Source organism: Roseomonas sp. F4 (genome assembly GCF_053891155.1).
Window position 1 is genome coordinate 334,889 of record NZ_JBSSHK010000004.1, and the last position, 54,480, is coordinate 389,368.

The 54,480-nt window shown below is 69.4% G+C and carries 55 protein-coding genes, 1 tRNA gene and 1 riboswitch (2 of these 57 only partly in view); of the genes, 28 read left to right on the forward strand and 28 right to left on the reverse strand.

The genetic code is table 11. The annotated features are described in order from the left end of the window. Together ACVFYP_RS18025 and ACVFYP_RS18030 are read right to left on the reverse strand one after the other, a co-directional pair. On the reverse strand, nt 1-526 hold the 5' portion of the coding sequence (locus ACVFYP_RS18025; RefSeq protein WP_499201584.1) for a D-2-hydroxyacid dehydrogenase. Its footprint begins 467 nt before the window's first position; only the first 526 of its 993 coding nucleotides appear in the window; the start codon lies at nt 524-526; its stop codon lies off the left edge, out of view. Between the two features lie 39 nt (nt 527-565). Next, nucleotides 566-1,777 (reverse strand): amidohydrolase, encoded by a 1,212-nt coding sequence (locus ACVFYP_RS18030; RefSeq protein ID WP_499201585.1) that lies wholly within the window; start codon nt 1,775-1,777, stop codon nt 566-568. 178 nt (nt 1,778-1,955) lie between these two features. On the opposite strand from ACVFYP_RS18030, the gene ACVFYP_RS18035 reads away from it, so the two are divergent. Together ACVFYP_RS18035 and ACVFYP_RS18040 are read left to right on the forward strand one after the other, a co-directional pair. Next, entirely contained in the window at nt 1,956-2,936 is a 981-nt protein-coding gene (locus tag ACVFYP_RS18035) for a Bug family tripartite tricarboxylate transporter substrate binding protein (protein WP_499201586.1), read from the forward strand. 10 nt (nt 2,937-2,946) lie between these two features. Beyond that, entirely contained in the window at nt 2,947-3,729 is a 783-nt protein-coding gene (locus ACVFYP_RS18040; RefSeq protein ID WP_499201587.1) for an alpha/beta fold hydrolase, read from the forward strand. Between the two features lie 38 nt (nt 3,730-3,767). Here ACVFYP_RS18040 and ACVFYP_RS18045 read toward each other — a convergent pair. From ACVFYP_RS18045 to ACVFYP_RS18060, 4 genes are all read right to left on the reverse strand, one after another. Next, a tRNA-Pro gene (locus tag ACVFYP_RS18045) sits at nt 3,768-3,841 on the reverse strand. Between the two features lie 54 nt (nt 3,842-3,895). Next, the gene (locus ACVFYP_RS18050; protein ID WP_499201588.1) at nt 3,896-4,378 is read right to left on the reverse strand and encodes a DUF192 domain-containing protein; all 483 of its coding nucleotides are present in this window, start codon (nt 4,376-4,378) and stop codon (nt 3,896-3,898) included. After that, nucleotides 4,375-5,550: an acetoin utilization protein AcuC gene (locus ACVFYP_RS18055; RefSeq protein WP_499201589.1), complete on the reverse strand. Its 1,176-nt coding sequence runs from the start codon at nt 5,548-5,550 to the stop codon at nt 4,375-4,377. Before ACVFYP_RS18055 ends, ACVFYP_RS18050 begins: the two co-directional genes overlap by 4 nt. Before the next feature lie 25 nt (nt 5,551-5,575). Further along, nucleotides 5,576-6,145, reverse strand: coding sequence for a manganese efflux pump MntP (locus tag ACVFYP_RS18060; RefSeq protein WP_499201590.1), 570 nt, complete (start codon nt 6,143-6,145; stop codon nt 5,576-5,578). Between the two features lie 200 nt (nt 6,146-6,345). Continuing rightward, nucleotides 6,346-6,454, forward strand: a riboswitch (TPP riboswitch). 59 nt (nt 6,455-6,513) lie between these two features. On the opposite strand from ACVFYP_RS18060, the gene ACVFYP_RS18065 reads away from it, so the two are divergent. Genes ACVFYP_RS18065 through ACVFYP_RS18085 form a run of 5 tightly spaced genes read left to right on the forward strand, consistent with a single transcriptional unit; the run spans nt 6,514 to nt 10,362 of the window. Then, the gene (locus ACVFYP_RS18065; RefSeq protein WP_499201591.1) at nt 6,514-7,191 is read left to right on the forward strand and encodes an ABC transporter ATP-binding protein; all 678 of its coding nucleotides are present in this window, start codon (nt 6,514-6,516) and stop codon (nt 7,189-7,191) included. Beyond that, entirely contained in the window at nt 7,188-7,946 is a 759-nt protein-coding gene (locus ACVFYP_RS18070) for an ABC transporter permease (RefSeq protein WP_499201592.1), read from the forward strand. The genes ACVFYP_RS18065 and ACVFYP_RS18070 overlap by 4 nt, the downstream gene beginning before the upstream one ends. Beyond that, on the forward strand, nt 7,943-8,905 hold the full coding sequence (locus tag ACVFYP_RS18075; protein ID WP_499201593.1) for an ABC transporter substrate-binding protein: 963 nt from the start codon (nt 7,943-7,945) through the stop codon (nt 8,903-8,905). The genes ACVFYP_RS18070 and ACVFYP_RS18075 overlap by 4 nt, the downstream gene beginning before the upstream one ends. After that, nucleotides 8,902-9,384: a YaiI/YqxD family protein gene (locus ACVFYP_RS18080; protein ID WP_499201594.1), complete on the forward strand. Its 483-nt coding sequence runs from the start codon at nt 8,902-8,904 to the stop codon at nt 9,382-9,384. Before ACVFYP_RS18075 ends, ACVFYP_RS18080 begins: the two co-directional genes overlap by 4 nt. Nucleotides 9,385-9,432: 48 nt before the next feature. Continuing rightward, complete coding sequence (locus ACVFYP_RS18085) at nt 9,433-10,362, forward strand: NAD(P)/FAD-dependent oxidoreductase (RefSeq protein ID WP_499201595.1); 930 nt, start codon at nt 9,433-9,435, stop codon at nt 10,360-10,362. A 15-nt stretch (nt 10,363-10,377) separates the two neighbouring features. Here the strand turns inward: ACVFYP_RS18085 and ACVFYP_RS18090 are convergent, their stop codons facing one another. Together ACVFYP_RS18090 and phnF are read right to left on the reverse strand one after the other, a co-directional pair. Then, nucleotides 10,378-11,520, reverse strand: coding sequence for an alpha-D-ribose 1-methylphosphonate 5-triphosphate diphosphatase (locus ACVFYP_RS18090; protein WP_499201596.1), 1,143 nt, complete (start codon nt 11,518-11,520; stop codon nt 10,378-10,380). Next, the gene (gene phnF / locus ACVFYP_RS18095; protein ID WP_499201597.1) at nt 11,520-12,272 is read right to left on the reverse strand and encodes a phosphonate metabolism transcriptional regulator PhnF; all 753 of its coding nucleotides are present in this window, start codon (nt 12,270-12,272) and stop codon (nt 11,520-11,522) included. The genes ACVFYP_RS18090 and phnF overlap by 1 nt, the downstream gene beginning before the upstream one ends. Before the next feature lie 126 nt (nt 12,273-12,398). Here phnF and phnG point away from each other — a divergent pair, with 126 nt between their 5' ends. The 8 genes from phnG (at nt 12,399) to ACVFYP_RS18135 (ending at nt 18,673) form a co-directional block, all read left to right on the forward strand. Then, complete coding sequence (gene phnG / locus ACVFYP_RS18100) at nt 12,399-12,863, forward strand: phosphonate C-P lyase system protein PhnG (RefSeq protein WP_499201598.1); 465 nt, start codon at nt 12,399-12,401, stop codon at nt 12,861-12,863. Between the two features lie 2 nt (nt 12,864-12,865). Continuing rightward, nucleotides 12,866-13,429, forward strand: a complete 564-nt coding sequence (phnH, locus tag ACVFYP_RS18105) for a phosphonate C-P lyase system protein PhnH (protein WP_499201599.1) — start codon at nt 12,866-12,868, stop codon at nt 13,427-13,429. A gap of 3 nt (nt 13,430-13,432) precedes the next feature. Beyond that, on the forward strand, nt 13,433-14,503 hold the full coding sequence (locus tag ACVFYP_RS18110; protein WP_499201600.1) for a carbon-phosphorus lyase complex subunit: 1,071 nt from the start codon (nt 13,433-13,435) through the stop codon (nt 14,501-14,503). Further along, complete coding sequence (locus ACVFYP_RS18115; protein WP_499201601.1) at nt 14,500-15,351, forward strand: alpha-D-ribose 1-methylphosphonate 5-phosphate C-P-lyase PhnJ; 852 nt, start codon at nt 14,500-14,502, stop codon at nt 15,349-15,351. Before ACVFYP_RS18110 ends, ACVFYP_RS18115 begins: the two co-directional genes overlap by 4 nt. Then, nucleotides 15,348-16,106, forward strand: a complete 759-nt coding sequence (gene phnK / locus ACVFYP_RS18120; RefSeq protein WP_499201602.1) for a phosphonate C-P lyase system protein PhnK — start codon at nt 15,348-15,350, stop codon at nt 16,104-16,106. The genes ACVFYP_RS18115 and phnK overlap by 4 nt, the downstream gene beginning before the upstream one ends. After that, nucleotides 16,103-16,801, forward strand: coding sequence for a phosphonate C-P lyase system protein PhnL (phnL, locus tag ACVFYP_RS18125; protein WP_499201603.1), 699 nt, complete (start codon nt 16,103-16,105; stop codon nt 16,799-16,801). The genes phnK and phnL overlap by 4 nt, the downstream gene beginning before the upstream one ends. Next, nucleotides 16,798-17,937, forward strand: a complete 1,140-nt coding sequence (locus tag ACVFYP_RS18130; protein WP_499201604.1) for an alpha-D-ribose 1-methylphosphonate 5-triphosphate diphosphatase — start codon at nt 16,798-16,800, stop codon at nt 17,935-17,937. The genes phnL and ACVFYP_RS18130 overlap by 4 nt, the downstream gene beginning before the upstream one ends. 61 nt (nt 17,938-17,998) lie before the next feature. Continuing rightward, nucleotides 17,999-18,673, forward strand: coding sequence for a DUF1045 domain-containing protein (locus ACVFYP_RS18135; RefSeq protein ID WP_499201605.1), 675 nt, complete (start codon nt 17,999-18,001; stop codon nt 18,671-18,673). Here ACVFYP_RS18135 and phnN read toward each other — a convergent pair. Next, complete coding sequence (gene phnN, locus ACVFYP_RS18140; protein ID WP_499201606.1) at nt 18,612-19,142, reverse strand: phosphonate metabolism protein/1,5-bisphosphokinase (PRPP-forming) PhnN; 531 nt, start codon at nt 19,140-19,142, stop codon at nt 18,612-18,614. The two genes, ACVFYP_RS18135 and phnN, sit on opposite strands and share 62 nt — an antisense overlap. Before the next feature lie 133 nt (nt 19,143-19,275). Here phnN and ACVFYP_RS18145 point away from each other — a divergent pair, with 133 nt between their 5' ends. Beyond that, entirely contained in the window at nt 19,276-21,063 is a 1,788-nt protein-coding gene (locus ACVFYP_RS18145) for a gamma-glutamyltransferase family protein (protein ID WP_499201607.1), read from the forward strand. Between the two features lie 7 nt (nt 21,064-21,070). Here the strand turns inward: ACVFYP_RS18145 and ACVFYP_RS18150 are convergent, their stop codons facing one another. The 4 genes from ACVFYP_RS18150 to ACVFYP_RS18165 form a co-directional block, all read right to left on the reverse strand. Beyond that, complete coding sequence (locus ACVFYP_RS18150) at nt 21,071-22,273, reverse strand: glycosyltransferase 61 family protein (protein WP_499201608.1); 1,203 nt, start codon at nt 22,271-22,273, stop codon at nt 21,071-21,073. Between the two features lie 12 nt (nt 22,274-22,285). Next, a complete protein-coding gene (locus ACVFYP_RS18155; protein WP_499201609.1) occupies nt 22,286-23,983 on the reverse strand; it encodes a thiamine pyrophosphate-dependent enzyme in 1,698 nt (565 codons plus the stop codon). 80 nt (nt 23,984-24,063) lie between these two features. Further along, nucleotides 24,064-27,228: an efflux RND transporter permease subunit gene (locus ACVFYP_RS18160; protein ID WP_499201610.1), complete on the reverse strand. Its 3,165-nt coding sequence runs from the start codon at nt 27,226-27,228 to the stop codon at nt 24,064-24,066. Between the two features lie 122 nt (nt 27,229-27,350). Beyond that, nucleotides 27,351-28,466, reverse strand: coding sequence for an efflux RND transporter periplasmic adaptor subunit (locus tag ACVFYP_RS18165; RefSeq protein WP_499201611.1), 1,116 nt, complete (start codon nt 28,464-28,466; stop codon nt 27,351-27,353). A gap of 258 nt (nt 28,467-28,724) precedes the next feature. On the opposite strand from ACVFYP_RS18165, the gene ACVFYP_RS18170 reads away from it, so the two are divergent. Together ACVFYP_RS18170 and ACVFYP_RS18175 are read left to right on the forward strand one after the other, a co-directional pair. Next, entirely contained in the window at nt 28,725-28,979 is a 255-nt protein-coding gene (locus ACVFYP_RS18170) for an Lrp/AsnC ligand binding domain-containing protein (RefSeq protein WP_499201612.1), read from the forward strand. Nucleotides 28,980-29,108: 129 nt separating this feature from the next. Further along, complete coding sequence (locus ACVFYP_RS18175) at nt 29,109-29,366, forward strand: hypothetical protein (protein WP_499201613.1); 258 nt, start codon at nt 29,109-29,111, stop codon at nt 29,364-29,366. A 19-nt stretch (nt 29,367-29,385) separates the two neighbouring features. On the opposite strand, the gene ACVFYP_RS18180 is transcribed toward ACVFYP_RS18175, so the two are convergent. From ACVFYP_RS18180 to ACVFYP_RS18195, 4 genes are all read right to left on the reverse strand, one after another. Continuing rightward, nucleotides 29,386-30,882: an amidase gene (locus ACVFYP_RS18180; RefSeq protein WP_499201614.1), complete on the reverse strand. Its 1,497-nt coding sequence runs from the start codon at nt 30,880-30,882 to the stop codon at nt 29,386-29,388. Beyond that, nucleotides 30,879-31,379: an O-acetyl-ADP-ribose deacetylase gene (locus ACVFYP_RS18185; protein WP_499201615.1), complete on the reverse strand. Its 501-nt coding sequence runs from the start codon at nt 31,377-31,379 to the stop codon at nt 30,879-30,881. The genes ACVFYP_RS18180 and ACVFYP_RS18185 overlap by 4 nt, the downstream gene beginning before the upstream one ends. Beyond that, nucleotides 31,379-32,986, reverse strand: a complete 1,608-nt coding sequence (gene ggt, locus ACVFYP_RS18190; RefSeq protein WP_499201616.1) for a gamma-glutamyltransferase — start codon at nt 32,984-32,986, stop codon at nt 31,379-31,381. Before ggt ends, ACVFYP_RS18185 begins: the two co-directional genes overlap by 1 nt. 81 nt (nt 32,987-33,067) lie before the next feature. Then, complete coding sequence (locus ACVFYP_RS18195) at nt 33,068-33,829, reverse strand: SDR family NAD(P)-dependent oxidoreductase (protein WP_499201617.1); 762 nt, start codon at nt 33,827-33,829, stop codon at nt 33,068-33,070. Nucleotides 33,830-33,942: 113 nt separating this feature from the next. Between ACVFYP_RS18195 and ACVFYP_RS18200 the strand changes: the two genes are divergently transcribed. Together ACVFYP_RS18200 and gpt are read left to right on the forward strand one after the other, a co-directional pair. Beyond that, nucleotides 33,943-34,281: a tRNA-binding protein gene (locus ACVFYP_RS18200; protein WP_499201618.1), complete on the forward strand. Its 339-nt coding sequence runs from the start codon at nt 33,943-33,945 to the stop codon at nt 34,279-34,281. 36 nt (nt 34,282-34,317) lie between these two features. Then, nucleotides 34,318-34,806, forward strand: a complete 489-nt coding sequence (gene gpt / locus ACVFYP_RS18205) for a xanthine phosphoribosyltransferase (protein WP_499201619.1) — start codon at nt 34,318-34,320, stop codon at nt 34,804-34,806. Here gpt and ACVFYP_RS18210 read toward each other — a convergent pair. Further along, nucleotides 34,766-35,704, reverse strand: coding sequence for an AraC family transcriptional regulator (locus ACVFYP_RS18210; protein ID WP_499201620.1), 939 nt, complete (start codon nt 35,702-35,704; stop codon nt 34,766-34,768). The two genes, gpt and ACVFYP_RS18210, sit on opposite strands and share 41 nt — an antisense overlap. 197 nt (nt 35,705-35,901) lie before the next feature. Between ACVFYP_RS18210 and ACVFYP_RS18215 the strand changes: the two genes are divergently transcribed. Beyond that, nucleotides 35,902-36,657, forward strand: a complete 756-nt coding sequence (locus tag ACVFYP_RS18215) for an SDR family NAD(P)-dependent oxidoreductase (protein ID WP_499201621.1) — start codon at nt 35,902-35,904, stop codon at nt 36,655-36,657. 33 nt (nt 36,658-36,690) lie between these two features. Here ACVFYP_RS18215 and ACVFYP_RS18220 read toward each other — a convergent pair whose 3' ends face one another. Continuing rightward, a complete protein-coding gene (locus ACVFYP_RS18220) occupies nt 36,691-37,992 on the reverse strand; it encodes a hemolysin family protein (protein ID WP_499201622.1) in 1,302 nt (433 codons plus the stop codon). 265 nt (nt 37,993-38,257) lie between these two features. Here ACVFYP_RS18220 and ACVFYP_RS18225 point away from each other — a divergent pair, with 265 nt between their 5' ends. The 4 genes from ACVFYP_RS18225 to ACVFYP_RS18240 all read left to right on the forward strand — a co-directional run bounded on the left by ACVFYP_RS18225 (nt 38,258) and on the right by ACVFYP_RS18240 (nt 41,078). Next, nucleotides 38,258-38,557: a hypothetical protein gene (locus ACVFYP_RS18225; protein ID WP_499201623.1), complete on the forward strand. Its 300-nt coding sequence runs from the start codon at nt 38,258-38,260 to the stop codon at nt 38,555-38,557. 85 nt (nt 38,558-38,642) lie between these two features. Continuing rightward, nucleotides 38,643-39,479, forward strand: coding sequence for an SIS domain-containing protein (locus ACVFYP_RS18230; RefSeq protein ID WP_499201624.1), 837 nt, complete (start codon nt 38,643-38,645; stop codon nt 39,477-39,479). 49 nt (nt 39,480-39,528) lie between these two features. Then, on the forward strand, nt 39,529-40,158 hold the full coding sequence (locus ACVFYP_RS18235) for a bifunctional 4-hydroxy-2-oxoglutarate aldolase/2-dehydro-3-deoxy-phosphogluconate aldolase (protein WP_499201625.1): 630 nt from the start codon (nt 39,529-39,531) through the stop codon (nt 40,156-40,158). Between the two features lie 5 nt (nt 40,159-40,163). Beyond that, nucleotides 40,164-41,078, forward strand: coding sequence for a sugar kinase (locus tag ACVFYP_RS18240; protein ID WP_499201626.1), 915 nt, complete (start codon nt 40,164-40,166; stop codon nt 41,076-41,078). Nucleotides 41,079-41,088: 10 nt separating this feature from the next. Here the strand turns inward: ACVFYP_RS18240 and ACVFYP_RS18245 are convergent, their stop codons facing one another. Both ACVFYP_RS18245 and ACVFYP_RS18250 read right to left on the reverse strand, forming a co-directional pair. Beyond that, complete coding sequence (locus ACVFYP_RS18245) at nt 41,089-41,580, reverse strand: GNAT family N-acetyltransferase (RefSeq protein ID WP_499201627.1); 492 nt, start codon at nt 41,578-41,580, stop codon at nt 41,089-41,091. A 74-nt stretch (nt 41,581-41,654) separates the two neighbouring features. Continuing rightward, the gene (locus ACVFYP_RS18250) at nt 41,655-43,154 is read right to left on the reverse strand and encodes a M81 family metallopeptidase (protein WP_499201628.1); all 1,500 of its coding nucleotides are present in this window, start codon (nt 43,152-43,154) and stop codon (nt 41,655-41,657) included. On the opposite strand from ACVFYP_RS18250, the gene ACVFYP_RS18255 reads away from it, so the two are divergent. Further along, on the forward strand, nt 43,125-44,075 hold the full coding sequence (locus tag ACVFYP_RS18255) for an alpha/beta fold hydrolase (RefSeq protein ID WP_499201629.1): 951 nt from the start codon (nt 43,125-43,127) through the stop codon (nt 44,073-44,075). The genes ACVFYP_RS18250 and ACVFYP_RS18255 overlap by 30 nt on opposite strands. Before the next feature lie 81 nt (nt 44,076-44,156). On the opposite strand, the gene ACVFYP_RS18260 is transcribed toward ACVFYP_RS18255, so the two are convergent. The 6 genes from ACVFYP_RS18260 to ACVFYP_RS18285 are packed head-to-tail and all read right to left on the reverse strand — an operon-like array spanning nt 44,157 to nt 51,712. Further along, complete coding sequence (locus ACVFYP_RS18260) at nt 44,157-45,395, reverse strand: Zn-dependent hydrolase (protein WP_499201630.1); 1,239 nt, start codon at nt 45,393-45,395, stop codon at nt 44,157-44,159. Next, nucleotides 45,392-46,681, reverse strand: coding sequence for an ArgE/DapE family deacylase (locus ACVFYP_RS18265; RefSeq protein WP_499201631.1), 1,290 nt, complete (start codon nt 46,679-46,681; stop codon nt 45,392-45,394). Before ACVFYP_RS18265 ends, ACVFYP_RS18260 begins: the two co-directional genes overlap by 4 nt. A 7-nt stretch (nt 46,682-46,688) precedes the next feature. Further along, nucleotides 46,689-48,290, reverse strand: a complete 1,602-nt coding sequence (locus tag ACVFYP_RS18270; RefSeq protein WP_499201632.1) for an ABC transporter ATP-binding protein — start codon at nt 48,288-48,290, stop codon at nt 46,689-46,691. Beyond that, the gene (locus tag ACVFYP_RS18275) at nt 48,287-49,135 is read right to left on the reverse strand and encodes an ABC transporter permease (RefSeq protein ID WP_499201633.1); all 849 of its coding nucleotides are present in this window, start codon (nt 49,133-49,135) and stop codon (nt 48,287-48,289) included. The genes ACVFYP_RS18270 and ACVFYP_RS18275 overlap by 4 nt, the downstream gene beginning before the upstream one ends. Further along, entirely contained in the window at nt 49,132-50,118 is a 987-nt protein-coding gene (locus ACVFYP_RS18280; protein WP_499201634.1) for an ABC transporter permease, read from the reverse strand. The genes ACVFYP_RS18275 and ACVFYP_RS18280 overlap by 4 nt, the downstream gene beginning before the upstream one ends. Nucleotides 50,119-50,122: 4 nt before the next feature. Then, the gene (locus tag ACVFYP_RS18285) at nt 50,123-51,712 is read right to left on the reverse strand and encodes an ABC transporter substrate-binding protein (protein ID WP_499201635.1); all 1,590 of its coding nucleotides are present in this window, start codon (nt 51,710-51,712) and stop codon (nt 50,123-50,125) included. 88 nt (nt 51,713-51,800) lie between these two features. Here ACVFYP_RS18285 and ACVFYP_RS18290 point away from each other — a divergent pair, with 88 nt between their 5' ends. Further along, entirely contained in the window at nt 51,801-52,832 is a 1,032-nt protein-coding gene (locus ACVFYP_RS18290; RefSeq protein ID WP_499201636.1) for a histone deacetylase family protein, read from the forward strand. A 31-nt stretch (nt 52,833-52,863) separates the two neighbouring features. After that, the gene (locus tag ACVFYP_RS18295; protein WP_499201637.1) at nt 52,864-54,381 is read left to right on the forward strand and encodes a YifB family Mg chelatase-like AAA ATPase; all 1,518 of its coding nucleotides are present in this window, start codon (nt 52,864-52,866) and stop codon (nt 54,379-54,381) included. Nucleotides 54,382-54,387: 6 nt separating this feature from the next. Here ACVFYP_RS18295 and ACVFYP_RS18300 read toward each other — a convergent pair whose 3' ends face one another. Next, nucleotides 54,388-54,480 carry the end of a hypothetical protein gene (locus ACVFYP_RS18300; protein ID WP_499201638.1) on the reverse strand. The gene runs 600 nt beyond the window's last position, so 93 of the gene's 693 nt are visible here — the last part of the coding sequence; its start codon lies off the right edge, out of view — the gene reads right to left on this strand; the stop codon is at nt 54,388-54,390.

A 54,480-nucleotide genomic window follows, 5' to 3' on the forward strand; every position in this document is an offset into this window, starting at 1 on the left:
TCATGCCGAAGGCCCGCGCATGCTTCGCGGCGGTGCCGCCGATGCTGCCCAGGCCGACGATGCAGACGGTGCGCCCGGCGAGCACGGAGCCGAAGCGCTTCGTCCAACTCTCCGCCCGCTGCTGCGTGCCGAAGAATGGGATGTGGCTGGCCAGCATCAGCAGCGACATCAGGGCGAACTCGCCGGCCTTGGCGGCATGGGCGCCACGGTTGTTCAGCAGCGTGACCTCGGGCGGCAGCCAGCCGAAGGGCGCCAGCCCATCGAGGCCGGCGGAGGTGCAGGCGATGACCTTCAGCTTCGGCGCGATGCCTGGCAGGGCGCCGACGGGGAAGCGGGCCTTCACCACGCGCGTCCAGGTCAGCAGCACCTCCGCCTGCCCGATCGCGGCTTCGAAGCCGGCATCGTCATCGGCGAAGGAGACGTCGGGCGTGCCGATCTCGGGATGGCGGGCCAGGGCGGCGGCGAGCTGGGCCTGGGTGACGGGGAACAGCTTCTCGCCGTGTGGATTCTGGATATGGATGCGCATGCGCCAACCCTCGCAGGCCGGCGCGCCGCGTCAAGTCGCTCAGGCCGCTCCGCGGCAGGCCAGCCAAGCGCCGTCCCGGGCGACGAGGCGGCCGGCATGGAAGACCAGGCCGCGCGGCGGATGGCCGCCCACCGCCTCCGGCACATTCTCCGCCGGCAGGGTAAAGACATGCGCGGGGTGGCCTTCGGCGATGCCGTAATCGGCGATGCCCAGCGCGGCGGCGCCTTCGCTGGAGATCATGGCGAAGATCGCCTCCAGCAGCGGATCGGTGCGGACATCCTCGCGCCAGCCAATGACCGATGCGCGTTCCAGCATGTCGGCATTGCCATAGGGGCTCCAGGTGTCGCGGATGTCGTCATTGCCGCAGAACACTCGCACGCCGGCGCGGCGCAGCAGCATCAGCGGCGGCAGGGTGGCGCCACCGGCGCCGTGGGTGACCAGCGCCACGCCCGATTCCGCCATCAGCGCCGCCGCCGCCTGCTGCTTCGATTCGGCGATGCCACCGAGGCAGAAGCCGTGGCTGACGGTGACCCGGCCTTGCATGCCTTCCGCCGTCGTCCGCGCGCAGATCTCCTGAAGGCTGAACAGGCCGAGTTCGCCCGGCTCGTGCAGATGGATGTCGATGCCGACGCCGCGCTTGCGGGCGATGGCGAACAGCCCGTCGAGCTGGCCGGAGGGGTTGCGGTCCACCTCGCAGGGGTCGATGCCGCCGACCAGATCCGCCCCCTCCCCGATCGCCGCATCCAGCAGATCGAGCATCGGCGCGCCGCCCTGGCGCATGACGCCGGCCTGGGGGAAGGCGACGATCTGGATCGTCACCGCCTCCGCATGCGCCTGCTTGGCCGCCAGCACGCCGTGCAGCGCCGTCAGGCCGAAGCCCGGGGTGATATCCGCATGGGTGCGAATATGCGCGGTGCCATGCGCCACGCAGCGGCGGATCAGATGGCCGGCGCGGTCGGCGGTGGAGGCCGGCAGGCTGGGCAGCAGGTTCTGGTCCGTGTCGATCCGGCTCTGGCGGAACGGCTTGGCGCTGTGCGGATGCCAGGGCAGGCCGAACAGTGTCTTGTCCAGATGCATATGGCCGTCGACCAGCCCGGGCAGCAGCAGATGGCCGCCGAGGTCGAGCGTCTCGGCCGCATCTGGGTCGGGGGCACCGGGCGGCAGGATGGCGGCGATGCGGCCATGCGCGATGGCGATGCGCGGGCTGGTGCCATCGGCCAGGCGCAGATGGGTCAGCAGCAGGTCGGTCATGGCGATGGCTCCAGGGTCTGGCGGCCATCAAAGACCGGGGCGGCCCCGCAAGGAAGCATCGCGGCGCCCCGCATTCCGTTGCGTGGAACGCACGGAGTTGCCTGCCGCATGGCCCCTCCGCCCCCGCTATCGTCGCGGCAATGGGAGGCGGCAGCGCGCCCCGATGGAGGAGACGAGGATGAATATCCTGCTGGGACGCATCGCCGCGGCGCGGCGGCGCTGCCTCTGGTTGGCCGGCATCCTGCTGGCGGCGGCCGCGCCGGCTCAGGCGGCCTATCCGGAACGGCCGGTGCGGCTGATCATCGCCTATACGCCCGGCGGCACCGGGGACCTGGTGGGGCGGCTCATCGCCGATGCGCTGGCGCCACGGCTGGGCGTGCCGGTGGTGACGGTGAACCAGGGCGGCGCGAATGGCGCGATCGGTGCCAGGGCGGTCGCGGTGGCGGCGCCGGATGGCTACACGCTGCTGCTGGCCGGCAATGCGATCTTCTCGATCCTTCCGCATCTCAGCAATGTCGGCTACGATTCCACCAACTTCACGCCCATCGCCAATATCAGCGAATCCCAGCGCCTGCTGGCCGTGCGCAACAGCCTGCCGGTGACGACGCTGGCGGAGCTTGTCGACTACGGCAAGCGCAACCCAGGCCGGCTGAACTACGGCACCTCCGGCATCGGATCGACGCTGCACATCATGACGGAGATGTTCCGCCGCGAGGCGGGGTTCGAGGCGCTGCACATCCCCTTCCGCGGTTCGGCGCCCAGCGTGCAGGCGATGATGACCGGCGACGTGGACTTCATGATCGACACCGTCGTGATCCAGCACGCGCAGCAGGGCCGGCTGCGGCCCCTCGCCGCGGTTGGCGACCGCCGCCTGCCGCAATTTCCGGACCTGCCCACGCTGGCGGAGCAGGGCTACCCCAATGTCCGCACCTCCGGCTGGCAGGCGCTGATGGGCCCGTCCGGCATGCCGGCCGAGATCGTCAATATCCTGGCCGCCCATGTCGAATCCGCGACGCGCGAGCCCGCCTTCATCGACCGCCTGGCGCGCGGTGGGGTGGAGGCGCGCTTCCGCTCGCCCGCCCAGCTGACCGAGGATTTGCGGGAGGACAACCAACAGTTCGGCGCCATGATCCGCTCCGCCGGGATCGTCGGCGAATGAGCCGCCTGCGATGATCGAGGGCCTCGTCACGCTGCCGGATGTCCGGCTGGCCTATTGGGACAGCGGGGGGCCGGGCACGCCGGTGGTGCTGCTGCATGCGGCCAGCGGCAGCAAGGATGTGTGGGAGTATCAGCTTCCCGCCCTCCGCGGCCGCGGTTACCGGGTCATCGCCTATTCCCGCCGCGGCTATTGCGGCTCCGAGACCGGGCCGGCGGATGCGCCGGGCACCGGCAGCGGGGATCTGCTGGGGCTGCTCGACCGGCTGGGGGTGGCGGCCTGCCATCTGGTGGGCACGGCGGCCGGCGGGCTGGTCGCCACCGATTTCGCCCTGTCGCATCCCGACCGGCTGCACAGCCTGACCCTGGCCTGCACCATCATCGGCGTGGTGGATGAGGACTATCTGGAACTGGGCGCGCGGCTGCGTCCGCCGGGCTTCACCGACCTGCCGGTCGCCTTCCAGGAGCTCGGGCCGAGCTATCGTGCCGAGAACCCGGACGGCGTGGCGCGCTGGCTCGCCTTGGAACGTCGCGCGCATCCCGGGGGGCGGTTCCGCCAGGGGGCGGTCAACCGGCTGACCTGGCAGGCGCTGCGTCAGATGGCGGTGCGGACCCTGATGGTGAATGGCGATGCGGACCTCTGGGCCCCGCCCGCGATCCAGCGCCTGTTCCTGCGCTGCCTGCCGCGGGTGCGGGGCGTGGTGATTCGCGAATGCGGCCATTCCGCCTATTGGGAACAGCCCGAGGCCTTCAACGCCGCGCTGCTGGCCTTTCTGGCGGAGGAGGGACAGGCGTGAACATCAGGGGTTCCGGCTTCGCGGCCGGCGCTCGGAAATCGGGGTGCCCGGAATCGAACCGAGGACCTCCTGTACCCAAAACAGGCGCGCTACCAGGCTGCGCCACACCCCGAATGGCCGATACCTACGGGGACGGCCGCTTCAGGGCAAGCGGTGCCCGCCAGCCTCAGGGCGTATTGCCGAAGATGCGGTGCAAAGCGCGGTCGCCCACGCGGATGTCCAGCTTCTCCGTGATGCCGGCCTGAAGCTCCAGCGTGGCGCGCACCGGGCCGCGGCTGTCCACCGGGGTCAGGCTGTAGGGCACGGTGCGTTCGGCGATGCGGTGGATGCGGCCGTCGGCGGCGATGAAGACCATGTCCAGCGAGGAGATGGTGTTGCGCATCCACATGCTGCTCTCGCGCGGCACGCCCCAGTCGAACAGCATGCCCTCATTGGCGCCGACGCTCGGCCGGAACATCAACCCGATCATCTGGTGATCCGGGCTGACCGCCATTTCCACCTGGAAGGTGTGACGGGTGCCGTTGCGGGCGACGATGACCAGCGGCTCGGTCGGCAGCCTGGGCTGGGGCTGGTCCACGCCAGGCTGGGCGAAAGCCCGGCCGGCCGCGAGAACACCAAGGGAGGCAAGCAGGGGGCGGCGTTTGATCATGCGGTGATCCTAGCACCCGTTTCAGCCCAGGCGGGAGACGGTTCGGCGGGAGGCGGGTCGGGCAGATCTTCCAGCGTCATCGCCGCCAGGGCACGAACCTCCGGCCGCACCGGCCCGGGCCGCGGCGCATCGGCGATGGAGGTGAACCAATGCTCCGGCGGGTTGCGCCCGCCGGAGCGGGTCCAGGCCAGGCCGCGCAGCACGGCCTCGGCCGCCGGTGGGATGCGCGGCGGGATGGGCAGCCGGTTCAGCGTCGCCCAGACCCCGGCCCAGCAACGCGACACCGACCAGGGATTGTAGCCGCCGCCGCCCAGCACGATCAGCCGCGGCGCCAGGCCCATCAGCGCGGCCACCACGCCGCGATGCGCCGCATTGGAACAGGCGAGGCGCGACAGCGGGTCTTCCAGGATCGCATCCGCGCCACATTGCAGCATCACCGCCTGCGGCCGGCGCTGGCGGAGGATGGGCAGGATGGCGTGGCGGAGCAGGAAATCCATCTCGCTGTCGCCGAAATCCTCAGGCACCGGCAGGTTGCGGGCATGGCCGCCGGCGCGGTTCTCCGCCGGGCCGGTATTGGGCCAGCGCCCGGCCTCATGCACCGAGACGGTGAAGACCCGGGAATCCTCGGCAAAAGCCTGCTCCACCCCGTCGCCGTGATGCGCGTCGATATCGAGATAGAGGATATTGGTCAGGCCCAGGTCGAGCCATCGGTACAGGCCCAGCGCGGCATCATTCACGTAGCAGAAGCCGCTGGCCCGGTCTGGCTGGCCGTGATGCGTGCCGCCGCCCGGCACATGCACCACGCCCCCATCCCGCGTCAGCTCCGCCGCCAGCATCACCCCGCCGGCACTGGTGGCGGGGCGGGAGAAGACCTCGCGATAGACCGGATTGCCATCGGCGCCGATGCGGTGGCGTTCGCGGTGAAGTGGGTCCACCTGCTGCGTCGCCTCCGCGGCCATCAGTGCCGCGATGTAGTCGGGCGTGTGGAAGCGCAGCAGCTCCTTGGGTGTGGCGCGCGGGCTGTCGCGATACTGCTCCGGCGCCACCCAGCCCATGGCGCGGATCAGGTCCAGCGTGGTGGAGACGCGGGGAATCGCCAGCGGGTGCTTCGGCCCATAGGTGGAGCCGCGATAGATCTCGGAACCGATGAGCAGCGGGCGGGCGGGGTGCATCCCGCCCAAGATGGGGTGGTTTCGGTCAGCCGCCCAGGGGCCCGGATAGATGCTGGAACAGGATGGAGGTGCCGAGGCCGATCAGCGCCAGGCCGGCCAGCAGTTCCGCCACCCGGCCGATGCGGCTGGACAGCAGGCGGCCGGTCAGCATGCCGCCCGTCGCCATGATGAAGGTCGCCAACCCGATGGCCGGCGCAACAATCCAGATGTTCACATCCAGCAGGGCCAGCGAAACGCCCACGGCCATGGCGTCGATGCTGGTGCCAACGGCGGTGGCCAGCAGCATCCAGCCGGAACGCCGGCCCACGGGCGCGTCCGGCGCGCGCTGGACGGCGCTGTACAGGATATGCCCGCCGACCAGGCCGAGCAGCACGAAGGCCACCCAATGGTCGATCGCCTCGATGCTGCCGGCGGCCAGCAGGCCGGCGGACCAGCCGATCACCGGGGTCGCCATTTCCACAGCGCCGAACACGGCGCCGGTGCGCAGGGCCTCCGTCACACGCACACGATGGCCCGTCGCGCCACGGCTCAGCGCGGCGGCGAAGGCATCCACGGACATGCCCAGGGCGAGAATGGTGATGGCGGCGGGTGACATGGCAGGCGATCCGAATATCTGCCGCCGGACTACATCCCGAACCGCCAACCGTCAAATTTTACCTTTTAAAATCAGATACTTGTAGGCAAAGCTCACTCTTGATGCGCCGGCTACAGATGCGGGCGGCGGGGACGCAGTCGGGCCTCGGGCACCCTCTTGCCCCCCTCTTGCCCAGGGCGCCCGGCCATCGCATACATCGCGCTGTCATCGGGGGGAGCCCATTGGGGGCTGAGAGGCGGGGCTGGCCCCTGCGACCCCACGAACCTGATCCGGGTCATGCCGGCGAAGGGAACGGTGTCGTGCAAGGCCTCGATTCACCCGGATTCCGTATCGTGCTGCCGCAGGGCCTCTCCTTGGGGAGGCAGCCTGTGCTGGGCGCGCTCGACCTCGCCGTGGCGGCGGGGCGGATCACGGCGCTGCTCGGCCCCTCGGGGTCGGGCAAGTCCACCCTGCTGCGGCTGGTCGCCGGGCTGCTGCCGGTGCCGGTAGGCGGCAGCGTCACCGCCACCGATGGCGCCCCCCTGCCCGGCCGCATCGCCTATATGGCGCAGCAAGACCTGCTGGCGCCCTGGCGCGATGTGCTGGGCAATATCACTCTCGGCGCGCATCTGCGGGGCGAGGCGCCCGACCTGACCAGGGCCGGTGTCATGCTGGCCGAGGTCGGGCTGACGCCGGCGGATGCACAAAAACGCCCGGCGCAGCTCTCGGGTGGCATGCGCCAGCGCGTGGCGCTGGCCCGCACGCTGATGGAAGATCGCCCGCTGGTGCTGATGGACGAGCCCTTCAGCGCCGTCGACGCGCCGACGCGCCACCGCATGCAATCCCTCGCCGCGCGGCTGCTCGCCGGCCGGACGGTGCTGCTGGTGACGCATGACCCGCTGGAGGCGCTGCGCCTCGCCGACCAGATCTTTGTGCTGTCGGGCAGCCCGGCCGTGCCGGTGCCGGTGCCCGTGCCGACTGGCGCGCCACCGCGCCCGGCCGGCGATCCGGCGCTGCTGGCGGCCCAGGCGGCCTTGCTCGAACGCCTTTCGGAGGCCGTTCCATGATCCGCGGCTTCCTCGCCGCCTTCGGCCTGGTTTTGCTCTGGCAGGGCTTCGTCTGGTTGACGGAGGTGCCGCCCTTCCTGCTGCCGGCACCGTCCCGCGTCGCCCAGGCCCTGGTCGCCCGCTGGGACATCATCTTCGAGCATGCGCTGATCACCGGGACCGAAATCCTGCTGGGCCTCGCGCTCGGCGCCCTGCTCGGCTGCGCCACGGCGCTGCTGCTGGTGGCCTGGCGGGAGGGGCGACGCTGGCTGCTGCCGCTGCTGCTGATCAGCCAGGCCGTGCCGGTCTTCGCCATCGCACCGCTGCTGACGCTCTGGCTCGGCTTCGGCATGGCCAGCAAGGTGGCCATGGCCACCATCATCATCTTCTTCCCCGTGGCCACCGCCTTCTATGACGGGCTGCGGCGGACGGAGCCGGGGATGCTCGACCTCGCCGCCACCATGGGCGCCAGCCGCCTCGCGGTGCTTTGGCGCGTGCGGGTGCCGGCGGCGCTGCCTTCGCTGGCCTCCGGATTGCGGGTGGCGGCGGCCGTCGCGCCGATCGGCGCGGTGGTTGGCGAATGGGTCGGGGCCTCCGCGGGCCTTGGCTATCTGATGCTGCACGCCAATGGGCGCAGCCAGACCGATGTGATGTTCGCCGCCCTGTTCGTGCTGGCGCTGATGGCGCTGTCCCTGTGGTTCGTCACCGACTGGCTGCTGCGGCGGGCCATTCCCTGGCAGCCCGATTCCCTTCTCACTGAAAAGGTCACGACATGAAGCGCTTTGTAGCCGCGCTGGCCCTGCTGCTGGTCGCCACGCCCCTGCATGCTCAGCCCGCGCGCCAGCCGCTGACGGTGCTGCTGGACTGGTTCATCAATCCCGACCACGCGCCCATCATCATCGCCCAGGAACGCGGCGATTTCGAAAGGGCCGGGCTGGAGGTGCGGATCATCGCCCCGGCCGACCCCAACGACCCGCCGCGGCTGGTCGGTGCCCGGCGTGCGGATATCGGCGTCTACTACCAGCGCAACCTGCATCTGGCGGTGGACCAGGGCCTGCCGCTGGTGCGCGTCGGCACGCTGGTCGCCACGCCGCTCTCCACCCTGACCGTGCTGCGGGACGGGCCGGTGCGCACGCTGGCCGATCTGCGCGGCAAGCGCGTGGGCTATTCCGTCGCGGGGTTCGAGGAGGTGACGATGGGCGCGATGCTGGAAAGCGTCGGCCTCACCGTCTCCGACATCCGGCTGATCAACGTGAATTTCGGCCTGTCCTCGGCGCTGATGTCCGGCCAGGTGGATGCCATTCTGGGCGGCTTCCGGAATTTCGAGCTGCATCAGCTCGACCTGGAAAACCGCCCGGGCCGCGCCTTCTTCCCCGAGCAATACGGCATCCCGGCCTATGACGAGCTGATCTACATCGCCCATCGCGACCGCGCGCGGGACGCGGTGCTGCGCCGCTTCATCGATGCGACGGAGGCCGCGACCCACTTCCTGGTGAACAACCCGGAGGAATCCTGGCGCATGTTCATCGCCGGCCCGCGGCGCGAGCTGGACAATGAGCTGAACCGCCGCGCCTTCGCCAGCACCGCCAACCGTTTCTCGCTGAGCCCCGGCGCGCTGGACCGCAACCGCTATGAGCGCATGGCCCGCTTCCTGGCCGATCGCCGCATGATCCGCGCCGTGCCGGCGCTTGAGACCTATGCGGTGGAGCTGCCGCCCGCTACCCAGGAGCGATGAGCAGAGAACCGCGTTTCCTTGTCGATGCCGATGCCTGCCCGGTGCGCGACGAAATCCTGCGCGTCGCGGGCCGGCTCGGCTTCGAGACCATCTTCGTCTCCAACGGGTCCCGCCCGATCCGTCCACCGGGCGGGCGCACGCGCATCGTCATCGTCACGGACGGCGCGGACAAGGCGGATGACTGGATCGCGGATGAGGCGACGCCCACCGATATCTGCCTGACCGCCGACATCCCCCTGGCCGCCCGCTGCCTGGCCAAGGGCGCCTTCGCCTTGAACTTCAAGGGCCATCCCTGGACCGAGAACAACATCGGCAGCGCGCTGGCCGGCCGCGCCATGTCGCAGCACCTGCGGGAGATGGGGATGGGCGGCGGCCCGCCGCCGATGGCGAGCGCCGACAAGTCGCGTTTCCTCAATGCGCTGGATGCGATGGCGCAGGCGGCGATCCGGCGGGCGAAGGCCGCGCCGCCGCCAAGCTGATCCGCCTCCGCAACAGGCACGGATGCGTCCGGCCCGCGTTGCAGGGATATGCCCGAAAACCTGCATGACTGCCTGATCGTCGGCGCCGGCCCCGCCGGGATGACCGCCGCGCTATACCTCGCCCGCTTCAGGCGGAGAGTGCTGCTGGTGGATGCCGGCGCGCCGCGCGCCGCCTGGATCCCCACCAGCCACAACATTCCCTTCTTCGCCGAGGGCATTGGCGGGCCGGATCTGCTGACCCTCCAGCGCGACCACCTGGCGCGATACGGTATTGCCGTCGTTCAGGGCGAGGTCACTACCCTGCAGCGCACCGCCGCCGGCTTCACTGCCCGGATCGACACCGCGGATGGGCCGCCGGAGGCCCTCGCCCGCCGCGTGCTGCTGGCGACCGGCGCGGTGGATGTGGAGCCGGATCTGCCAGACCTGCCCGATGCCGTGCGCCGCGGCCTGGTGCGCTACTGCCCGATTTGCGACGGCTATGAGGCACGGGACCGCAGCATCGCTGTCATCGGCCATGGCGCGCGCGGCCTGGGCGAGGCCGCCTTCATCGCCCGAACCTATTCCAACCGCGTCACCCTGCTGACCCTCGGCACCCCGCTGGAGGAGTCCGAGCACGACCTCGCGGCGCGTCACGGCATCCGCGTGGTGGCAGAGCCCATCACCAGCCTCGACATCGCCGAAGGCCGCGTCGTGGCGCTGCGGGCCGGCGGGCAGGAGCATCGCTTCGAGGTGCTGTATTCCGCGCTCGGCCTGACCTACCGCTCCGGCCTCGGCCGCGCGATGGGTGCCGGGCATGACGAGAAGGGCGCGCTGATCGTGGATACGCACAACCAGACCAGCGTGAAGGGCCTCTACGCCGCGGGGGATATCGTGCGCGGGCTGGACCAGATCGTCACCGCCATGGGCCAGGCGGCGGTGGCAGCGACGCATATCCACAATCGTTGTGAGTTGCCCACCGAGGATGAGGAGGGCGGCTAGGCCGCCGCGCCCCGGTCAGCCGATCCGCGCCCCCGCCCCGGCCGCCACCCACGCCAGCCGCCCCTCGCAAAAAGTTGCCACGGGCGCGCGGCGCTCGGCATCCACCACCACCACGTCCCCCCGCAGCCCTGGCGCGATCCGCCCGCGGTCAGCCAGCCCGGCTGCCTCCGCCGGATTGGCGGAAACCAGCGCCCAGGCCGCCGGCAGATCCAGCACGCCGCGCCCGGCCATGACAAAGGCGGCTTCCAGCATGGCGGGCCAGTAGTAGTCGGAGGCCAGGATGGTCACGAGGCCCTGCTCCGCCATCGGCGCCGCAGAGCCCCAGCCCATATGGCTGCCGCCACGCACCACATTCGGCGCGCCCATCACCACATGCTCCCCAGCCTGCCGCGCCGCCTCGGCGACGGCTTCCGACATCGGAAACTCACAGACCTTCGCGCCCAGCGCACGAAAAGCGGCGCGAGCCTCGGGCGTCGCATCGTCATGGCTCAGCATCGGAATGCCGACCTGCCGCGCCGCCGCGGCAAGGCGCGCCTGGGCGGCGGGGACTTCCGGCCGGCGGGCCATCGCGGCCTCGGCCAATGCCACGAACTCGGCGACCGGCACCCCGCCGCGCTGGGCATAGGACGCGGCCTTGGCCGGCTCCGGCAAGCGTCGGACAATGCCGGGCGTGTGGTCGTTGAAGGCGAGCAAGGCGACGCGGCCGGCAGCGATGTCGGCCAGCAATTCCTCCATAACATCGAGGTTGTCGGCCTCGTGGCGGCAATGGATGCGGATGTCGCAGCCGCCCAGCGGTCGCAGCGCCTCCACGGCCGCCAGCGTGGCGCGCCAGGCGGCAATGCCGCGCAGCCCCGGCTCCCAGGACAGGGTCACCCCGAGGCAGGCTGTGGTGATGCCGGCGGCCAGCAGTTGCGCCGCCGAATCGCGCATCCCCAACGCGTGGGGGAAGCCGATGCCGGGGCGCGGCTGCATCTGCCGCTCATGCGCATCGCCATGGATGTCCACCAGCCCGGGCAGCACCAGCAGCCCCGTCGCATCGAAGCGCCGCGCGCCAGCCGGCGCAGCCTCCGCCACCAAGCCCTCGGCCAGCGCCACAGGCGCCCCGCGCAGGGCGCCGTCCAGCAATGCGGTGCCGTTCTCGATCAACCAGGCTGTCATCAGGATTCCACCACAAGCTGTGCGCGGCCGGCGGCGTAGCGGCCGATTGTGACATCCACCACCTCGCCCTCCGGGTCCGTATTGATGGCCTCGGTCACCAGCACCGGCCGGTTGCGCGACTGCTGCAACAGCTCCGCCTCCTCCGCGCTGGGCAGGCGGGCGGTGATGCGGGTGACGCGGCGGCGGTAATCCGGCACGCCGCAGGCGGCCAGCGCGTCGGTGATCGAGGGATTCTGGCGCAGCAGTTCCGGCAGCCGGCCGAACCGGCTGGCCGGGAAATGGTGGGTGCCGATCACCAGCGGCCTGCCATCGGCCAGGCCCAGGCGTTCCACAGCCACCACCGGCCGGCCGCGCCTGATGCCGAGCTGCTCCGCCAGCCCTGTCTCCGCCGCGATTTCCTGGATGCGCAGGATGCGCCCGCCCGGCTCGCGATTCTGCCGGCGGATGATTTCGGAAAAGCGCGTGCGCGGGCCGAGGCGGTAATCGACCACATCCTCCGCCACGAAGCTGCCGCGGCCCTGTTCGATGCGAACCAGGCCGCGGCCTTCCAGCTCCTCCATCGCGCGGCGGACGGTGTGGCGGTTGACGCCGTATTGCGTGGCGAGCTCCGCCTCCGTCGGCAGGCGGGCGCCCGGCGCGTGGGTGCCGCCGGCGATGTCGCGTTCCAGCCGCTGGGCGATCTGGCGCCACAGCGCCACGCCCTCGCCGCGCGCGAGGGGCAGGCCGGGCAGCGCTTGGGGATCATCGGTCATGGCGGCTGCGGTTCTGCTCCGTGTCATGCGTCATGGAAAGTTCAAACCCCTCCCGATCGCTTCATGCGAGTTTTGCTTGACCTTATCGGGGCAGATGACTAGTCGTCTAGACAAATAGAGTATCCCATGACCGACAGCCCCCACGCCCCCTCCGATCCTCCCGCACGGCGACGCTGGATGTCTATCCTGGCCAGGGCCGAAGCCGCGGAAATCGCCGCCCGCCTCGACACCCTGCCCCCGCCCCCACCGCATCGCCGGCTGCGCGGCCCGGAAACCGGGCTGGTGATGGTGCGCGGCCGCGCCGGCGGCGATGGCGCGCCCTTCAACCTGGGTGAGATGACCGTCACCCGTTGCAGCCTGCGGCTGGAGGATGGGGTGGTCGGCCATGGCTATGTCGCCGGCCGCGACGCCCGGCAGGCGGAACTGGCGGCGCTGGTCGATGCGCTGATGCAGGATCCGGCCCGCCGCCCGGCGCTGGAAGCGGCGGTGATCGCCCCGCTAGCCGAGGCCCAGGCGGCGCGACGGGACGCCCAGGCCCGCCGCGCGGCGGCGACCCGCGTGGAGTTCTTCACCATGACCCAGATGCGATGAGCATGACCGGCACCACTTTCCCTGGCTTCGCCGACCCAGTCCTCGACGGCCAAGCCGCCTTTCGCGCCGTGCTCCAGGCGATGAGCCGCCCCGGTCTGGTGCAGCGCATCCCGGTGCCGCCCGAGACACCGCCCGGCCTGTCGCCCGCCGCCGCCGCCTTGCTGCTGACCCTGGTCGATTCCTCCACGCCGCTGTGCCTGGACGCCGGCGCCGAGGCCGAGGCCTGGGTCCGCTTCCATTGCGGCGCGTCCCTCGCCGCGGCTGGTGCCGCCGATTTCGCGCTGAATGCGCCGCTGCTCGCCCTGTCGCCCGGGACCGAGGAAGAACCGGAACGCGGCGCCACCCTGATCCTCGACGTCGCGGCGCTGGAGGAAGGCACCGGCTGGCGGCTGACCGGCCCCGGCATCGAGCACCTGCACCGTCTGCGCGTCACCGGGGCTCCCGAAGATTTCCTGGCCGATTGGGCCGGCAATCGCCGTCGCGCGCCCTGCGGCGTGGATGTCATCCTCTGCGCCGGGGATGTCATCGCCGCTCTGCCGCGCAGCGTCGCGATCGAGGAAGGCTGAGCCATGTATGTCGCGACCAAGGGCGGCGAGCGCGCGATCGGCGCCGCCCATGCCTGGCTGGATGAAACCCGCCGTGGCGACACCAGCCTGCCGGAGATCACCGCCGCCCAACTCGCCGAACAGCTCGGCCTGGCGGTGGACCGGGTGATGGCGGAAGGGTCCTGCCACGACCGCGGCCTGGCCGCGCTGGCGGTGAAGCAGTCCAAGGGCGACCTGATCGAGGCCGCCTTCCTGCTGCGCGCCTATCGCACCACCCTGCCCCGCTTCGGCGCCAGCCTGCCGCTGGACACCAACCGCATGGCGATCCAGCGCCGCATCAGCGCCACCTACAAGGACCTGCCCGGCGGCCAGGTGCTCGGCCCGACCTTCGACTACACGCACCGGCTTCTCGATTTTCGGCTTGCTGCCGCAAGCGGGCCACGAAGCGAGGCGCCCGAGGCTGAAGCGAATGCGGAGCCCACGCCGCGGGTGACCGAAATGCTGGCGCGCGAAGGGCTGATGCAACGGGAGGCCCCGAGCGAGGCGGAGCCGGGCGACCTGACCCGCGAGCCGCTCTCCTTCCCCGCCGACCGGGCGTTGCGCCTGCAGGCGCTGGCGCGTGGCGATGAAGGTTTTCTGCTGTCTCTCGGCTATTCCACGCAGCGCGGCTATGGCGGCAATCATCCCTTCGTCGGCGAAATCCGCATGGGCGAGGTGGCCGTCGAATTCGAGCCGCCGGAGCTGGGCTTCGCCATCGACCTCGGGGACATCACCGTCACCGAATGCCAGATGGTGAACCAGTTCAAGGGCAGCCGGACGGAGCCGCCACAATTCACCCGAGGCTACGGCCTGGTCTTCGGCCATGGCGAGCGCAAGGCCATGTCCATGTCCCTGGTCGATCGGTCCCTGCGCGCGGCGGAACTGGGCGAGGCCTCGGATGCGCCGGCGCAGCAGCAGGAATTCGTGCTGTCCCACTGCGACAATGTCGAGGCCACCGGCTTCGTCGAGCATCTGAAGCTGCCGCATTACGTCGATTTCCAGTCGGAACTGGAGAATGTCCGCACCATGAGGGCGAGCGTGGAGGCGGGGAAGTGACCCAGGACGCAGGCTACAACTTCGCCTATCTGGATGAGTCGACGAAGCGGATGATCCGCCGCGCCATCCTCAAGGCCGTCGCCATCCCCGGCCATCAGGTGCCCTTCGGGTCGCGGGAAATGCCGCTGCCCTATGGCTGGGGCACAGGCGGCATCCAGGTGACCGCCGCCATCCTCGGCCCGCGCGACGTGCTGAAGGTGATCGATCAGGGCAGCGACGACACCACCAATGCCGTCTCCATCCGCGCCTTCTTCCGCCGCGTGGCGGGCATCGCGACAACGGAACGGACGGTGGAGGCCAGCATCATCCAGACTCGCCACCGCATCCCCGAACGCGCGCTGCGGGAGGATCAGATCCTGGTCTACCAGGTGCCGATCCCGGAACCGCTCGGCCGATTGGAACCCCGCATCGCGGAGACGCGGCGGATGCATGCCATGGCCGATTACGGGCTGATGCATGTGAAGCTCTATGAGGACATTGCCCGCCACGGCCATATCGCCACCAGCTACAGCTACCCGGTGATGGTGAATGGTCGCTACCTGATGTCGCCCTCGCCCATTCCGGCCTTCGACAATCCGAAGATGGACCGCATGCCGGCGCTGCAATTGTTCGGCGCGGGCCGGGAGAAGCGGATCTATGCGGTGCCGCCCTATACCAGCGTGAAAAGCCTGGATTTCGACGACCATCCCTTCCGGCCGATCCGTGCGCCGCATGTTTGCGAACTCTGCGGGTCAGGGGACACCTATCTGGACGAGGTGCTGACGGATGACGTGGGCGGGCGGATTTTCGTCTGTTCCGACACGGATTTCTGCGCGGAGCGGCAGGCGGTGAAGGAAGCGGCGGAATGAACGAGCCCCTTCTCACCGCCCGCGACCTCACCCTGCGCTTCGGCCGCATCGCAGCCCTGGATGGCGTGGATATCGACATCCATCCCGGCGAGGTCGTCGCCATCGTCGGGGAATCCGGCAGCGGCAAGACCACGCTTCTCCGGGTTCTCTCCGGCCTGATGCGCCCGGATGCCGGCGAGGTTTCGTATCTCGGCCAGGACGTGCTCGGCATGTCGGAGGCCGCGCGCCGACGCCTGATGCGCACCGAATGGGGCTTCGTCCATCAGAACCCGCGCGATGGCCTCCGCATGGCCGTCTCCGCCGGCGGCAATATCGGCGAGCGGCTGATGGCCACGGGCGCCCGCCATTACGGGAATATCCGCGACCAGGCCTCCCACTGGCTGACCCGCGTCGAGATCGACCCGGCGCGCATGGATGAGGTCCCGGCCAAATTCAGCGGCGGCATGCAGCAGCGCCTGCAGATCGCCCGCACCCTGGTGACACTCCCAAAGCTCGTCTTCATGGACGAGCCGACCGGCGGCCTTGATGTCTCCGTCCAGGCCCGGCTGCTGGACCTGATCCGTGCCTTGGTCGCGGACCTTGGCCTCGCCGTGCTGATCGTCACCCATGACATCGCCGCCGCGCGGTTGCTGGCCCATCGGATGCTGGTGATGCGGCATGGGGTGGTGGTGGAAAGCGGGCTGACCGACCGGGTGCTGGACGACCCCCAGCACCCCTATACGCAACTCCTGGTCAGTTCGGTGCTCGCGGCATGAACCATTCCCTGGTCACCGAGGGCCTCTCCAAGGTTTTTCGTCTGTTTCTGCAAGGCGATGTCCGCATCCCCGTCCTGGACAGCGTGGATTTCAGCGTGGCGCCGGGTGAATGCGTGGCGCTGACCGGGCCTTCGGGTGCGGGAAAATCCACGCTGATGCGCTGCCTCTACGGCAATTACGGCGCCGGCGCGGGCCGCATCCTGATCCGCCATCGCGATGCGATGGTCGACCTCGCCGCGGCGGACCCGCGGCTGGTGCGGGAGATCCGGCGGGAGACCTTGGGCTATGTCTCCCAATTCCTGCGGGTTATCCCCCGCATCGGCGCCCGCGACATCGTGGCGGAGCCGTTGCGTGCGCGCGGCGTGCCGGCGGAGGCCGCGCTCGCCCGTGCCTCCGAATTGCTGACCCGCCTGAACCTGCCCGCCCGGCTGCACAACCTGCCGCCCGCCACCTTCTCCGGCGGCGAGCAGCAGCGTATCAACCTGGCGCGCGGCTTTGCCGCGGACTACCCCGTGCTGCTGCTCGATGAGCCCACCGCCAGCCTCGACCCGGTCAACCGCCAGGTCGTCGTGGCCCTGATGGCGGAGGCCAAGGCCCGTGGCGCGGCGCTGATAGGCATTTTCCACGACACCGAAATCCGCGAGCAGGTGGCCGATCGCCTGTTCGAAGTTTTGCCAATCCAGGACGCCGCATGATTCCCGAAGTCATTCTGACCAACGCGCACCTTGTCCTGCGGGGCGAGGTGCTGCACGGCACGCTGGTGATCCGTGGCGACCGCATTGCCGAAATCCAGCCCGGCCGCAGCCACGCGCCCAGCGCCATCGACCTGGATGGCGACCATCTGATCCCCGGCATCGTGGACGTGCACACCGACAATCTGGAACGCCAGGTGCAGCCCCGCGCGACCGCGCGCTGGCCATCCCGCTCCGCCATGCTGGCGCATGACAGCCAGACGGCGGCGGCCGGCGTGACCACGGTGCTGGATGCGCTGTGCCTCGGCGATCTGGGCTTCGATGTCGGCCGCACCCAGACATTTGTGGAGGGCGTGCAGGATCTGGACGCGCTGGCACATACCGGGCTGCTGAAGTCCGAACACTTCCTGCATCTGCGCTGCGAGATTCCCGCCGCCGATATGCGGGAACTGGTGGAGATGGCGGCCGATCACCCGCTGGTGCGCATGGTCAGCTTCATGGATCACTCCCCCGGCGTCGGTCAGTATCGCGACGTGGAGCGCTATCGCCAGATGCGCATCCGCGGCGGCAAGACGGCCGAGCAGGTGGACAAGCGCATCACCGAATTGCTGGAGCAGCGCGCGAAGCTGCTGGAGCCCAACCGCCGCTGGCTGCTGGACCGCGTGGCGCATCGCAACCTGCCATTGGCCAGCCATGACGATGACAGCCCGGAAGGCATCGCCCGCAATGCGGCCGATGGCATCACCATCAGCGAGTTTCCCGTGACGCGGGAGGCGGCGCAGGCGGCGAAGAAACTCGGCGTGCAGGTGATCGCCGGCGCGCCCAATATCGTCCGCGGCGGCAGCCATTCCGGCAATGTCGCCGTCTCCGACCTGATGCATGACCAGGCGGTGGATGTGCTGGCCAGCGACTACGTGCCGCCCGCCATGGTCGAGGCCGCCTGGCGCGCCGCCGGCCAGGGCCATGCGACGCTGCCGGCCGCGATCGCCATGATCACCGACACGGCCGCGCGGATGGCGGGCTTTTCGGACCGTGGCCGGCTGGAGGCCGGGCTGCGCGCCGATCTGGTGCAGATCCGGCCGCATGAGGGCCATGCCGTGGTGCGCAAGGTTTGGCGCGCCGGGGAACGCATCGCGTGAGGGGCTTTCTTCTTCCTCTCCCCCCAACTAGTTCCCCGCTTGTAGGCGCGGGTGCTCGGCCATGATGCGCGCGGCCATCTACTGGGCGCCGCGCATAGATGACCCGCTGCACAAGCTCGGCTCAACCTGGCTCGGCCGGGACACCGAAACCGGCGCGACCATCCCGCAGCCCCCCCTGCCCGGCCTCGACATCGCCGAGATCACCAGCGATGCCCGCGGCTACGGCCTGCATGCCACGGTGAAGCCGCCCTTCCGGCTCGCCACCTCCTGGGCCGCGCTGCGCGAAGATGCGATGGCGCTGGCGCTGCGCACCAAGCCCTTTGCCCTGCCGCCGCTTCAGGTCGCCGAGCATCATGGCTTCCTGGCGCTGCTGGAGACGGAGCGTTCGCCGGATTTGCAGGCCTTCGCCGATGCCTGCGTCGCCAACCTGGACGCGCATCGCCTGCCGCCAACGGAAGCGGAGATCGCCCGCCGCCGGCCAGAACGGATGACGGAGCGCCAGCGCGAGAACCTGCACCGTTGGGGCTACCACTATGTCTTCGAGGAGTGGTGGTTCCACGTCACCCTCTCCCGCCGCCTGAACGAGGCGGAGATGGAAGTGGTGCGCCCCGTCGTCACGGCCTTCCTGGGCGAGGCCCCTGCGCTGCCGCGCCGGGTGACGGAGCTGTGCCTGTTCACCCAGGCGGGGCCGGGCGCGCCCTTCCTGCTGGCCGAGCGTCTGCCGCTGCTCGGTTAAGCGCAGCGAGCACCCGCGCGGTGCCCTCCGCCACGGTCGAATCATTCATCACGGTCTCGACCGGCAGGCCGGGGGGCAGCGCCGCCTCCCGCGCCAGGCGGGCGGCGATATCCGCCGCGTCCTCCCGCCCCCTTGCGGCGAGGCGCGCGGCCAAGACCGGCAGCGGCGCGGTGATGTTCAGGATGCGCAGCGGGTAGCGCGCGGCGGCCTCCGCCAGCACGGTCCGGGACAGGTTGGCGACCACCACCCGACCTTCCTCCAGCGCCTGCGCCGCCGCCATCGGAATGCCGTAGAGCAGCCCATGCGCGCGCCACCACAAGGCGAAGCCACCGGCCTCGCGCAGCGCCTCGAATTCCGGCTCCGTCATCGGGCTGTGATCCTCGCCACCCGCCTCCGCCGGACGGGTGATGCAGCGGCGGGCAAACAGGAATCGGGCATCGCCTTCCAGCGCGGCGCGCGCGCCCGCCATCAGCGTATCCTTGCCCGCCCCGGAGGGTCCGACCACTGGCACCAGCATGCTTCTTGCGCACCGCAATATTGACCGTGACGCTTCTGCCTGCGCCTATCGGCAGCCTCAAGCCGCCAGACGGAAATACCCCCGAATGTTCACGACGCGCCCCGAAATCGCCGGTACCTTTGGCGTTGTCGCCTCCACCCACTGGATCGCCTCCCAGGTCGGGATGGCGGTGCTGGAGCGGGGCGGCAACGCCTTCGACGCGGCGGTGGCCGCGGGCTTCACCTTGCAGGTGGCGGAGCCGCATCTGAACGGCCCGGGCGGCGACTGCCCGATCATCATCCATGACGCCAAGGCCGGCGCGCAGCGCGTGATCTGCGGCCAGGGCGTGGCGCCGGCCGGGCTGACGGTGGCCCATGTGAAGGGCGAGCTGGGGCTCGACCTGATCCCCGGCACCGGCTTCCTGCCGGCGATGATCCCCGGCGCCTTCGACGCCTGGGCGCTGATGCTGCGCGACTACGGCACCTGGTCGCTGCGCGACGTGCTGTCCTACGCCATCGGCTACGCGCATCGCGGCATCCACTACGTGCCCCGCGTGGTCGCCACGCTGAACACGGTGAAGCCGCTGTTCGAATCCGAATGGCCGACCAGCGCCGAAGTCTGGCTGCGCAACGGCGGCCCGGTGGCCGGCGGCCTCTACGCAAACCCCACATTGGGGAAAACCTGGGAACGGGTGCTGCGGGAGGCGGAGGCGGCGGGCCATGACCGGGTTGCGCAGATCGATGCGGCGCGCAACGCCTGGTATGGCGGCTTCGTCGCCGAGGCGATCGGCGAGTTCTTCGCCAAGGATGCGCTGCTGGATTCCTCCGGCCAGCGCCACAAGGGCGTGCTGACGGCCCACGACATGTCCCATTGGCGCGCCAGCCAGGAAGCGCCACTGCGCCGCGACTATCGCGGCCACACCGTGCTGAAATGCGGCGTCTGGAGCCAGGGGCCGGCGATGTTGCAGACGCTGGCGCTGCTGGAAGGCTTCGATGTCGGCGCCATGGACCCGCTGGGCGAGCAATTCGCCCATACCGTCATCGAGTGCATGAAGCTGGCCTTCGCGGACCGGGAGGCCTTCTACGGCGACCCCGATTTCGTCGATGTCCCCATCCACCACCTGCTGTCCGACGAATACGCCGCCGAGCGCCGCAAGCTGATCGGCGATGCGGCGAGCCTGGACCTCCGCCCCGGCACCCTGCCCGGCATGACAACCCCCTGGGTCGACCATGACGCCGCCAGCCGCGTGGCGCTGCTGACCCGCGCGCCGGGGGCCGGCGAGCCGACCGTGGCGCGGCTGGGCGTTTCCAGCGCCGACACCTGCCACATCGACATCATCGACAGCCAGGGCAACATGGTCTCCGCCACGCCCTCCGGCGGCTGGTTCCAGTCCTCCCCGGCGGTTCCGGGGCTGGGCTTCTGCCTCGGCACGCGAGGGCAGATGTTCTGGCTGGATGAGTCGCTGCCGAACGGGCTGAAGCCCGGCAAGCGGCCGCGCACCACGCTGTCCCCGGCCATGGTGCTGAAGGATGGGCGCCCCTGGATGAGCTTCGGCACGCCGGGCGGGGAGCAGCAGGACCAGTGGCAGCCCATCATGCTGTCCCGCATGATCGACCACGGGCTAAACATCCAGCAGGCGATCGACGCGCCGTCCTTCCACACCGAACATTGGCCGAGCAGCTTCTGGCCGCGTGTGGCCCGCCCGGGCAAGGCCGTGTTGGAAGGCCGCTACGCGCCGGAGGTGGCGCGGATGCTGATCGCGCGCGGCCATCTGGTGGATGTCGGTGGCGAGTGGTCCGAAGGCAGGCTGAGCGGCGCGCGGCAGGAGGAGGACGGCCAGTTGTTCGCCGGCGCCAATCCGCGCGGCATGCAGGGCTACGCCGTCGGGCGCTGAGCCCCGCTCACCTCCGGGCGCCGGGCCAGGGGAGCCGGGCGGCCGGCACCCAGGCATGGCTGGACTGCGGCGCGAGGCTGCGCCGCAAGGCGAGCTGGGCCTCGATCGCCGCTTCCGTCTGCGCCTGAGACGGCACCTCCCAATCCGCCACATCGGCAAAGCCCTCTGCCACCAGGCGCTGGCCGAGCCTGGCGAAGTCGGGCATGGCGCAGGCTAGGCGCCAGTTCACCCCGGCAAAACTCTCCGTCGGCGGCGGGCCGCCGGGCGGGGCGGAGACGATGACGCCGGTGATGCAGCCGAATTCCGCCGGCCTCCGGAAGCCCGCCAGCACCAACTGCCGGAAGATCGGTGGATGCCGGCTGCCGAGCCGCCAGATCATGCCGATCCGGGCGCTGTCCGGCAGGTGGATCGCCGCCAGATGGATCGCCGAGCCCTCCGCCGAGATCAGCATCTCCACCCCCTGATAGAGGGCGACCTGCGCCGCCAGGCTCAGTGTTTCGGGATGGATCACGGCATAGCCGGCGCGGGCGAAATTGGCGTCCAGCATCGATTCCAGCAGGAAGCTGGCCTTTTCCGGCGGCAACCGGCTGCGGGAGAGATAGGCGCGCGGCACCGGGGCAGGCCGTTCCGGCAGGTAGGTCCCGCGCAAAAAAGCCCGGTGCAGTTGGGGCGCCGCCGGCAGGTCGGGCGTGTCCAGCAGGGCGAGTTGCCGCGGCACCACCAGCCGCTCCACCCGCAACGGCGCTGTGACCACGTGGCTCGGGGCCTCCGGATGGATGTCCAGCAGCTCCAGCATCTGCGGCAGCCAGTGACGGTCGGCCGGGCCGGAGGCCGCCTCCAGCGAATTGACCCCCGCCCGCCAGCCGAAAGGCAGGAACAGAAGGCCCCGCGGCGGCGGCGCGCAGCCCGGCCAAGCCCAGAGCCGGCCGAGGGATTCATTGATGAAATGGCCAAAATGCTGGCGTAGCCAGCCACCGAACAGCCAGCTTCCCGGCAAAGCCTCCGCAGGCGTCTCCGGCGCCAGCGGCGCGGGCTCGTTCAGCGTATTCCCGCCGACATGCCGGGCGAGGTCGCAGGGATGGCCGGCGGCGTCATAGACGCCGCCGTCATAGATGGTCCGCCCCTGCGCCCGCGCCCGAGCGGCGGCTTCCCGCGTGATGGTACCGCAGGGGATCAGCAGCGCATCGTCCAGGATCTCGATGCGCGGCATGATCCTCCGGGGTCAGCTTTTCCGCGCCTGGGCCTGTAGCTGGCTGATGGTCGCGCGGTTGGTGACCTGTTCCGGATTCATCCGCACCTCGATGATCGCCGCCTTGCCGCTGGCCTTGGCTCGCTGGAAGGCCGGCACCAGTTCATCGGTCGCTTCCACCACCTCGCCATGCCCACCGAAGGCCTCGATGAAGCGGGCGAAGTCCGGGTTGGTCAGCTTGGTGCCGGAGACGCGGCCAGGATAGGTGCGCTCCTGGTACATGCGGATGGTGCCGTACATCCCGTTGTTGAAGACCAGGATGATCGGCGCCGCGTTGTGGTGGAAACAAGTGGCCATTTCCTGGCCGGTCATCAAAGCTCCGCCATCGCCCACGAAACAGACCACGGTGCGGTCGGGATGGGTAATAGCGGCGCCAATGGCGGCCGGGATGCCGTAGCCCATGGCGCCGTTCGTCGGGCCGAGGAAATCCTGCTTCTCCCGCACATGCATGAAGCGGTTCGGCCAGGTGGCGAAATTGCCGGCGTCGGAGGTGAAGATGGTGTCCTCCGGCAGGACCTTTTCCAGCTCCTGCAAGGCAATGGCCAGGTTCAGCGGACCCTCGTAGCTCGGCGGCTTGGCCTGCGCTTCCCGCGCGGCCCGCACGTCCTTCCGCCAGGCGCCCCAGCGTGGTGCCGCGATGCGCGGCAGGGCCGCGGCGGCGGCGGCAAAGGCGTTCACATCGGCGGTGATGCCCAGCGCCACGCGATGCACCCGGCCGATCTCCGCCTGGTCCTGGTGGACCTGGATGATGGGCTGCTTCCCGGCGAAGTCGAACAGCGTGTAGCCCTGGCTCACCGGCTCCCCGAGGCGGGTGCCGAAGGCCAGGATGAGGTCCGATTCACGGGCCTTGGCAACCAGCCCGGCATCGGCGCCGACCCCCAGATCGCCCGCATAATGGGCGGAGGTGCCGTCGAACAGGCCCATGCGGCGGAAGGAGACGGCGACGGGGATGTCGTTGCCGACCAGGAAGTCGCGGATCGCCGCCTTGCCTTCCGGCGTCCAGCCGCTGCCACCGAGGATCGCCAGCGGGCGTTCGGCCTTGCCCAGCATCTCCATCATCCGGTCGAGCGCGGCCGGCGCCGGATAGGCGGGCATCACCGCGCCGGGTCCGATATCCGGGACCTTGGCAAGGTCCTTCTGCATCTCCTCGCTCAGGGCCACCACCACGGGGCCGGGCCGGCCGCTGGTTGCGACATCGAAGGCATGGGCGATCAATTCGGGGATGCGGGCGGCCTCGTCGATCTGGGTGACCCATTTCGCGATGGGGCCGAAGAAGCGGCGGTAATCGACTTCCTGGAAGGTTTCGCGATCCGTCTCGTTCATGGGGATCTGGCCGACCAGCAGCACCAGCGGGGTGCTGTCCTGGAAGGCGACATGGACGCCGATGGCGGCGTGGCAGGCGCCGGGGCCGCGGGTGACGACGGCAACACCCGCCTTGCCGGTCAGCTTGCCATGGGCTTCCGCCATATGCACGGCGCCGGCTTCGAAGCGGCAGGTCACCAGCTCGATGCGGTTGCGCTGATTGTACAGGCCGTCGAGCAGGTCGAGGTAGCTTTCGCCGGGCACGGCGAAGACATGGGTCGCGCCGTTGGCGACCAGGGCATCGGCGAGCAACTGCCCGCCCGTCCGGCCCTCGATGCCACTGGAATTCTGTGCTGCCGCATGCGCCACGCCGGACTCTCCCCAAGGATGCTTCCCTGGGGATTTAGCCCGGCAAGGCGGCCGCGCCTACTCCGCAACCGGCCGGCGGGCTACTCGGCGGGCGCCGGGTGGTGCGGTGCGTGCTGCGCCTTCTCCAGTTCCGCCAGCTTCTGCGCGATGGCGCCGATCGGCTTGGTATAGGGCGCCAGCAGCAGATACAGCGCCGGCACGGCATAGAGCGTCAGGAAGGTGGAGAAGGTGACGCCGCCGACGATCACCACACCCAGCGCCTGCCGGCTTTCCGCACCCGCCCCCGTCGCCATGGCCAGCGGCAGGGCGCCGAAGGCGGTCGCGATGGAGGTCATCAGGATCGGCCGCAGCCGGGTGACGGAGGCTTCCAGCACCGCGTCATGCACCGTCAACCCGCGATCGCGAAGCTGGTTGGCGAATTCCACCACCAGGATGCCGTTCTTCGCCATCAGCCCGATCAGCAGCACCAGCCCGATCTGGCTGAAGATGTTCAGCGTCAGGCCGGTGAAGTGCAACGCCAGCAGGCCGCCGGTCACGGCCAGCGGCGTGGACATCAGGATGATCAGGGGGTGGATGAAGCTTTCGAACTGCGCCGCAAGCACCAGGAACACCACCAGCAGCGCCATGGCGAAGGTGACATAGAGCGCGCTGGAGCTTTCCTTGAATTCCAGGCTCTGGCCGCGATAGCTGATGCGCGCCTCCGGCGGCAGCACGTCCCGCGCCACGCTTTCCATGAAGGACAGCGCTTCGCCCAGCGTATAGCCAGGGGCGAGCGAGGCGGCGATGGTGATGGCGCGCACCCGGTCTTCCCGCGACAGGCTCTGCGGCCGGGCGCGTTCGGACAGCGTGACCACGTTGGACAGGGGCACCAGCCCGCCCTGGGTGGAGCCGGAGCCCGCGATCAGGCCCAGCATGCCGCCATTGCTGGTGCGGACGAAGATGTTCTGCAGGTCATAGGGGCTGGCGCGGTCTTCCTCCCGCGCCTGGAGCAGGATCTTGTATTCCTGGCCGCCCTGGACATAGGTCCCGACCTCTCGCGAGCCAAGCATCGTCTCGATGGTGCGACCCATCGACTGGATGGAGACGCCGAGTTCCGCGGCCTTGCGGCGGTCGATCTCCACGCGGATCTCGGGCTTGGTTTCGCGGTAGTTGCTGTCGAGGTTCAGCAGCTGCGGGTTCTGCCGGGCACGATCGAGGAAGGCGTTGCGCCATTCCACCAGCTGTTCGTAGCTGGTGCCGCCGATGACGAACTGCACCGGCGGCTGGAAGCCGCGCTGGCCGAGCGAGGGCGGGTTCAGCGCGAAGGCGCGCACACCGGGGATACCGAGCAGACCGGGCATCATGTCCGCCGCGATCACCTGCTGCTTGCGGGCACGTTCATGCCAAGGAGCCAGGCGCATGAAGATATTGGCGGAGTTGCTCTGCGCCGGGCGCTGGAAGCCGCCGACCGTGGCGAAGAGCGAGGCGATCTCGCCATTCTCGACGAAGGGCCGCAGCACCTCCTCCACCCGCTCCACATGCTCCTGCGTATAGGTGAAGGAGGCACCTTCGGGACCCGTGGTCGGGATGATGATGACGCCGCGATCCTCGGTCGGCGCGAATTCCTTCGGCAGCACGATGAACAGCAGCACGGCCAGACCGGTCAGCGCGGCGACCGCGCCCATGGTCAGCACCGGCACTGCCAGCGCCCGGCGCAACGTCGTCCGCAGCAGCCAGTTCATGCCGAGGAAGAAGGGCTCGGTCCAGCGCACCAGACGGCTTTCGCCCTCATGCGCGCGCAGCAGCTTGGAGCACATCATCGGCGTTAGCGTCAGCGCGATGAGGCCGGAGAACAGCACGGAGGCCGCCAGGGCGAAGCCGAATTCGGTGAACAGACGCCCGGTATTGCCGCCCATGAAGGACAGCGGCACGAAGACCGCGATCAGCACCAGCGTGGTCGCGATGACCGCGAAGGCAATCTCCCGCGCGCCGCGGATGGAGGCGAGCAGCGGCGGCTCCCCCTCCTCGATCCTGCGGTGGATGTTCTCCAGCACCACGATGGCATCATCGACGACAAGGCCGATGGCCAGCACCAGCCCGAGCAGGGTCAGCACATTCAGCGAGAAGCCCAGCGCGGCCAGCGCGATGAAGGAGGCGATGATGGAGACAGGGATGGCCACCGCCGGGATGATGGTGGCGCGCCAGGAACGCAGGAAGAAGAAGATCACGACGACCACGAGGATCAGCGCGATCATCAGCGCGTGCTCGACCTCATAGATCGACTGGGCGATGAAGGTGCTCTCGTCATAGCCGATCACCACCTCCACCCCATCGGGGACGCTGCTGCGGATGCGCTCCACCTCCGCCTTCACGCCGTCGGCGACGGACAGCGTATTGGCGGTGGACTGCCGCAGGATGCCAAGGCCGACGCCGGGCCGGCCATTGATGCGGTAGCCGCCGCGCGTATCCTCCGGCGCCACCTCCACCCGCGCCACATCGCCGAGCAGCACCTGGCCGCCGCCGGTGCGCGCCAGCACCACCTGGCGGAACTGGTTGGGCTCGCTGATGCGGGTGTCGGTGCGCACCGTCAGCTCGCGCGCTGTGCCCTCGATACGGCCGCCCGGCAGCTCGATATTCTCGCGCCGGATCGCATCCTCCACGTCCTGCACGGTCAGGCCGCGGGCGGCGAGCGCCTGGCGGTCCAGCCAGATGCGCATGGAGGGCTTGCGTTCGCCCAGCACCAGCACCTGGGCCACACCCTCGACGATGGCGAGCCGGTCGGCGAAACGCCGCTGCGCGACCTCGGTCAACTCCATGCCGGTGAGCTGGTCGGAGGTCAGCGCCACCCAGAGGATCGGCCGCGCATCGCCATCCACCTTCTGCACCACGGGCGTATCCGCCGCGTCGGGCAGCCGCGCCAGGGCACGCGCCACGCGGTCGCGCACATCGTTGGAGGCGGCGTCCACATTGCGGGAGAGCTGGAATTCGATGGTGATCTGGCTGCGTTCGTCGCGGGAGAAGGAGGTCATCACCTTGATGCCCTCGATGCCGGCGACCGCCGCCTCGACGATCTCGGTGATCTGCGTGTCCACCACGCCGGCGGAGGCGCCGAGATAGGTGGTGGTGATGGACACCACCGGCGGGTCGATCGCCGGATATTCGCGGATCGGCAGCTTCACCATGGCGGCGAGGCCCAGCACGATCAGCATCAGGCTGATCACCATGGCGAAGACGGGTCGCTTGATGGAGACGTCCGAGAGCACCATGGCGCGGCTTCCCTGGGGGCTTTCCCGTCATCGGCCGCCGCTTCGGCGTTCCGGATGGCAGGTTGCTGAAAACGGAGGCGGTCTGTTGCGGATCCGGGCGACGCCGCCCGGATCGGTTCGGATCAGGAGGTCGGGCGGGTCATCGTCTCAGTGATGCGCACCGGCGCGTCGTTGCGCAGGCGCTGGATGCCGCGCACCACCACGGGTTCCCCGGCCTCGACACCCGACAGAACCTCAACCTCGCCCCGCAGCCGCTGGCCCAGGCGCACCTCGACACGCTTGGCCCGGTTGTCACGGATGACGTAGACGAAGCTGCGGTCGCCCAGCGGGTCGATCGCCTCCTCCGGCATCAGCAGCGCATTGGTGCGGGTGGCGAGCACCAGCTCCACCGTCATGAACAGGCCGGGCTTCAGCGCCTCATCCGCATTCTCGAATTCGCTGATGACACGGACCGTGCGCGTGCTGGTATCGATGCGGGTGTCGATCACGGAGACGGTGCCGATGAAGGCGCGATCGCCGAAAGCCGCGCTGCGGGCCGTGACCGTGCTGCCGACGCGCACCCGCGCCAGAAAGACCTCCGGCACCGAGAATTCCACCCGGACCTTGGCGATATCGTCCAGCGTGGTCACCACCGTGCCGGGCTGCACGAGGGCGCCGACGCTGACCTGGCGCAGGCCGACGCGGCCGGCGAAGGGGGCGGCGATGCGCGCCTCCTCCAACCTCGCCGCGGTCTGGCGCACCCGGCCCTCAGCCTGGCGGGCCTGGGCTTCCAGGGTTTCGAGGCGCTGTGCGGCGATGGACTGGCCGGGTTGCAGCTGCCGGGCGCGGGCCGCCTGGCTGCGGGCGTCATCATATTGGGCGCGGGCCTGGTCCAGCTCCGCCCGCAATGCCGCGGCCTCCAGATCCACCAGCTGGTCGCCGGCGGCGACGCGCTGGCCTTCCTCGAAGCGGATATTGGTGATGATGCCGCCGACCTTGGCGGTGACGGCCACCGCATTGCGTGCACGCACCGTGCCGACCGATTCAGTGCGGTCAACCACCGCCCCCGTGCGGACCGGGGCCACGGCGACGCCGATCGGCCCGCCCTGGCCGCCACGCTGCTGCGCCGTGGGTGCGGCCGCTTCCAGGCCCACTAGGGCCAGCGGGCGCGGCAGGCCGAAGCTCTCACCGTAAATGTGCCAGGCGGCACCGACCCCGACGATCAGGGCCATGACGGCGAGCTGGGAGGATGTGCGCATGCGACCCCGATTGCTACCAGCGATTCTTCTCGCCCGGTGCCACCATCCGGGAAAGACTCCGTTACCCTTCGTCACCGGCAGTCACATCTTGGCGACGGGGTGGCCCGTTCGCCAGATGACCCACGATACGGGAATTTGCAAGCTATCGGCGAAGAATGCATGCGGGTGGCATGCAAATGTCATGCCTGCCGAGGCACCCCTTTCCGGCCGGCGCGCGCCGCGCCAATCTGCCGACCCATCAGGGGCAGGAGTAAAGCGATGCGAGCCATTTTCGTCATGGTGAAATGCGAGATGGGCCAGGCCTATCGGGTGGCCCGCGAAATGGCGGATGGCATTCCGGAATTGTCGGAGATGCACTCCACCAGCGGCCAATATGACCTGCTGGGCAAATTCTACCTGGAGACGGACCAGGATATCGGCCTGTTCGTGGTGGAGCGGGTGCAAAGCGTGCCGGGGGTGAAGGACACCTACACCTTGCAGACGTTTAATGCCTTTTCAGGCGGCAAGGCCTGACCGGGCGCCGATCAGGGCGGGCGGAGGCTTCCGAAACCCTTCGAAATACCCGCCCCACGCCCGACACAAAGCCGCCCTTCGCCCGCCCTGCCGCATGACCATCATGCAAGGCGTCGGAGGAACCACACCATGCGCGTACTTCCTGCCCTTGCCCTTGCTTCCGCCCTGCTGGTCGGCGCCTGCCAGAATCCGGACGGCTCGGTGAACGTGCCGGCCTCCCTGGCGCTGGGCGCCGGCGCGGCGCTGGGCGTCGCCGCCCTCGCCTCGGCGAGCAACAACAACCACAGCCATTACGGCCGTCGTGGCGGCTATTACGGCCGCCCCTCCTATGGCTATTCGCGGCCCTATTACGGCGGCGGTTACAATCGCGGCTACCGCCGCTGGTGAGGCGGCCTAGGCTAAATCTTTAGCCCCAGGTGCGGAAGTGCGGCATGCCGGAGATCGGCGGTGCCGCCTTCAGCGCCGCGATATCCGGCACCGGGCGCATCAGGCTGGCATCGCCCGCCACCGCGGCCTCGATGGCCGCGGCCACCGCCATCACCTTGGCATCGCCACCGCGCGGCCCGACGATCTGTAGGCCGAAGGGCATGCCGGCCTCGTCCAGGCCCAGCGGCAGGCTGATGGCCGGATGGCCCACCAGCGTGACCGCATAGGCCAGCGACAGCCAGTGGAAATAGGTGCGGGTCGGCTGGCCGTCGATCTCGGCCGGATACAGCTCCGTCCAGAGGCGCGGGCTGATGGTGATGGCCGGGCTGATGATCACGTCGTGGTCGCGGAAGAAGTTCTGCCAGACGCGATAGATGCGGGTCTGCTCGCTGGCGGCGCGGGCGTAATCGGCTAGGCTGTACCGCAGCCCTTCCTCGACATTGGCGATGACGTTCGGGCCGACATCCTGCGGCCTGGTCCGCACTTTCTCCGCATGGCTGGCGATGAAGCTGGCGGCGCGCAGCACCTCAAAGGCCTCGTCGGTGCCACGGCAATCGGGGGTCGCCTCCTCCACCCGGCCAAACAGCGGGCTCAGCGCGGCGACGCGGCTGGCGAAGACCCGGCGGATGTGCTGCTCGGTCGGCGCGAAGCCGAAATCAGGGGTCGCGGCGACGCGCAGGCTGCCGAGGTCGATGCCCATCGGCGGATACAGGTCGCGGTCGCCGCCGCGCACCCGGCGGCCGGGCAGCGTATAGGCCAGCGGGTCCACAGCATCGTCATCCGCCATGGCGGAGAGCAGCAGCGCCGCATCGCTGGCCGTGCGCGCCATCGGGCCCAGCACCGGCAGCGCCGACCAGCCATGGCCACGCCGTTCCGCCGGCACCAGCCCCGGGGACGGCCGGTAGCCGACAATGCCGTTGAAGGCCGCCGGATTGCGGAGCGAGCCGCCGGTATCACTGCCCGAGCAGATCGGGAACATGCCGCAGGCCAAGGCGACGGCCGAACCGCCGGAGGAGCCGGCGGCGGAGCGCGTCGGGTCGAAGGCATTGCCGGTCGCGCCATAGACGATGTTACGCGTATTGGCGCCGGCACCGAATTCCGGCGTGTTGGTCTTGGCCGTGACGATCGCCCCCGCCGCGCGGATATTCGTCACCATCGCCTCATCCTTGGTGGGGATGTGGTCGGCGAAAATCGGGCTGCCCCAGGTGGTGCGGAGGCCCTTGACCTCCTCCAGGTCCTTGATGCCGATCGGCAGGCCATGCAGCGGTCCGAGCCGGCCGCCGGCCATCACATCGGCCTCGGCCTGCTTCGCGGCGGCGCGAGCGCGGTCTTCATCCAGCGCGACCACGGCGTTCACCGCATGGTTCACCGCGGCGATGCGGCCGAGGCAGCTTTCCAGCAGCTCCACCGGGGAAAGCTTGCGGATGCCAATCAGGCGGCGTGCCTCGACGGCGGTGAAGTCGCAGGGTTCGGTCACGCGGCCAATTCCTTTGCATAAAGCGCCAGCATGACGGCGCCGAAACAGGCGAAGAGGACACGCAGATCGCCCCGCTCCGCAAGGTCGTCCCGGATGGTGCGCACCGCGATGGCGGTGGCAAGGTCAGCCGGGTAGCCATAGATGCCGGTCGAGATGGCGGGGAAGGCAATGGAGGTGCCGCCCGCCTCCCTCAGTCGGTCGAGACTGGCGCGATAGGCGCCGGCGAGCAGCATGGGCTCCCCCTGCCCGCCCCCGCGCCACACCGGCCCCACGGCGTGGATCACATGCCGCGCCTTCAGCCGGAAGCCGGGCGTGATGCGTGCCTGGCCGGTGGGGCAGCCACCAAGCGCGCGGCAGGCCGCCAGCAAATCCGGCCCCGCCGCGCGATGCACCGCGCCATCCACTCCGCCGCCACCGCGCAGGCCCTCATTGGCCGCCGTCACCACCGCATCGACGTCAAGGGTGGTGATATCGGCTTCCAGGGCCTGGATGGCCATCAGTAGCCCATCGCGCAGCCGTCCTTGCGCGGGTCCGATCCGCCGACGAGGCAGCCCTTGGCACGGTCGATCAGGATGGCCTGGCCGCCGCCATGCGGCTTGTCGATCAGCGCGACTTCGTGGCCCAGGCGGTTCAGCCGGTCGATGACGCTGGCCGGGATGCCGCGCTCCACCTGCACCTTGCCCTGGTAGGGGAAGAGGCGCGGCGCATCGAGGCTCTCCTGAACGTCCAACCCGTATTCAAAATGGTTGGCCAGGAACATGGACTGGCCCATCGGCTGGTAATGCCCGCCCATCACGCCATAGGGCATGATCGCCTCGCCGTTCTTCATCACCATGCCCGGGATGATGGTGTGCATCGGGCGCTTGTCCGGGGCGATGCAGTTCGGATGGCCTTCCTGCAGGCGGAAGCCGAAGCCGCGGTTCTGCAGCATCACGCCGGCCTTCTCGGCGAAGATGCCGGATCCGAAACCCTCGAAGAGCGAGTTGATGAAGGAGCAGGCATTGCCGTCCTTATCGACCACCGAGAGGTAGACCGTGTCCTTGTGCTTCTGCCAGTCGGCATGGCCGGCCTCGGGCAGTTCCGCCATCGCCTTCTCGTCGCGGATCAGCTTGGCCAGGTCGGTGATGTAGTTTTCGGACAGCAGCTTCGCCAAAGGCACCTCGACCTGGGACGGGTCGGCCAGGAAGGCGTCGCGGTCGCGATAGGCCAAGCGCGCGGCCTCGATATGGCGATGGAAGCGCTCGGCGCTCAGCGGGCCCTGTTCGACGGTGCCGAGCTTCTCGATCATGCCCAGGATCATCAGCACCAGCAGGCCGCTGCCATTCGGCGGGCACTGGAACACCTCCATGCCGCGCCAGGCCCGGCTGATCGGGTCGACGAATTCGGCGACGGTCAGGCCACGGGCGAAATCGGCCTCGGTATGGGTGCCGCCGGCGGCGCGCAGCGTGGCGACCATGTCAGCGGCGATATCGCCCTCATAGAAGGCCTTCGCGCCGTGCTTGCCGATGGCCCGCATGGTGGCGCCGAGTGCCGGATTGGTGAACTTGTCGCCCAGGGCGTAGGCGGCGCCGTTCTTCAGGAAGTGCTTCGCCGCGCCGGGGTGCTTCGCCAGCTTGCCGACCGAGGACTCCCAATCCACGGAGACGCGGCCGGACAGGAAAAAACCCTCCTCGGCATAGCGGATGGCGGGGGCCAGGATTTCCTCCAGGCTCTTGGTGCCATGCGCCTTGTTCAGCGTCTCCCAGGCCGAGATCGCGCCGGGGACGGTGACCGAATGGGCGGAGGTCGGCACCATGGCCGTCAGCCCCGCCGCGCGCAGCGCCTCCGGCGTCGCGCCCATCGGCGCGCGGCCAGAGCCGTTCAGGGCGATGACCTTGCCGGTGCCGGCCGGGGCATACAGACAGAAGCAGTCGCCGCCGATGCCGGTCGATTGCGGCTCTACCACGCCGAGCACGGCGCAGGCGGCGATCGCCGCATCCAGCGCATTGCCGCCCGAACGCAGGATATCCAGCGCGGCGAGCGTCGCCTGCGGCATGGAGGTGGCGGCCATGCCATTGGCGGCATAGACCGCGCTGCGGCCGGGGGCGTGGAAGTCGCGCTTCATATTCGGACACCTGTGCGAATTGTTGACAGTGTTTTGACGCCGTGACGGCCGCGGGGCAAGCCAGTGAAGGGCAAGCCGGGCTTATTGCGTCAGGAAGCCGCCATCGATCACCAGGCTGGTGCCGGTGACCATGGCGCTGGCGGGGCTGGCCAGGAAGACGATGGCGCCCATGATGTCCTCCACCGTCATGATCCGCCCGAGCGGCATGCGGCGGATCTGGCTGGTGCGGATCTTCTCATCGGCCAGGAAATCGCGCGTCAGCGGCGTCTCCACGAAGCCCGGCGCCACGGCATTCACGCGGATGCCCTTGGGGCCGAGCTCGAAGGCCATCGCCTTGGTCAGCCCCTCGATGGCGTGCTTGGTGGCCGTGTAGACGCTGCGATTGGCGCCGGCGACATGGCCGTTGACCGAGGACAGGTTGATGATGGCGCCGCCCCTGCCCTGCTCCACCATGCCCTGGGCCACCGCCTGGGCGACGGTGAACATGGCACGGATGTTCAGGTCCATAAGCTGGTCCAGCGACTCATCCGGCACGTCGAGAAAAGGCTGGCGGATATTGGTACCGGCATTGTTCAGCAGGATGTCGAAGGGACCGGAGGCCTCGACCAGAGCGCGCACGGCACGCCGGTCCGTGACATCCAGCTGCGCGGCGCGGGCGGCGTGGCCGGCCTCGCCGAGAGCGGTCGCCGTCTCCTCCAGCTCATCCAGGCTGCGGGCGGCCAGCACCACATCCGCCCCGGCCGCGGCCAGCGCGACGGCGCCGGCACGGCCAATGCCCTTGCTGGCCCCGGTGACCAGGGCGCGCAGCCCATCCAGGCGGAAACTGGGGGTGACAGGGAGCATCTTGGGGCCTCCTCGGACGCATCGGACGTGCAAGCCCATGCGCCGGCCGACCGGATCGCGCAAGGGTCGTAGCCCACCCTTCCCCGCCCCCACGCCAGGCTGTAGGAATGGGCATGGACCAGATCACCTATGCCGATTTCGAGAAGCTCGACATCCGCGTCGGGACCATCATCGATGCGCAGCCCTTTCCGGAGGCGCGCAAGCCCGCCATCAAGCTGTGGGTCGAATTCGGCGAGGGGATCGGGGTCAAGACCTCCTCCGCCCAGCTCACCGTGCATTATTCCCCGGACCGGCTGATCGGCCGCCAGGTGATGGCCGTGGTGAACTTCCCGCCGCGCCGCATCGGCGGCTTCGAGAGCGAGATCCTCGTCCTCGGCGTGCCGGATGAGAATGGCGCGGTGGTGCTGCTGAAGCCCGATCTGAAGGTGCCCGACGGCGGGCGGATGTTCTGAATTTGTGACGACCCTCTACCGACAGGATGCGAGATAATGGCGCCGCGCTACTACACGGTGACCTGGGACCAATTGCACCGGGATGCCAAGGCGCTTGCCTGGCGGCTGGTGGAGCGCGGCCCCTGGAAGGGCATGGTCGCCATCACCCGCGGCGGGCTGATCCCGGCCGCGATCATCGCCCGCGAACTCGACTGCCGGCTGATCGAGACCGTCTCGGTCGTCACCTATGACGAGGAGCATCGCGGCGAGCCGGAGGTGGTTAAGCCCCCCGCCGCCGCGCTGGCCAGCCTGGGCGAGGGCTGGCTGCTGATCGATGATCTGGTCGATACCGGCACCACCGCCCGGCTGGTGCGCGCCATGCTGCCCAAGGCGCATTTCGCGACCGTCTATGCCAAGCCCGCCGGCAAGCCAACGGTGGACACCTTCATCACGGAGGTGTCGCAGGACACCTGGATCCTGTTCCCCTGGGACACGGAACCGCAGTTCATCGCGCCGATTGCCAAGGGACTGGCGGCGGGGAAGTAGCGTCTCCTGTGAGGTTGGGCCGCGGGCGGGTTCGTAGCGCCCGGATATCCCGCCCGGGTGGCTGTCCGAAAAAGCGGCCATATTCGCGGGTGAACTGCGGCACGCTCTCGTAGCCCACAGCAAAGGCCGCATGGGCGATCGTATCGCCCTCCGCCACCAGCCGGCGCCGCGCCTCGATCAGGCGCAACTGCTTCTGGAACTGCAAGGGCGTCAGGCTGGTGGCCATGCGGAAATGCGCGTGAAAGGCGGAAAGACTCATCCCCGCCGCCTCGGCCAGTGCCTCCACCCGCAGCGCCCCGGCATAAGCCTTCCGGATCACGGCAACGGCGCGCGCGATGCGCCGCGCAGGCCCGTCCGGCAGGCCGAGCGCGCGGATCGCCCCGCCATGGCGGCCCGACAGCAGCCAGAAATGCAGCTCCCGCATCAGCGATGTACCCAGGATGGGCAGGGCCGAGGGTCGCTCCAGCAGGCGCATCAGGCGCAGCGCCGCATCCGCCACTTCGGCTTCCGTGGCGTCCACCGAGACTTTCTGGCCAGCCTGGCCCGGTGCCGGGCCCATCTCCGACACCAGCGCCGCAATGATCGCCGGGTCGAGGTCCACGACCAGGGACAGGTAGGGCATGCGGGCAGAGGCCCGCGTCACTTGGCTGACGGTCGGCACATCCGCCGTGATGAGCAGCGATTCCCCGGCGCCGAAATCGAAGCTGCTGCTGCCCATCGTCACGCGCTTGTCCCCTTGCAGCACGATCGCGATGAGCGGGTTGGAGATGGCGTATTGCAGCGCCGTCGGCTGCATCTCGCGCAGCACGGTGAGGCCGGGGATCGAGGTCGGCGCGATTCCGTCCCGGCAATGACGCTCGGCATGCGATCGCGCGGCGGCGGCCAGACTGTCGATCATCCTCGGACCTTAGGCCCAGCCAACATCTTCGGGCAAGCGGGCCATCGGATCAGCAAGCCTAGTACTGCACCTTTTCAGCGGATAGGCGAAGAGGATCGGGAGAATCAGGCAAGACTGAGCGAGCATCAGGCAAGGCACGATGGCCAAGCGGCGGCATATGCCGGGCCACCACGTCACCCATTGCATGGAGCCTTCCAATGCCTGCCATTTCCCTCGTCACCGGCGCCAGCCGCGGTCTCGGCCGCAACACTGCCATCAGCCTCGCGCGCCGGGGCGGCGACGTGATCCTGACCTATCGCAGCGGGGCCGAGGCCGCGCATGCGGTCGTGGCCGAGATCGAGGCGCTGGGCCGCCGCGCCGTCGCACTTCCGCTCGACGTCACCGACATCGCGGGCTTCGCCGGCTTCACGCAGAGCCTGCGCGCCGTGCTGCGCGACATCTGGGGCCGGGACAGCTTCGACCACCTCGTGAACAATGCCGGCCAGGGCGAGATGGGCAGCCTGGCGGAGACCACGGAAGCGCAGTTCGACGCGCTCTTCGCCACCCACGTCAAAGGCGTGTTCTTCCTGACCCAGGCGCTGCTGCCCCTGCTCGCGGATGGCGGGAGGATCGTGAATTTCTCCTCCGGCCTCACCCGTATCTCCTTTCCGGGCTTCTCGGCCTATGCGGCGGCCAAGGGCGCGGTGGAGGTGCTCAGCCTCTATATGGCCAAGGAACTCGGCGCGCGGGGCATCGCCGTGAATACCGTGGCGCCCGGCGCCATCGAGACCGACTTTCTCGGCGGCGCCGTGCGCGACATGCCGGACCTCAACCGGCAGTTCGCGGCGATGACCGCGCTCGGCCGCGTCGGCGTGCCGGACGACATCGGGCCGATGGTCGCCAGCCTGCTCGGCCAGGATCACCGCTGGGTCAACGGCCAGCGCATCGAGGTCTCGGGCGGCCAGAGCATCTGAGCGCGGCCGCCCCAATGCGTTAGGACAGATGCGTTAGAAGGAGGGTATCTCCTCCTTCGCCACCAGCACCTTGTCCACGCGGCGGCCGTCCATATCCACCACCTCGAAGCGCCAGCCGGACCAGGAGATGCGGTCGCCCTCCTTCGGGATGCGTTGCAGCAGGGCCAGCATCAGCCCGGCGACGGTGTGATAGGTACCCTCCTGCGGAAGGTCCGGCAGGTCGAGCCGGGCCTTCAACTCGTCGGAGGGCATCATCCCCTCCAGCAGCAGGCTGCCGTCATGGCGCACCACGGCCGGATGGTCGGAATCGTGATGCGGCGCGCCCAGCTCGCCCACGATCGCCTCCAGCAGGTCGGAGGCGGTGACCACCCCTTCGAAGCTGCCATACTCGTCCATCACCAGCGCCATGCCGATCGGATCGCCGCGCAGACGTTCCAGCGCGTCCAGCGCCGAGAGCGTGTCCGGCAACACGCGGGCCTGGCGCAGCGCGCGCGCCACCGACATCGGCGCGCCTTCGAGCAGCTGGTCGAGTAGGTCCTTGGCCGCCACCACGCCCACCACATTGTCCACCCGCCGGTCGGCGACGACGAAGCGGGTGACGGAGGAAGCGCGCAGCCGGGCGGCGATATCCTCAGGCGGCGCGGTGCGGTCCAGCCACTCCAGCTCATTGCGCGGCGTCATCAGTGCGCGCACCGGCTTGTCGGCCAGGCGCAGCACCCGCTCGATCATGTGCCGCTCCTCGGTCTCGATGGCGCCGGAGGTCGCACCCTCCGCGACCACGGCCTTCACCTCCTCCTCCGTGATCTGATTGGCGCTGACATCGTGCTTGCCGAACAGCCGCAGCACGAAGGCGGAGGAGCTGGAGAGCAGCCAGATCACCGGGCTGGTGACCCTCGACAGGGTGGATAGCGGCCGGGAGACGAGGACGGCGACGCGTTCGGGATTGCGCAGCGCGAGCTGCTTCGGCACCAGCTCCCCAAGGATCAGGCTGAGATAGGTGATCGCCATCACCACCAGGGCGAAGGCCACTTCCTGCGCCGCGGAGCCGATCAGCGGAATCTGTTCCAGCCCCTCGGCCAGCAGCGCGGATAGCCTGGCGCCACCGAAGGCGCCGGCGAGGATGCCGACCAAGGTGATGCCGACCTGCACCGTGGGCAGGAAGCGCTGAGGATCATCCGCCAGCGCCTGTGCGGCCGCGGCGCCCTTGTGGCCACGGCGCAGCATGGCGGTGAGGCGGGTGCGACGTGAGGAGACGATGGCAAGCTCGCTCATCGCGAACAGCCCATTCAGCAGCACCAGCAACAGGATCAGCAGCACCTCGAGGCCAATGGCCATCTCGTTCACGGTCTCCGATAGGTTGTCTGAGCGCGCCAGATGTAGCGCCGGGCGCGCGGCGGCGGAACCATCCTTACCACAGCACGGGTCGCCCTGAGGAACCGCGCGCTGCCGCGCGCGCTGGACTCGACTGACGCCCTCCGTGGCTGCCGGAATTACGGCAGGAATGTGGCGACCCGGTAAAGGGTCTCAAAAAAATTTGCGTTGTATTAATAATTGGATTTGTTAGTCTCCTGGCAACACCTTCCCACTTCGGAGGCAATTCATGCGCAACGATGAACAGACCCTCTCCCCCCCCGCCGAGGCGGAGATCCTGCCCTTCCCCAATAGCGATGAACGCCGCCTGCGCGTCGCGCTACGCAATCTCGAGGCCGCGCTGGCCGAACAGCGCGCCGCCATCGCCAACTTCCGCGCCGAGCTCGCGGCTCTCGGCAGCGCCGTCGCCGGCCTGGGCGACAGCACCCAGTTGTTGCAGGATCGCCTGCACGAAACGGCCGAGGACACGGCCCTTGCCCGCGACGCCGCGCTGCGCCTGCAGAAGACCGCCGAAGCCATGGCGATCTGAGCGGCACACCAGCCCCCGCTTTCCTTCACACTTGTCGCGCCTCCATCTGGCCTTGTAGTATCGCTACACCAGGATGGAGGGGGCGATGCGCGACAGAATCGCCCATCTGCTGGACCGGCTGAGCCCAGCCGAGCGCAAGGTCGCGGAGATGGTGACGGCCGATCCGGCCGCCGCCATGAACGCAACCCTCGCAACCCTCGCGCGCAGCGCCGGCGTTTCCGAACCCACCGTCATCCGCTTCTGCCGCTCCCTCGGCCTGGAGGGCTTCGCCGATCTGCGCATGGCGCTGGCGCGGGCCGAGGGTGGGGGCGGCGCCCGCATGCATCGCCGCATCGGCCCGGGCACGCCGGTGCCGGATGCCGCGCTCGCCGTCTTCGACACAGCCATCGCCGCTCTGGCCGAGGCGCGGCAGAAGATGGACCCGGCCAGCATCGAGCGTGCCGCCCTCGCCTTGGTTCGCGCCGCGCGCGTCGAGATCTGGGGTTTTGGTGCCTCCGCCGCCGTGGCGCAGGACCTGGCCCACAAACTGTTCCGCATCTGCCGCGGCGTCGTCGCGCGGTCGGACCCACACATGCAGGCCATGGCCGCCGCCACGCTGGATGGCGACGCGGTCGCGCTTTGCATTTCCCATACCGGGCGCAGCAAGGACATTGTGGAGGCCGCCACGCTCGCCGCTGCCTCCGGCGCCACGGTCGTCGCCATCACCCTTCCAGGCTCGCCGCTGGCCGCCTGCGCCACGCTGCTGATCCCCTGCGAGGTCGAGGAGGATACCGAATTGCACACGCCGATGGTGTCGCGCCTGGTGCATCTGGTGCTCGGCGATGCGCTGTCGGTTGCCGCCGCCCTGCTCTCACCGCCGGCGGCGGAGCAGCGCCTGTCACGCATGAAGGCCGCGCTGCGGCAGCGGCGGAGCGAGCCGTGAGTCGCCGCTTGCGCGCCGCCGCATCCGATTCAGGAAGGGAGACAACGTCATGAACCATGCCCTGCTGCCGCAACTGCGCGCGGCCCGCGTCATCCCCGTGGTGCGCACCACGGATGCGAGGCTAGCGGCGCTGGCCGTGGAATGGCTGCGCGGCGCCGGCCTGACCATCTTCGAGATCACCATGACCGTGCCCAACGCGCCCGGGCTGATCCGCGCCTTGTCCGCAGACCCCGCTCTGATCATCGGCGCCGGCACCGTGCCGGACCGCGCGGCGGCGGAAGCCTGCCTCGCCGCGGGCGCCCGCTTCCTGGTCTCGCCCTGGGTCGATCCGGCGGTGGCGGAAGCCGCGCGGGGCGCCGGCGCAGCCTCCATGCTCGGGGCCATGACGCCGACGGAGGTGCGCGCGGCGCTGGCTGCCGGCGCCGATGTGGTGAAGGTGTTCCCGGCCAGCTCCGCCGGCGGACCGCCGCACATCAAGGCGCTGCGCTCGGTCTTCCCGGATGTCGCCTTCTGCCCCACCGGCGGCGTCGATGCCCGCAATGCGCCGGACTATCTGGCGGCCGGCGCCGCCTTCGTTGGCATCGGCGGCAAGCTGGTGGATGAGGCGCTGCTGGCGCGCGGCGACCGCGCCGCCATCGAGGCGGCGGCACGCGACGTGCTCGGCCTGCGGCAGGCGTGACGGCGATGCCCGACATTCTCTGCCTCGGCGAGCCCATGCTGGAATTCAACCAGCAGCCGGATGGCCGGTATCTGGAAGGCCATGGCGGCGACACCTCCAACGCCGCCATCGCGGCGGCGCGCAATGGCGCGGCCGCGGGCATGATGGCGCATATGGGCCAGGACCGGCCGGGCGAGAGCTTTCGTCAGCTCTGGGCGGCGGAGGGTGTGGATACCGCGACGGTGTGCGGCGATCCGGACGCGCCGACGGGAATCTACTTCGTCAGCCACGGGCCGCAGGGGCACGACTTCACCTTCTATCGCAAGGGCAGCGCCGCCAGCCGCATGCGCGTGGCCGATGTGCCGGAAGCGGCGATCCGCCAGGCGCGCATCCTGCACCTTTCGGGCATCAGCCTCGGCATTTCCGACACGGCCTGTGACGCCGCTTTCCATGCGATGGAGGTGGCGCGCGAGGCCGGTGTCAGCGTCTCCTTCGACACCAATCTGCGGCTGCGCCTCTGGCCGCTGCGCCGCGCCGCCGCCTGCATTCATGCGGCCGTCGCGCTCTCCGACCTCGCCTTCCCGTCCTTCGATGATGCGGTGGCGCTGACCGGTCTGCGCGATGCGGACGCGATCGCGGATTTCTACCTGAAGCTCTGCCCGCTGGTGCTGCTGAAGCTGGGGGCGGAGGGGGTGATGGTCGCGACGCGCGAGGCACGGCAGCGCATTCCCGGCTTCAAGGTGCAGGCCGTGGATGCGACCGGCGCGGGCGATACGCTGGCCGGCGCCTTCCTCGCCCGCATCGTCGGGGGGGATACGCCACAGCAGGCGGCGCGCTACGCCAATGCTGCCGCGGCGCTGTCCACCACCGGCTACGGCGCCGTCGCCCCCATTCCGCGCGCGGCCGCGGTGCGCGCCTTCCTCGACGCGCATCCGGTCTGACTTCGCGCCGTCACACCGCCTGCATCAGCGGCCGGATATGCGTCGCGGCACGGGCACCCACGGCGCGCAGGAAACCGCAGCGCTCATAGAATGTATGGGCGGAGACCGGTGCCCGTACCCGCAGTCGCGCATAGCCATGCGCCGTCGCGGCGCTCGCCACCGCCTCCACCAATGCGCGGCCGACACCGGCCCGGCGCGCCGGGCGCAGCACATAGAGGCGGCGCACGCGGCCGATATGTTCCAGGCTCAAATAAGGATCGCGCGTCAGCCCACAAAGGCCGAGCAGCGCCTGGCCGGCAAAGGCGGCGAACAGGGCATCTCCGGCCGCACTGAATCGCAGCACGTCCTGTTGCCAGTCCTCGCGCACCACTTCCAGAATGCGCTGCCCGTCGCCGATGGCATCGGCGGCGAGATCGTCAAATTGGTCAGGCAGCAGCGTGATTCGCTCGATGCGAATCGGCAGGCTGGCGGCGACCCCGAAGGGCCGAATGGGGCTGAGCAACGGGGAGGTCGCCTAAAGCGGAGTGCGGCGGACTCATAAAGCTGGCCCGCCGGCCACGCCAGCCCCGTTGCCTGTCACGTCCGGCGATTGTCACCCGGTCGCAGCCGCAGTCCAGGGCGCAGATTCGTGAAGGGCAGCGTCGCCGGATCGGCCACCACCGGCCCAGGCGCGGCGACCACCAGCACAGCCTCCGCGATCGGCTGAAAATCCGCGCGGAAATGCACGCTGGATTTCAACGCGAGAATGCGCTGTGCCGAGGGCTCGATGCCGACATGACGGAACAGCGCCTGATCATAGGCCTGCATCTTGCGCGACGTGACAATCACGCGAATGCCCGGCTGCGGGCTGATCAACGCCGTCGGTCCGAGATCGGCGACATTGCCGCCGGCCATCGGGCCAGTGCATACAAAATGCCCATCGGTCAGCATCAGCACGCGCGCGGAGACCGCCAGCGGCGCGCCATCGGATTTGCCGCCGAGGTTGAGCGTGACCACCTCCCCCTCCCCGGCCGCATGACAGGCGGCGGCGCTTTCGGCGTCGTTGATCAGCGCCAGCACCGCGCCTTCCGCCTTCTGGCGGATCAGCTCCGCGAGCAGCCCCGTGGTGTCGCCATGGCCGCCGCCGCCGGGATTGTCCTGTGTATCCGCGATCACCACCGGGCGATCCGACTTCATCGCCAATGCGATGGCCTTGGCGACGCCGGCATCAGCGTCATGGATATCCGGCGCGAAGGCGGATTCACGCGCGGCGAGATCGGCCAGCAAGGCCTCCGCCGCCGCATCGGCGCTGTCCTGATCGGCGGCGAAGGCGGCGAAGCCGGCGCCGCAATCGGGGAAGTCCGCATAGGGGAAGCCGAAGCACAGGCCGAGCTCTGCGACGCCCGTGCGTTCCGCGATCTCCGCCCGCGCGGCCATGGCATCGGCCATCGGTGGCACCAGGGTGCACTGGCCGGTGATGGGGATCAGGTAGTCGAGCTGCCGGAAGGCTTTCGCGAAGGGCCGGCCGAGCGCGATGCGGTCGAACAGCAATTGCATGGCGCGCGCGCCGGCCTCCTTCATGTCCACATGCGGATAGGTGCGGAAAGGCGCGAGCGCGTCGGCGTGCTGCACCATCGCCGCCGTCAAATTGCAATGCGGGTCGAGGCTGGCGGTGATCGGCACATCGGGGCCGAGGATGGCGCGGGCGCGCCGCAGCAGTTCACCTTCGGCATCGGGGAAATGCTCGGCGACCATGGCGCCGTGCAGGTCGAGATAGAGGCCATCCAGCGGGCCTTCATCCAGCGCCGCCTGAAGGTCATGGAAGATCAGCGCGGCGAGGCGCTCGAAGGCCTCGGCCGTGACGGGGCCAGCGGGATTGGCAAAGCCCCAGGAAAGTGGGGCGATGGTGACACCGGCTTCCTCCGCCACGCGGATCGCGCCGGCGGCGGGCACGGCGGAGGGGCGCAGCGTGTTCAGCAGCGTCGCCGGGCGTTGCACGCTGGGCCAGCCACCGGGCGCGAGAAAATCCGCCCAGCGCGTCGGGATCGGGGCGAAGGAATGACTTTCATGCAGGAAGCCGCCGATGGCGATGCGCATGTCTTGGGAAGCTCCGTGGACCGAGGCCAGGAACCTGCCAGCCCCGGCGCCGGGTGGGAAGGCGGCGCGGGCTGCGGCATGCTGCGCGGCGATTCGAGGAGAGAGCCGATGTCGGACGAAGCGCTGCGCCAACCCCTGCCGCCGCAGGCGCCCGCCCCGTTGCGCCAGGTGCCGGTGCCGGGCGGCAGCCTGGCCTGCTGGGACACGGGCGGCGACGGCCCGGCGGTGATCCTGCTGCATCCCGGCACCGGCAGCCATGCCGTCTGGGGCTACCAGCAGCCGGTGCTGGCCGCGGCGGGCTATCGCGTCATCGGCTATTCACGGCGCAGCCATATGGGCTCGCCCGCCACCGAGGACCCCGGCTGCGCGGCGGAGGATCTGGCGGCGGTGATGGATGCGCTGGGCGTGACGCGGGCGCATCTTCTGGGCTGCGCGGCGGGCGCCATCGTCGCCTGGGATTTCGCGCTGTCCTTCCCCGAACGCGTCGGGCGGATGGTGCTGGCCTGCACCCATATGGGGCTGGAGGATGCGGATTATGCGGCGCTGAGCGCCAGCCTGCGACCCAAGGGCTTTTCCGAGATGCCGGGGCATTTCCGCGAGGTGGGGCCGAGTTATCGGGCCGCGAACCCAGAGGGGACCGCCGCCTGGCTGGCGCTGGAACATGCGGCGATCCCGGGCAAGCGGCAGGAGCAGCGGCGGCTGAACCGGCTGGATGTGGCGGCGCTCGGGCGGCTGGCGATGCCGGTGCTGCTGATCGGCGGCGACGCCGATTTGTGGGCGCCGCCTTCGGTGTTCCGGATTTTCCACAGGGCGCTGCCGGGGAGCGAGCTGGTGATTCTTTCCGAATGCGGACATGCGGCGCAGTGGGAGCAGCCGCAGGCGTTCAATGCGGCTGTGCTGGAGTTTTTCGGGCGGGGATAGCGGCGGGCCCCCCACCCGGCCGCTGCGCGGCCACCCTCCCCCGCTCTTGCGGGGGAAGGTCGGGGTGGGGGCTCAGCCGCCCTACCCCTTCGCCACCCCTGCCGTCGCCAAAACCGCGTCCGCCACCACCAGCAGCCCCGCCTCCGCCCATTCCGGCGTGATGCTCTCCGCCTCATTGTGGCTGATGCCGCCATGGCAGGGGGTGAAGACCATCACGGTCGGCAAGCGCCGCGCGCAGTACACCGCGTCATGGCCGATGGCCGTCGGCATCTCCTGATGCGGAATCTTCCGCGCCATCGCGGAGTCCCGCAGCCGATCCACCAAAGGCGCCGCGAAGGGTGTGGCGGGCGAGATCCAGAAATCCTCCACGGCCACGGTCACACCACGCCGCGCACCGATCGCCGCGGCCTCCCCGCGTAGCGTGGCGGCTAGCGCCGCCAGCTTGTGCTCGTCGTCGTGCCGCGTATCCAGGCTGAACCAGACGCGGTCCGGCACCACGTTGCGGCTGTCCGGATGCACGGTCAGCCGGCCCACCGTGGCCCGCGCACCGGCGGCCAGCGCGGCATTCTCGATGGCCAGAATCATCTCGGCCGCGCCCATCATGGCGTCCCGCCGCCCGGCCATGACGCTGCCGCCATGCGCATTCTCGCCGGTGACGGTCACCTCGAACCAGTGCTGCGCCAGGGCATGGGTGACGATGCCGATATCGAGGCCCAGCTTTTCGAGCTGCGGCCCCTGTTCGATATGCACCTCGAAATAGGCTTCCAGCTCCTGCAAGGCCGCCGGATCGGAAGACCCCGCCCAGCCAATCCGCGAAAGTTCGTCGCCGAAGATGGCGCCGCTGCTGTCGGTCTTGGCCAGCACCTCGGCTTCCGGGAAGATTCCCATGGCGGCGCCGCTGCCCATCATGGGGGGCGAGAAGCGGGCGCCTTCCTCATTGCTCCAGTTGATGAGCATGACGGGCGCTTCCGTCTCGATCCCCGCCTCGTCCAGCGCGCGCAGAATTTCGAGGCCGACCAGCACGCCCAGCACGCCGTCGAACTTGCCGCCCGTGGGCTGCGTGTCGAGATGGCTGCCGATGGCCACCGGCTTGCGCGACGCATCGCGCCCCGGCCGGGTCAGCGCCATGTTGCCCACGCGGTCGAGCGCCAGCGTCGCGCCCGCGGCTTCCGCCTGGCGTTGCAGCAGCGCGCGGGCTTCGCCGTCCAGGTCGGTCAGCGTCTGCCGGTTGTTGCCGCCCTTCGCCGTGGCGCCAATGCGCGCAAATTCCATCAGGCTGTCCCAGAGGCGGGCGCCGGAGGGTTTGAAATTGCCGGTCATGCCGTAGCCTCCACGCCGCACCATTCGGCCATGGTGATGGCGATGGTCCTTGTGATGTCGTGCATGCTGTCCATGCCGACGCTTTCATCAATGCCGTGGATATCCTGCGCATCCGGACCAAAGCAGGCCACGGGCGTGTCCTGGTACAGGGTGAAGAACCGGCCATCCGTCAGCCCGGTCGCCGGATACTTGCGCAGCTCGTGGCCGGTGAGGTCCGCGAAATTCGTCATCGAGGCCTGCACGATCTCCGCCTGCATGTCGAAGACGCAGGGATCGGCCATGAACCCCTTGAACTCCAGCTTCACCTTGGCGCCCTTCAGCGCGCCGTCGCCGCGCGCAGCCTCGACAATGCGTTCGATGTCGCCGCGCACGCTGGCCGCCGTATTGCCCATCATCACGCCGACCCGCAGGCCGAGCGTGGCGCGGGTGGGCACGGAGGAATTCCATTCGCCGCCCGTGAAGGTGCCGAGGTTCACGTTCACCGGATGGTTCACGCCCCGGAAGCTGGGGTGGATCAGCTCGCCGCGGTTCATGTCGCGCTCATAGGCTTCGAAGCGGGTCCAGATGGACATCGCCGCCTCCACCGCATTCACCCCCGCCTGCTTGTCCCGCACATGCGCCGGGCGGCCCGTCACGGTGACCCAGGCCCAGACCACGCCGACTTCCGCGCTGTACATCGCCGGCAGGCCGGGGCCGGGTTCGGGGATGATGACGGCATCCGTCTTTGGCATGGCCAGCATGCAGGCCAGAGCGCCATTGCCGGTGCATTCCTCCTCGATCACCGACTGCATCTGCACCTCCGCCGCCGGTTGCAGTCCGGCAAGCTTCAGGGCGCGGAATGCGGTGACGTAGCTGAGGATGCCGGCCTTCATGTCGCCGGCGCCACGGCCATACATGCGGCCGCCCCGGATGTCCGGCGCATAGGGCGGCGTGGTCCACTCATCCTCGGCGCCTTCCGGCACCACATCGACATGGCCCTGCAAGGTCAGAGACCGCCCCTTCGCGGCGCGCGGCCGGTGGACGGCCACCACATTGTCGCGCCCCTCATAACCGATCAGCGGCGGGGAAAAGCCGGGATGGGCCGCCAGCACCGCCGGCTCAGTCGGCACCCGCCGCGAGGTCAGGCCCAGGCTTTCATAGACGCGTGCCATCTCGTTCAGCGCCGAGGCCTCGTTGCCGAGAGTGGAGGGGCAGCGCACCAGGCGCATCAACGCCTGCTCCCCCTCCCCGCGCAGCGAATCGCAGGCCTCCAGAATGGCGCGGCGGGCGCCCGGGTCGAGTTTCATAGGGACCTCAAGTGATAGTCGGCGGAGTCCACCCTCTTCCGGGGATCCTGTCCAGCAGTTGGCGCGTATAGGCATGCGAAGGCGCGCCAAAAACCTGCGCCGTCTCGCCCATTTCCACGATGGCTCCGCGCTGCATCACCGCGATGCGATCGCAGATCTGCGCCGCGACGCGCAGGTCATGCGTGATGAACAGCATGGTCAGGCCAAGGGTCCGGCGGATATCCGCGAGAAGTTCGAGGACCTGCGCCTGGACCGAAACATCCAGCGCCGAAACCGGCTCATCGGCGATTAGCAATTCGGGCTCCATGGCCAGTGCGCGGGCGATGCCGATGCGCTGCCGCTGCCCGCCACTGAATTCATGGGGGAAGCGGTCCATGGCGCCTGCATCCAGCTGCACCAGCCGAAGCAGGTCCCGCGCCCGATCCAGCGCCGCGACGCGCGGCGTGCCGTGGGTGATCGGCCCCTCTGCGATGATTTCGCCGACCTTGCGGCGCGGGTTCAGCGAGGCGAAAGGGTCCTGGAACACCATCTGGATGCGTTTTCTGAACGGCTTCCAGGCCTCGCGGGACAATGGGCGCAGGTCGCTGCCGTGGAACAGCATCTCGCCGGCCTCGGGCTTCACCAGATTCACCACGCAGCGCGCCAGCGTGGACTTGCCGCTGCCGGATTCCCCGACCAGGCCCAGCGTCTCCCCCTGGCGCAGCACGAAATCCGCATCATGCACGGCGCGCACCGCCACCTTGGGCGCGAACCAGCCGCCGCGGCTGTAGGTCTTGGTGATGCCGCGCGATTCCAGCACAGTGGCGCCACCGACTTCCGGCCGCGTTGTCGGCGTGCCATGCGGCACGGCGGCGATCAGCGACTGGGTGTAGCTGTGGCGCGGTCGGTTGAGAATCTCCGCCGCCGGCCCCTGTTCGACGATGCGGCCAAGCTGCATCACCGCAACGCGGTCCGCCACCTCCGCTACCACGCCGAAATCATGGGTGATGAACATCACGCCCATGCCACGGCGCGACTGGATCTCGCGGATCAGCCGCAGGATCTGCATCTGCGTGGTGACATCCAGCGCCGTGGTCGGCTCATCCGCGATCAGCAGCGCGGGTTCCAACGCCAGTGCCATGGCAATCATCACCCGCTGCCGCTGGCCGCCCGAGAGCCGGAACGGGTAGGCGCGGGCGAGCGAGGCCGGGTCCGGCAGGTTCACCGCCGCCAGCAATTCGGGCACGCGGTCCTTCGCCCGCGCGCCCTCGCCATGGACGGACAGCGCCTCCGCGATCTGGTCGCCGACGCGCATCAGGGGGTTCAGGGCCGTCATCGGCTCCTGGAAGATCATCGCCATGCGGCTGCCGCGCAGCGCCCGCAACTGCTCCGGCGTCTGCGCCGTCAACTCCGTTTCGCCGAGCCAGATGCGCCCGGCGCGGCGCGGCAGGCCGGGCGGCAACAACCCCATCACGGCATTGGCGGTGATGGATTTGCCGCTGCCCGATTCGCCCACAATGCACAGGATCTCCCTTGCATCGACATGCAGCGAGATATCCGTCACTGCATGCTCGCGGTCGCCACCCGGAGGCAGCGCGACGGTCAGGTTCTCGACCCGCAGCAGGCTCATGCCTTGGCCGTCCCGCGCTGGCGCGCGAGGCGCGGATTCATCGCATCCGACAGCCCCTCTCCCACCAGGTTCAGCGCCAGCACGGTGAGGAAGATGGCGATGCCGGGAAACACGCTCATCCACCAGGCGAGCCTAATAACGGAGCGGCCGGAGCCAATGAGGAACCCCCAGGTCATCAGGTTCGGATCACCCAGGCCGAGGAAGGACAGCGCCGATTCCAGCAGGATCGCATTCGCCACCATCAGGGAGGACAGCACGATGATCGGCGACAGCGCATTGGGCAGGATGTCCCCCAGCACGATGGAGATGCGGGACTTGCCCAGCACCTCCGCTGCCTGCACGAATTCCCGGCCGCGTAACGAGAGAAATTCCGCGCGCACCACCCGCGCGACGGGCGGCCAGGAAACGACCGCGATGGCGAAGACAACGGAGGAAATGGTGGGCGTGAAGATCGCGACCAGAAGGATCGCCAGCACGAAACTCGGGATGGTCTGGAAGAACTCGGTGAAGCGCATCACCACATCATCCGCGATGCCGCCGAGATAGCCCGCCACCGCGCCGAGCGAGACGCCGACCGCCAGCGCCACCACGGTGGAAACGGCGCCCACCATCAGCGAGATCCGCGCGCCATGCGCGATGCCGGCGGCGACATCCCGCCCCAGGCTGTCCGAACCCAGCAGCATGTCCATCTCGCCCGGTGGCATGAAGGGCGCGGCCACCATGTCCCAGGGCGAGTCGGGAAAAATCAGCGGCGCGCCCACGGCCATGGCCAGCACCAGCAGCAGGATCACCAGCCCCACCACCGCGCCCTTGTTGCGCGCATAGCGCCGCGCGAAGTCCCTCACCCGCTCACCTCCACGCGCGGATCGACGACCGCATAGAGCAAATCCGTCACCAGGTTGAACAGCACCACCATGACGGAGGTGGCGAGGAACACGCCCATCAGCACCGGATAGTCGCGCGCCAACAGCGCTTCAAAGGCCAGTCGTCCGATGCCTGGCCAGGCGAAGACCGTCTCCACCAGGATCGAGCCGCCGATGAGCTGCCCGGCCTGGATACCGGCGAAGGTGATGACCGGCAGCAGTGCGTTGCGCAGCACATGCCGGCGCACCACCTGCCCCTCCGGCACGCCCTTGGCGCGCGCCGTCTTGACAAAATCCTGGTCCGCCACTTCCAGCATCGTCGCACGCGTCAGCCGCGCATAGACCGCCATGTAGAACAGGCCCAGCGTCAGCGCCGGCAACAGCAGGTGCTTGCCGACATCCAGCACCCGGCCGAAGCCCGTAATATTAGCGCCCACCGTCATCATGCCGAAGCTCGGCAGCCATTCCAGCCAGACGGAGAAGAACAGCACCAGCATCAGCCCGACCCAGAAGATCGGCGTGGCGTAGAAGGTCAGCGCCAGCACGGTGATCAGGCTGTCCGCCCAGCGCCCGACGCGGCCTGCCGCCAGCGCGCCCAGCGTCACGCCGAGCCCGACGGCGAAGACGAAGGCCGCACCGGTCAGCAGCAGCGTTGCCGGCAGGCGTTCCAGGATCAGCGTGGCGACGCCCATCTGCTGCCGGTGACTGAATCCGAGGTCGAGCGTCAGCACGCCCTTCACATAGATCCACAGCTGCACCAGCAGCGGCCGGTCCAGCCCGAACTGTTCGCGGAGCTGCGCGATGAATCGCTCATCCGCCGCGCCCGACTGCCCCGCGATCACGCTCGCCGGATCACCGGGCGCGGCGTGGATCAGGAAGAAATTACAGACGACGATCGCCAGCACGACGATCGCCGCCTTCACCACCCGCCGCAGCAGGAAACCAGGCAGCAGCGAGGGGTCCACGCGATCAGGCCGTCAGGAACACGTCGTCGTAGCTGGCATGCACCCCGGTGCCGAGCTTCACGGGGTTCTGCACCTTCTTGTCGTGGATGGTCGGGAAGGCCATTTCCATCAGCCAGATCTGCGGCACCTCCTCCACCAGGATTTTCTGCACGTCGCTGAAGGCGACGCGCCTCTCCTCGGCCGTCTGCGCATCCCGCGCCGTGGCGAACAGCGCATCGACGCGCGGATTGGAGTAGCCGCCGGTATTCGTGAAAGTCACCTTCTGGATGTTGGAGGAGACATAGGTGCGCTCCACGCCCAGGGTCGGATCACCGAACTGGTAGACGAAGTTGATCGAGGTTTCGTATTCCCAGGCCCCGATGCGCCGCGCCCAGGACCCGGCATCGGTGCTCTCCAGCTCCAAGTTGATGCCGACCTGGCGCAGCGACTGGCGCAGATATTCGGACAGTCGCGTCCAGATCTCGCCATAGGGCAGGACCAGATGCTTGATGGTGGTGCGAACGCCCTGGGCATTGGGGCGCAGCCCGGCGGCATCCAGAAGCTGGGCCGCGGCGCGGGGGTCGAAGCCCGGCAGCTTCACATTGGCATCGTGGAACTTCGTCGTGCTGGCCACGGGATTCGTCGCCGGCTTGCCGACGCCGAACCACAGGCGCTGGGCGATGAAGTCGCGATTGATGGCGCGGGAGATCGCCTGCCGCACCCGCACATCCGCCAGCGCCGGCACGCGGTGGTTGGTCTCGATCCAGGAAACCGGGGAGAAGTATTCCCAGCCATCCGTCCGCACCTCCAGATTGGGGCGGGCGCGCATCGCCGGCACGTCGAAGGGCTCGATATCGCCGGCGGCGGTCATCATCACCTGGCCGGTTTCAAGGGCGAGGCGGCGGGACTGACTGTCCGGCACGATGCGGTAGATGATCGCATCCAGATAGGGCTGGCCGGGCTTCCAATACTCCTCGAAGCGCTCCAGCCGGATGAAGTTGCCGCGCTGCCATTCGGCGAATTTGAAGGGCCCTGTGCCGACGGGGCGCTGCACCGCTGGGGCCGTGCGGAAATCCTGGCCGTCGAACAGGTGCTTCGGCACGATGGCGCAGGCGGTGACATCGAACATCAGCAGGAAGGGTTCGAAGGGCGCCTTCAGCGTCAGCGCGACGGTATGCGCATCCGGTGCCTCCGCCTTGTCGATGCGGCTGAAGATGGCACGGGCGCGAGGCGCCACCTCCATGTGGAATTTCGTGATGGAGAAGATCACGTCATCGGCCGTCATCGGCCGACCGTCGTGGAACTTCACATTCTGACGCAGCTTGAAGGTGTAGGTCAGCTTGTCGTCGGACAGCGACCAGCTTTCCGCCAGTTCCGGCATCGGCTCCAGCGTCGGGCTGAACTTGATCAGCCCCTGGAAGATCTTGCTCGCCGCGATCAGGGTCGGGCCCTGGTTGTTGACACCGATCTGCAGCACCGGCGGCTCCGGCTGCAGGATGGTGGTCAGCGTGCCGCCGCGACGCGGGGCGATACCTTGGGCGCGGGCCTCCGCCACGCGCATCAGGACAGGTGCGGCTGCGGTCGCGGCCATCAGGCCGCGGCGGGTCATGCTCATTTGCGAAAGCCCCCTTGATCGTGCGGGAACGCTAGACCCCGCCGGGGCGCATGGACAAGGCGGCATTCGCGCCTCTACCGTCCTCGCCATGAAGACCTTCGCCGATCCTGCCCAGGAATTGCACAAGCCCCGCTTCTTCCTTCAGCGCGGCGAGGTCCGCGCGAATTACGAGGTGCCGGGCCGTGCCGCTTCCCTGCTTGCCGGGCTGATGCGCCTCGGCCTGGCGCCTGCCACGCCGCCGCCCGCCCCGCGCGCGGCGCTGGAGGCGGTGCACCCCGCCGCCTATCTCGATTTTCTCCGGGATGCCCACGCCGAATGGCGCCAGTTGCCCGGCGCGGGGGCGGAGGTCGTGGCGAATATCCACCCCAGCCCCGAAATGCTGGCCCAGGGCGCGCCGGTGCCGACGGGGCTCATCGGCAAGGTCGGCTGGTACACGGCGGATACCAGTTGCCCGATCGGCGACGGCACCTGGCAGGCCTCGATCGGCGCCGCCGCCTGCGCGCTGGCCGCCGCGCGGGAAGCCAGCGCCGGCCGCAGCGCCTATGCGCTGTGCCGCCCGCCCGGCCACCATACCTACGCCGCGCGCGCCGGTGGCCATTGCTACCTGAACAACGCCGCCATCGCGGTGGAGGCCTTGCGCCGCAACGGCGCCGCCCGCGTCGCGGTGCTGGACATCGACAGCCACCACGGCAACGGCACACAGGGCATCTTTTGGGACCGTGCCGATGTGCTGACCGTCTCCGTGCATGGCGACCCGTCCGGCTATTACCCCTGGTATGTTGGCCATGCGGGAGAGCGAGGCGGCGGCACGGGTATCGGCTGCAACCTCAACATACCGCTGGCCCAGGGCAGCGGCGATGCAGCTTGGCTCGCCGCCATCGGCACCGGCCTGACCGCCATCGGCAATTTCGGCGCCGATGCCTTGGTGGTCTCGCTCGGCTTCGATGCGAGCGAGCACGAGCCGCTGAATTTTCTCTCCGTCACCGCCGATGGCTTTGCCGAAGCCGGACGGATGATCGCGGGCGCGCGGCTGCCTGCCGCCATCATCCAGGAAGGTGGCTACAACGTCGATCTGCTCGGCGCTTTATTGGAACGCTTTCTGACCGGCTGGGGCGGTTGATTTAGGCCCGAAAACAATCAACCCTGGATGCGTGAGTTCCATCGCCCGCATCCAGACCTTCGCCTTCGCCGGCATTGAGGCTGTCCCCGTCGAAGTCCAGGTGCAGATCGCGCCAGGCCTGCCCGCCTTCCTGGTGGTCGGCCTGCCCGACAAGGCGGTGGGCGAATCCCGTGAAAGGGTACGCGCGGCGCTGACCGCCATTGGCCTGTCGCTGCCGCCCAAACGGGTTCTGGTGAACATGGCGCCCGCCGACCTGGCGAAGGAGGGCAGCCATTTCGACCTGCCCATCGCCATCGCCGTGCTCGCCGCCATGGATGTGCTGCCGCGCGACGAGCTGCATGATTTCGCCGCGCTCGGCGAACTCGGGCTCGATGGTGCTCTGGCGCCGGTGGCCGGCGTGCTGCCCGCCGCCATGGCGGCCTCGGCGCGAGAGCTGGGGCTGGTCTGCCCGGCGCAGCAGGGGCCGGAGGCCGCCTGGGCCGGGCGCATCCAGGTGCTGGCACCGCCCGACCTGCCGTCCCTCATCAACCATTTTCGGGGCAGCCAAACCCTGGCTCAGCCGGTGCCGCCGGTGCTGGAGGATGCGCCCTGGGCCGGCCCCTGCCTGAGCCAGGTGCGCGGCCAGGAAAGCGCCAAGCGGGCGCTGGAGATCGCGGCCGCCGGCAACCACAATCTGCTGATGGTCGGACCGCCCGGCTCCGGCAAATCCATGCTCGCCGCGCGCCTGCCCGGGTTGTTGCCGGATCTGACGCCGGCCGAGGCGCTAGAGATTTCGCTGGTCCATTCTGTGGCCGGCATGCTGGTGGAAGGCCGGCTGTTGAAGCGCCCGCCCTTCCGCGACCCGCACCATTCGGCCTCCGTCCCGTCCCTCGTCGGCGGCGGCCATCGCGCGCGGCCGGGTGAGATTTCGCTGGCCCATCTCGGCGTGCTGTTCCTGGATGAATGGCCGGAATTTCCCCGCGCGGCGCTGGAAGCGCTGCGCCAGCCGATGGAAACGGGGCGCACCACCATCAGCCGCGCCAATGCCCATGTGACCTATCCGGCGCGCTTCCAATGCGTCGCCGCCATGAACCCCTGCCGCTGCGGCTATCTCGGCGAGCCGTCCCGCGAATGCGCCCGCGCGCCGGGCTGCGGCCAGGACTACCAGCAGCGCCTGTCCGGGCCGCTGCTGGACCGCATGGACGTGACCATCGAGGTGCAGCCGATCTCTCCCGCCGAGCTCACCCGCGCCCCGCCCGGCGAGCGCACCGAGCTGGTGGCCGCCCGCGTCGCCGCCGCCCGGGACCGCCAGCGCGCCCGCCAGGGCCAGACCGCCGCCCGCTGCAATGCGGAGGCGGAGTGGGAGGCGCTGCAACCCTTGGCGGAGGCGGAGGCGCTCAGCCTGCTGGAAACCGCCGCCACCCGCCTGCGCCTGTCCACCCGCGGCCAGGTGCGCAGCCTGCGCGTGGCACGCACCATCGCGGACCTGGCCGGCGCCGCCCAGGTCGGCCGCGCCCATGTGGCGGAGGCGCTGGCCTTCCGGCACCGGATGCCGGGGCGGGGCGGATAGGGCCGCCTACCCCTTCGGCAGGCCCACGCCCGGCGCGGGTCCGGGCACGGGCCGCGGCCCAGGTGCCGGCCCGGTCGGGTCCAGCCCGCCGCTGGGCGG

Excerpts from the sequence above, each read along its gene's own strand:
- ACVFYP_RS18260 (WP_499201630.1), bottom strand. The coding sequence starts at position 45,395 with ATGACCGGCAATTTCAAACCCTCCGGCGCCCGCCTCTGGGACAGCCTG.
- ACVFYP_RS18170 (WP_499201612.1), top strand. The coding sequence starts at position 28,725 with ATGCGAGCCATTTTCGTCATGGTGAAATGCGAGATGGGCCAGGCCTAT.
- ACVFYP_RS18135 (WP_499201605.1), top strand. The coding sequence starts at position 17,999 with ATGATGCGCGCGGCCATCTACTGGGCGCCGCGCATAGATGACCCGCTG.
- ACVFYP_RS18050 (WP_499201588.1), bottom strand. The coding sequence starts at position 4,378 with ATGATCAAACGCCGCCCCCTGCTTGCCTCCCTTGGTGTTCTCGCGGCC.
- ACVFYP_RS18130 (WP_499201604.1), top strand. The coding sequence starts at position 16,798 with ATGATTCCCGAAGTCATTCTGACCAACGCGCACCTTGTCCTGCGGGGC.
- ACVFYP_RS18110 (WP_499201600.1), top strand. The coding sequence starts at position 13,433 with ATGTATGTCGCGACCAAGGGCGGCGAGCGCGCGATCGGCGCCGCCCAT.
- gpt (WP_499201619.1), top strand. The coding sequence starts at position 34,318 with ATGGCGCCGCGCTACTACACGGTGACCTGGGACCAATTGCACCGGGAT.
- phnG (WP_499201598.1), top strand. The coding sequence starts at position 12,399 with ATGACCGACAGCCCCCACGCCCCCTCCGATCCTCCCGCACGGCGACGC.
- phnF (WP_499201597.1), bottom strand. The coding sequence starts at position 12,272 with ATGACCGATGATCCCCAAGCGCTGCCCGGCCTGCCCCTCGCGCGCGGC.
- ACVFYP_RS18085 (WP_499201595.1), top strand. The coding sequence starts at position 9,433 with ATGCCCGAAAACCTGCATGACTGCCTGATCGTCGGCGCCGGCCCCGCC.
- ACVFYP_RS18090 (WP_499201596.1), bottom strand. The coding sequence starts at position 11,520 with ATGACAGCCTGGTTGATCGAGAACGGCACCGCATTGCTGGACGGCGCC.
- ACVFYP_RS18145 (WP_499201607.1), top strand. The coding sequence starts at position 19,276 with ATGTTCACGACGCGCCCCGAAATCGCCGGTACCTTTGGCGTTGTCGCC.
- ACVFYP_RS18160 (WP_499201610.1), bottom strand. The coding sequence starts at position 27,228 with ATGGTGCTCTCGGACGTCTCCATCAAGCGACCCGTCTTCGCCATGGTG.
- phnL (WP_499201603.1), top strand. The coding sequence starts at position 16,103 with ATGAACCATTCCCTGGTCACCGAGGGCCTCTCCAAGGTTTTTCGTCTG.
- phnN (WP_499201606.1), bottom strand. The coding sequence starts at position 19,142 with ATGGCGGGCGCGCGCGCCGCGCTGGAAGGCGATGCCCGATTCCTGTTT.
- ACVFYP_RS18150 (WP_499201608.1), bottom strand. The coding sequence starts at position 22,273 with ATGCCGCGCATCGAGATCCTGGACGATGCGCTGCTGATCCCCTGCGGT.
- ACVFYP_RS18185 (WP_499201615.1), bottom strand. The coding sequence starts at position 31,379 with ATGGCCATCCAGGCCCTGGAAGCCGATATCACCACCCTTGACGTCGAT.
- ACVFYP_RS18080 (WP_499201594.1), top strand. The coding sequence starts at position 8,902 with ATGAGCAGAGAACCGCGTTTCCTTGTCGATGCCGATGCCTGCCCGGTG.
- ACVFYP_RS18215 (WP_499201621.1), top strand. The coding sequence starts at position 35,902 with ATGCCTGCCATTTCCCTCGTCACCGGCGCCAGCCGCGGTCTCGGCCGC.
- ACVFYP_RS18075 (WP_499201593.1), top strand. The coding sequence starts at position 7,943 with ATGAAGCGCTTTGTAGCCGCGCTGGCCCTGCTGCTGGTCGCCACGCCC.
- ACVFYP_RS18285 (WP_499201635.1), bottom strand. The coding sequence starts at position 51,712 with ATGAGCATGACCCGCCGCGGCCTGATGGCCGCGACCGCAGCCGCACCT.
- ACVFYP_RS18240 (WP_499201626.1), top strand. The coding sequence starts at position 40,164 with ATGCCCGACATTCTCTGCCTCGGCGAGCCCATGCTGGAATTCAACCAG.
- ACVFYP_RS18175 (WP_499201613.1), top strand. The coding sequence starts at position 29,109 with ATGCGCGTACTTCCTGCCCTTGCCCTTGCTTCCGCCCTGCTGGTCGGC.
- phnH (WP_499201599.1), top strand. The coding sequence starts at position 12,866 with ATGACCGGCACCACTTTCCCTGGCTTCGCCGACCCAGTCCTCGACGGC.
- ACVFYP_RS18070 (WP_499201592.1), top strand. The coding sequence starts at position 7,188 with ATGATCCGCGGCTTCCTCGCCGCCTTCGGCCTGGTTTTGCTCTGGCAG.
- ACVFYP_RS18060 (WP_499201590.1), bottom strand. The coding sequence starts at position 6,145 with ATGTCACCCGCCGCCATCACCATTCTCGCCCTGGGCATGTCCGTGGAT.
- ACVFYP_RS18055 (WP_499201589.1), bottom strand. The coding sequence starts at position 5,550 with ATGCACCCCGCCCGCCCGCTGCTCATCGGTTCCGAGATCTATCGCGGC.
- ACVFYP_RS18225 (WP_499201623.1), top strand. The coding sequence starts at position 38,258 with ATGCGCAACGATGAACAGACCCTCTCCCCCCCCGCCGAGGCGGAGATC.
- ACVFYP_RS18235 (WP_499201625.1), top strand. The coding sequence starts at position 39,529 with ATGAACCATGCCCTGCTGCCGCAACTGCGCGCGGCCCGCGTCATCCCC.
- ACVFYP_RS18250 (WP_499201628.1), bottom strand. The coding sequence starts at position 43,154 with ATGCGCATCGCCATCGGCGGCTTCCTGCATGAAAGTCATTCCTTCGCC.
- ACVFYP_RS18230 (WP_499201624.1), top strand. The coding sequence starts at position 38,643 with ATGCGCGACAGAATCGCCCATCTGCTGGACCGGCTGAGCCCAGCCGAG.
- ACVFYP_RS18035 (WP_499201586.1), top strand. The coding sequence starts at position 1,956 with ATGAATATCCTGCTGGGACGCATCGCCGCGGCGCGGCGGCGCTGCCTC.
- ACVFYP_RS18270 (WP_499201632.1), bottom strand. The coding sequence starts at position 48,290 with ATGAGCCTGCTGCGGGTCGAGAACCTGACCGTCGCGCTGCCTCCGGGT.
- ACVFYP_RS18255 (WP_499201629.1), top strand. The coding sequence starts at position 43,125 with ATGCAGGAAGCCGCCGATGGCGATGCGCATGTCTTGGGAAGCTCCGTG.
- ACVFYP_RS18265 (WP_499201631.1), bottom strand. The coding sequence starts at position 46,681 with ATGAAACTCGACCCGGGCGCCCGCCGCGCCATTCTGGAGGCCTGCGAT.
- ACVFYP_RS18040 (WP_499201587.1), top strand. The coding sequence starts at position 2,947 with ATGATCGAGGGCCTCGTCACGCTGCCGGATGTCCGGCTGGCCTATTGG.
- phnK (WP_499201602.1), top strand. The coding sequence starts at position 15,348 with ATGAACGAGCCCCTTCTCACCGCCCGCGACCTCACCCTGCGCTTCGGC.
- ACVFYP_RS18220 (WP_499201622.1), bottom strand. The coding sequence starts at position 37,992 with ATGGCCATTGGCCTCGAGGTGCTGCTGATCCTGTTGCTGGTGCTGCTG.
- ggt (WP_499201616.1), bottom strand. The coding sequence starts at position 32,986 with ATGAAGCGCGACTTCCACGCCCCCGGCCGCAGCGCGGTCTATGCCGCC.
- ACVFYP_RS18200 (WP_499201618.1), top strand. The coding sequence starts at position 33,943 with ATGGACCAGATCACCTATGCCGATTTCGAGAAGCTCGACATCCGCGTC.
- ACVFYP_RS18210 (WP_499201620.1), bottom strand. The coding sequence starts at position 35,704 with ATGATCGACAGTCTGGCCGCCGCCGCGCGATCGCATGCCGAGCGTCAT.
- ACVFYP_RS18030 (WP_499201585.1), bottom strand. The coding sequence starts at position 1,777 with ATGACCGACCTGCTGCTGACCCATCTGCGCCTGGCCGATGGCACCAGC.
- ACVFYP_RS18290 (WP_499201636.1), top strand. The coding sequence starts at position 51,801 with ATGAAGACCTTCGCCGATCCTGCCCAGGAATTGCACAAGCCCCGCTTC.
- ACVFYP_RS18165 (WP_499201611.1), bottom strand. The coding sequence starts at position 28,466 with ATGCGCACATCCTCCCAGCTCGCCGTCATGGCCCTGATCGTCGGGGTC.
- ACVFYP_RS18195 (WP_499201617.1), bottom strand. The coding sequence starts at position 33,829 with ATGCTCCCTGTCACCCCCAGTTTCCGCCTGGATGGGCTGCGCGCCCTG.